This window comes from Microbulbifer litoralis, from assembly GCF_023634065.1.
GTDB classification, from domain to species: Bacteria; Pseudomonadota; Gammaproteobacteria; order Pseudomonadales; family Cellvibrionaceae; genus Microbulbifer; species Microbulbifer litoralis.
This window is the reverse complement of record NZ_JALKCV010000016.1, coordinates 57,672-108,945: the sequence shown is the minus strand read 5'-3', so window position 1 is coordinate 108,945 and position 51,274 is coordinate 57,672. Positions and strand designations below refer to the sequence as shown.

Below are 51,274 nucleotides of genomic sequence, written 5' to 3'. Positions count from 1 at the left end.
CGTGTCACAGAATATGCCTTCGGCAGTCTTATTTCCGCGGACGGTTGTACAGTTGTTTCAAACCCGTTGCGGATGTCAGAATCCGGCCTCCACAACAGGCGGTTCACTATGCAGCGTATTCAATCCCATCTCGATCCCGAATTTTCCCTGTCCCGCATTGCCATGGGCCTCTGGCGCCTGGCGGACTGGCAATACAGCCCCCGGGAGACCCTGCGGCTGCTCGAAGAGCTTGTCGAGCTGGGTGTCAGCACCATCGACCTGGCTGATATCTACGGTGACTACCGCTGCGAACAGCTGTTTGGGGAGGCTCTCAAGCTGAAGCCGGCGCTGCGCTCACAACTTGAGGTTGTGTCCAAGTGTGGAATCAAGCTGATGGGAGCGGATAACCACTTTGCCATCAATCACTACGACAGCAGTGCCGCCCATGTGACCGCGGCGGCGGAGTCCAGCCTGCGCAAAACGGGCCTGGAGCAACTGGACCTGTTGTTGATTCACCGCCCGGATCCGCTAATGGATGCCGATGAATTGTCTGCGGCGCTGGATGGGTTGATCGCAGACGGAAAAGTCCGCGCGGTGGGCGTGTCCAACTTCCTGCCGCACCAGGTAGAGTTGCTGCAGTCGCGCCTGCGGGCGCCGCTGGTGGTGAATCAGATCGAAGTCTCTGTATTGCACTCACTGCCGCTGTTCGATGGCCAACTGGATTTCTGCCAGCGGCAGAAGATGATTCCCATGGCCTGGTCGCCGTTTGCGGGAGGGGCGCTTTTTACCGGCAGCGATGAGGCAGCCCTGCGCGTGCAGGCTTGCCTGGAGGAGTTGTCAGCGGAAATGCAACTGGAAGCCCAGCAACTGGCATTGGCGTGGTTGTTGAAGCATCCCTCGGCGATGGTGCCGATACTGGGCAGTGGCAGGATCGGGCGGCTGCGCAATGCCCTGCAGGCGCTGTCGGTGGATATGCCCCGCGAGGCCTGGTTCCGGTTGCTGCGTGCGGCCCGTGGCCGGGATGTGGATTGAGAGCTGGCCCGTTCAGCTAGCGTAGGCGTTGTCCGGAACCAGGTCATAGTTTTGCTCGATCAGGTCAAACTGCTCCAGCGGGGCCAGGTGGGTGGGTACTGCGTAGTGGCGTAGGGCCGTGTCGTTGCGCCAGTCCATCACTTCCAGTTCATCCCCTTCGACCCCGTGTAGCAGGGTATCGAACTCGGTGACTGCCGCGGCGATCAGCGACTGGTACTCGAGCTTGTCGCCGAGTTTGATAAAACGGAACTCCTCCCCGGCCTGCTCGATGCGCAGCCAGCCTGCGCCGCGCTTCCTGTCGGCCTCACCGATCACCAGCGGCCCCTGTTGGTCCCGGGCCAGTGTCGCCAGTTGCAGGCGGCTGTCACTTTCCACCGGCATGCCGACCCAGACCCAGCCGGACAGGCCGATACGGCTCAGCTGCCACTCGCTCAACCACACCGTCTGTTCGTCGTCGATGCGGAATTCGCTGTATTCCCGTTGGCCGCTGCGGTTGTCGAACTGTAGTTCGGCGTTGGGATTGTCCTTGCGGAAGTTGCTCAGCTGCTGGGTCATCTCGTAATTGACCTCCCAGTGCTTCTTGAGCCGCCACTGGATCGGATACTGACCCCACTCGACAATGTATTCCTCCCGCTCGCGCACGGTCTCGGCCACCCGCCAGAAGGCGCCGTCGATCAGGATGCAGGTATCGCCGGGCTTGCTGCCCGGGGCAATGATGCTGCACTCGGGCGAGGCCTCGGAGGCATTGACCACGTGTTCACCACGGCCCTCGATGACTTCGTACCAAGGGAAACCGTGGCGCAGCGGTGGCGGGAAGGCCAGTGGCGGGCGCCCGGCGAGCAGGCGCCGGAAGAGCACGGACTTTTCAATTTCCAGGTCAGACAGTGTGTAGCCTTCTTTGTGGGTGATCTGTCCCCAGGCGAAGGCTGCGCGGATTAGTTGTTTTTCTCGGTCTGAAAAGCTCATGGGCGCAAGCGAAGAGGGAATGCAAAGCGGAACCTTACCACTGTGCGCGCGGCTGTGCGAATGCTATTCCCGTCGGGAGGGCCGGGGGAAAACGCATTGGCGCCAAAAGTTCGATAGACTGGCGGTCGTTTGAGAGTGCGGGGAGTGGGAGCCATGCTCGGGACAGGGCGACTGTGGTGTGTATTGTTACTGGTATTCGGTGGCGTGCTGACGGGGCCGGCGAAGGCGCAGACGGTGCCGGCCGGGGAGCGTTGCTATCTGGACGGCTGGAGCAGTGCGCTGCACTGCTATCGCGTACCGGTAGACGCCGCGGGCCGGGGCGATGCGTCCGGTAGTGTCCCCGGCGGCCTGGCGGTGATGGTGGCCCCGGCGGTCAGCGACAGCGGTCGCGATCCCCTCTACCTGCTGGCCGGTGGGCCGGGGCAGGCGGCCAGTGAGTTGGCGCCGCTGTTGAATGCGTTCCGCAAGGTCAATCGCGAGCGGGCGATCGTCATGGTGGACCGCCGCGGGGCGGGCCGCTCGGGGGCCTTCCGCTGTGGATTCGAGCGGCAGATGCCCTCGGACCTGCAACAGTTCTCCCGCCGCCTGGCCGACTGCTACCTGCAGCGGGCCGATTTCGCCGAATCGCTGAGCAGCCGCCAGACTGTCGAAGACCTGGAGCGGGTGCGCCGCTATCTCGGCCACGACCGCATCGCCCTCTGGGGCGGATCCTGGGGTACCCGCACCGCATTGCTGTACCAGCAGTGGCATCCGCAGTCCCTCAGTGCGCTGGTGCTCGACGCCGTGGCGCCCATCGACAGCAAGGTGTTCCTCGCCGCGGGCGCCGCAGAACAGGCCTTGCAGGAGCTGGCACGGGACTGCGCCGATGATCCGGAGTGCGCCCGTTTTGGCGACTGGAAAGGCGATCTCAACCGCCTGCTGGATGGCTGGAGTGATGCGCAGGCGCGGGCTTTCCCGGATCCGCTGACCGGCGTTCCGGCCGCCGAGCCGGTGCCCCGCTGGATGCTGGCCAATGCGGTGCGCGCGGCCCTGTACGAACCGGCTGCCGCGGCCCAGTTGCCCTACGCGATTCACCAGGCGAGCCGCGGCAACTACCTGCCGCTGTCCGGTCTCACCGGCCTGTTCATCAACACCGCCGACAGCATGGCCATGGGACTGACGTTTTCCGTAGCCTGTGCCGAGGCATTGAACCGCATCAGCGCCGATGAGGTGGCGCGGGACAGCGCCGATACCTTCCTCGGTACGGCCTTTTACGACCTGTTCCACAGCGGTTGCCGGGCCTGGCCCGTGACCGCCAAGCCTTACAGCGAGCCGGAACCACGGGACCACCCGGTACTGCTGATCTCCGGTGCCGCGGACCCGATTACACCGCCGGTCTACGCCGAGCGCCAACTGGGCTACCTGTCCAACCGGCAGCACCTGATTGTCGCCGGTGGCGGCCATATCAATTCCCGCCGCGGCTGTATCCCGGACCTGATCGCGCGCTTCCTGAACCGGCCGGCGGAGCCGCTGGACAAAACCTGTGTCGCGGATATCGCGCGGCCGCCGTTTATGGTCGATGCCTTCGGTCCGGCGCTGGGCGTCAAAACCGGAACAAAAGCCGGGAAACAGGAGATGGCCCGTGATTGAGGTAGAGTCCATCGACAAGAGTTTCGCCGGCCAGCGGGTGTTGCGCGAATTGAGTTTCGAGATCCCCGATGGCCGCATCACCGCCCTGCTGGGGGCCAACGGTGCCGGCAAGACCACCTGCCTGCGCATCGTGACCGGGCTGCTGCGCGCCGACGCCGGGCGGGTGCTGCTGGGCGGCCGGGATGTGGCCGCGGATCCGCTCTTGGCCCGGCGCCAACTGGGCGTGGTGGGGGATCGCGAGGGGCTCTACGAACGCCTCACGGTGAAAGAGTACCTGACGCTGTTCGCGCGCATGCAGGGGCTGGCCGGTGCCGCGTTGCGGGATTCGCTGCAGGCGGTGCGCGACGAACTGGAACTGGGTGAGCTCTGGGAGCGGCGCACGCGCGGTTTTTCCCAGGGGGAGCGTATGAAAGTTTCCCTGGCGCGGGCGCTGGTGCACCGGCCCCAGCACCTGATCCTGGACGAACCCACCCGCGGGCTGGACGTGCTGGCCGCGCGCCTGCTGCGGCGCACGCTGCTGCGCCTGCGCGCGGAGGGCACCACCATCCTGTTTTCCAGCCATGTGATGTCGGAGGTGGCGGAGTTGTCGGACCGCGTGCTGGTCATGGCCGGTGGCCGTATTGTCGGCAGCGGCTCGCCGACAGAACTGGTCGAGCAGACCGGCAGCGACAACCTCGAGGACAGTTTCGTCGCTCTCGCCTACGGCGGTGGAGCGACTCGGGACGCCAACAGGGAGGAGGCCCCGGCATGATGGCAATCGGAAAATTCTCTGCGCGGCGCATGGCCGCGCTGCTGCACAAGGAGATGCTCGAGACCTGGCGCGATCGCCGTGCGCTGTGGATGGCGGTCTGCTTCTCGCTGCTGTTCCCGGTGATGATCGCCGGCTCGACGACCTTCTTTGTCAAGAAGCACGCCGAGGAGACCACGCGGCTGGCGCTGTTGGGGGCCGAGCGTGCGCCGCTGCTGGAGCGGCGCCTGCAAAGCGATACGCTGCAGGTGGACGCGCTCGAGCAGGGGGAGCCCCGCGCACTGCTGGCGGGGGACTACGACCTGGTGCTGCAGGTGGGCGACGACTTCGCCAGCGACTATCGCAATTTCCGCACACCGCAGCTCTACCTCTATGTGGACAGCTCCGCCACCGCGGCCGGCCGCGCCGAGCGCCACCTGCAGGAACGACTGGGGAGCCTGCAGCAACTGGTGGCCGGGCAGCGCCTGGTGGCCCGCGGTGTGGCGCCGCAGTTACTGGCGCCCTGGAAACTGCAGGTGCGGGATGTCAGCACGCCGTCCGGTCGCGGCGCCATGTTGCTGGCGATGGTGCCGGGCCTGCTGATTCTGACACTGTTCGTCGCCAGTCTCGCCACATCGGTGGACACCTCCGCGGGCGAGCGCGAGCGGTTGAGCCTGGAAACGCTGCTGCTGCAGCCTCTGCCCGGCTGGCAGGTAATCGCCGCCAAGACGCTGTCGGTGGCCAGTATGGGCTGGCTGGGTGCACTGCTGGCCATCACCGCCATGGTGGCGTTGATGCCGGCGATGCCGCTGGCCGAACTGGGGATCCAGCAGGCCACCACCACTGCCGGCGTCATTACCATGGGGCTGGTATTGTTGCCGTTGGCGCTGTTGGTGGCGGTGGTGCAGATCCTGCTGGCACTGCGCTCGCAGTCGTTCAAGGACGCTCAGACCCAGTTGAGCATTCTGCAACTGGCGCCGGTCACGCTGCTGATGGCGCTGGACATGTCGCGGGTCCAACTGGCGGATCCGCTGTGGCAGCTGGTTCCCCTGGTGGGCCAGCAGCAGTGGCTGAAGGCGCTGCTGGTGGGCGATGAAGTTTCCCTGCCACTGGTACTGGCCGGCTCCGCCGCCAGCCTGTCGCTGGTGGTGCTGGCGGTCCTATTCGGCGCCCGGGCGCTGCGCCGCGAAAGCCTGCTGGGCGCTTTGTAGTAAGAGAGGCACCATTGAAAAACGATTTCCGCGAAGGGCTTCTGGAGATAGATCTGGGAGCGGTCGGCGACAACTACCGGCAGTTGCGCGAGCGCCTCGCGACCACCAGCCGCTGTGGTGCCGTGGTCAAGGCGGACGCCTACGGCCTGGGTATGGCCCGGGTGGCGCCGTCGCTATACCGCCGCGGCTGCCGGGACTTTTTCGTCGCCACCCAGGGCGAGGGCGAGGAGCTGCGCCAACTGCTGGGCGATGAGGCGCGTATTGTCGTGCTCACCGGCGTGCGCCCCGGCTGCGAGTCAGACTGTGCCCGCGCCGGCCTGATTCCCACGCTCTTTACCCTCGAACAGCTGCGTCATTGGGTGGCGCTTTTCCGGCGGAAGGGTGGCCGCGCCGCCCCCTGTGCCCTGAAAGTGGACTCGGGCATGACCCGGCTGGGTATGACGTCGCGGGATTTCGACGCGCTGCTGGCGGATCGCGCGCTGCTGGAGGCCGCCGATATCCGCCTGCTGTTGAGTCACCTGGCCTGTGCCGACGAGCCGGCACATCCTCAGAACGCGCAGCAGTTGCAGAATTTCCGGCGCGCGGGCCAGCAGTTGCGGGCCCTGTGCCCCGAGGTCGAGTTGAGCCTGTCCAATTCCTCCGGGATTTTCCTGGGGGAGGAATACCATTTCGATGTCGCGCGACCGGGGTCGGCCCTCTACGGCGTCAACCCCGTGCCGGGGCAGGGGAATCCGATGCGCGCCGCCGTCACGCTGCGGCTGCCGGTGCTGCAGAAGCGCCGGGTCGACGACGGCTGCAGTGTCGGTTATGGCGCCAGCCAGCGGGTCGCCGCGGGCAGTTGGCTGGCCGCCGCCCGCGGCGGCTATGCCGACGGTATACTGCGCGCCCAGGGTGGGCGCGGCTGTGGCTGGGCCTGCGGCCGGCGCCTGCCGATGGTGGGGCGCGTCTCGATGGATTCCGCCGTGTACGACATCAGCACCCTGAGCGACGCCGAGCGCGCGTCACTGGAGTCGATCGAATTGCTCAACGGCGAAATCACCGTCGATGATATGGCCGGCTACGCCGGCACCATCGGTTACGAAATCCTCACCAGCCTCGGCCACCGCTATGGCCGGCGTTACCTGGAAAGTTGAAATTGCACGCCGAAACACCAAAAAACCCGCTGCCACAGCTGCGACCGGTACTGGAACTGCTGGCCGATGGCGATGTGCACTCCGGCGAATCCCTCGGTGCCGCCCTGGGGGTGAGCCGCGCCGCGGTCTGGAAACAGCTGCAGAAACTCGAGCGGCTGGGCCTGCCGCTGGAGTCGGTCAGGGGGCGCGGCTACCGCTTGCCCGGCGGCCTGAACCTGCTGGACGCAACTGAACTCCGCGCCGGTCTGCGCCCGCCGGCGCGGGATCTGCTTGACGAGTTGCTGCTGCACGACCGGGTGGATTCCACCAACGCCCGCCTGCTGGGGCTGTTGGAGAAAAACAGTGGCCACGGCGTCGCCATGCTCGCCGAGCAGCAGACCGCCGGCCGCGGCCGGCGCGGCCGCCAGTGGATCAGTCCCTTTTCCGGCGGGATCAACCTGTCGCTCGGTTGGCAGTTCGGCGGCGGCGTGCAACTGCTGGAAGGCCTGAGCCTGGCGGTGGGCGTCGCTATTGCGCAAGCGCTGCAGGAATTCGGGGTGCCGGATGTACGCCTCAAATGGCCCAACGATGTCTGGTGCCGCGGGCGCAAGCTGGCGGGAGTGCTGCTGGAGCTGTCCGGAGACCTGACCGACCGCTGCGCGGTGGTGGTGGGCATCGGCCTGAATGTGGGGCTGCGCGGCGATGCCGCCTCGGCCATCGACCAGCCGTGGATCGACCTCAACAGCGTTTGCCCCGGGATCGATCGCAACCGTCTCGCCGCGGCACTGTTGAACCACCTTTTGCCGCTGCTGCAAAGCTATCCCGAGCGCGGCTTTGCCGCCTACCGACAGCAGTGGCAGCAACTGGACCAGTTCGCCGGTCGGCCGGTGCGGATTGTCAGTGTGCAGCGGCAGTGGTCCGGTATCGCGGAGGGGGTGGATGACACCGGGGCCCTGGTCGTGGCTGTGGATGGCGAGCGGCGCCTCTTCCACGGCGGCGAAGTCTCGCTGCGGGAGGGCTGATGTCGACCCTGGAACTGGATATCGGCAACACCCGCACCAAGTGGCGCCTGCGGGAATCGTCCGGCGCAGTGCTGCGGGGTGTTGCCAGTACCGCCGAGTTGAAAAGCGGCGGCCTGCCCTCCGGGTTGCTGCAATTGTGCCCGCAGCGGGTGCGCGCGGCCAATGTTGCCGGCCCCGCCGCCGCCGCCGCCCTGGCGGGCTGGGTGCAGAGCCAGTTGGGACTGGTGCTGGAGCTGGCGCGGGTGGACTCCCCCTGTGCCGGTGTCACCTGCGCCTACCGCGATCCGCGGCGCCTGGGGGTGGATCGCTGGCTGGCGCTGCTCGCCGCCCACCGGCGGGATCCGGGGCCGGCACTGGTGGTCGATTGTGGCAGTGCGGTTACCATCGACCTGCTGGGTGCTGGCGGTCGGCACCTGGGTGGTTATATATTGCCGGGCCTGGCCGCCATGCGCGGCGCGCTGTACCGGGATACCGATGCGGTCAAGGTTGCGGAGCGGCTGGAGCCGGGAATGTCGCTGGCGCCCGGCCGCGATACCGACTCCGCGGTCAATCGCGGCCTGCCGATGATGGTGCTGGGGGCGATCGACCGCGCCTTGCGCGAACTGGTCGCCAGCGGAGGGCCCGAGCCGGGCCTGTGGCTGACCGGCGGCGACGGCCGCTTTTTTTCATCCCTGTGCGATCGCCCGCACCAACTGGTGCCGGAGCTGGTGCTCGACGGCCTCGTACTGAGTAACCCCTGAACAACAGAATTTTTATGATGCTATGCGCTGGATAGTACTCGCCCTGCTGCTGGCCAATATCGGCCTCTTCGCCTGGTTCCAGGCCGCCGGTCGCGCTCCGACCGAGGTCGTGGCGGCCGATGGCGCGCCCGTCCCGGCGGCGGGCGAAACGGTCGAACTGGTCAACGAAGTGCCGGCGGAACAGTTGGCTGCGGCCCCGGAAAAACCGGAGCCGGAGCCTGAGCCGCAGTCTCGCGGTGAAGCCCTCTGCACCATGATCGGGCCCTTCGGGGAGGCTTACCAGGGAGAGGATGTCGCCGAGCGCCTGCGGGCGCTGCAACTGGAGGCGGAGTTGCGCGACCTGGAGATGCAGGGGCAGATGCGTTACTGGGTCTTCCTCGAACCCCGGGGCTCCCGGCGCGAGGCCTTCCGCAAACTGCGCGAATTGCAGTCGGAGGGGATCGACAGTTATGTGATCCCGAAAGGCTCGCTGACCAATGGCATCTCTTTCGGCATCTTCTCGGAGTCCGCGCGCGCCGAGGCGCTGGCCGGGGAGTTGCGCGAGCGGGGTTATCCGGTCCGCACCCGCGAGGAGCCCCAGACTTATTTGGAGCAGTGGGTGGTGCTGCCCCCGGGGGAGGCCGGAGGCGTGGCGGATTCCTTCTGGAACCAGTTGCAGCTGGACTATCCCGAACTGGATCGCCGCCAGAATCTTTGTCGTGAGCTTCAACACAAAGCCCCGGAGTGACGGCGATGGGCGCCCGCCGCCGCGGCGGCAATTAATCGCCGCCCAACGGTTGCTTGTCGACATAACTTCCCCTAGAATCCCGCCTCCACTTACGGGGTCGACCGCGAAACCGTAGGTGTAGAGGCAGGGCTGGCGTAGCTCAGTTGGTAGAGCAGCTGACTTGTAATCAGCCGGTCGGGGGTTCGACTCCTCTCGCCAGCTCCATTTTGTCTCTCGCGCTGTCCGCTTCGGGTTCTGCAGGTAAGTCTGTGAATTTGAAGGAAAAAGTCGTTGACAGTGCGGTGGCCGGTGTAGAGAATACACGCCGCTTTCGAGCAGGGGTTCCCGAGTGGCCAAAGGGATCAGACTGTAAATCTGACGCGCAAGCTTCGGTGGTTCGAATCCACCCCCCTGCACCATTTTTTGAGATGCTGGAAGGTTGAGATACCGGAAGGTGTCGCCAGCGGAAGGTTGAGACCTTTTGCCTGGAGGTTCCCGCGTGCGGGCATAGTTCAATGGTAGAACCTCAGCCTTCCAAGCTGATGATGCGGGTTCGATTCCCGCTGCCCGCTCCATATTTTGTATGGGCATAGGTGGGGAGGTCGCCGGAATGGCGGCGATACAGGTGGTCGGGATTGATCGCCTGGGTGTCGGGGTTTTTGCTCCGGTGCCGGCAGTAAGTGCTCATGTAGCTCAGGGGTAGAGCACACCCTTGGTAAGGGTGAGGTCGGCGGTTCAAATCCGCCCATGAGCTCCATTTTCAAGGTGGCCGCAGGGGCAGGTGTCTCTGCGGCTATTTGTATCCGGGGTCAGCGTGTGTTGCCCGGGTGTGCAGGTTCTGGACATAGGCGCCGCTCCCGGCGGGTCTATATTAGGAGGCTAGCAATGGCAAAAGAAAAGTTTGAACGTTCCAAGCCCCACGTAAACGTGGGCACCATCGGTCACGTTGACCACGGTAAAACCACCCTGACCGCAGCCCTGACCCGCGTCTGCGCGGAAGTCTGGGGTGGCGCTGCAGTGGAATTTGCCGGTATCGACAACGCTCCGGAAGAGCGCGAGCGCGGTATCACCATTGCGACCTCCCACGTTGAATACGAGTCCCCGACCCGTCACTACGCCCACGTAGACTGCCCGGGACACGCCGACTACGTGAAAAACATGATCACCGGTGCCGCCCAGATGGACGGCGCGATCCTGGTCTGCTCCGCCGCTGACGGCCCCATGCCGCAGACCCGCGAGCACATCCTGCTGTCCCGCCAGGTTGGCGTTCCGTACATCGTCGTGTTCCTGAACAAGGCCGACATGGTCGATGACGAAGAGCTGCTCGAGCTGGTTGAAATGGAGGTGCGCGAACTGCTGAGCGACTACGACTTCCCGGGTGACGACACCCCGATCATCACCGGCTCCGCCCTGATGGCACTGGAAGGCAAAGACGACAACGAGATGGGCACTACCGCGGTCAAGAAGCTGGTAGAGACCCTGGACGAATACATCCCGGAGCCGGAGCGCGCGGTAGACCAGCCGTTCCTGATGCCGATCGAAGACGTATTCTCCATCTCCGGTCGCGGCACCGTAGTCACCGGCCGTGTCGAGCGCGGTATCCTGAAAACCGGCGACGAAATCGAAATCGTCGGCATCAAGGAAACCACCAAGACCACCTGTACCGGTGTTGAAATGTTCCGCAAGCTGCTGGACGAAGGCCGTGCCGGCGAGAACATCGGCGCGCTGCTGCGCGGCACCAAGCGCGACGAAGTGGAGCGTGGCCAGGTACTGGCCCAGCCGGGCAGCATCACCCCGCACACCAAGTTCGAAGCGGAAGTGTACGTACTGTCCAAGGACGAAGGTGGTCGTCACACCCCGTTCTTCAAGGGCTACCGTCCGCAGTTCTACTTCCGTACCACCGACGTTACCGGTGACGTACAGCTGCCGGAAGGTACCGAGATGGTCATGCCGGGCGACAACGTTCAGATGAGCGTAACCCTGATCGCCCCGATCGCCATGGAAGAAGGCCTGCGCTTCGCGATCCGCGAAGGTGGCCGTACCGTCGGTGCCGGCGTGGTTGCCAAAATCATCGAGTGATCGTTGATCTTCGCGCTGCCGCTTCTCTGTGGTAGCGCACTTTGCAAAAGCGAGGGAGGGTGCTAGACTCCGCTCCCTCGTTTTTCGGCGATCGCTGGTGCGATCGCCGGGATTTTCAGGCCAGTGGCTCAATTGGTAGAGCATCGGTCTCCAAAACCGAGGGTTGGGGGTTCGAGTCCCTCCTGGCCTGCCAGCTTTCAATCGCCCCCCGCCTTGACTGTGCCTGAGGGCGTCACGGGGTCGGATGTTTCGACGCCGTGCATGTAAGCGCTAAGGGCTTTTCATTTTGTGCGCTAAGGGCTTCTTTGTATGAATGCGAAAGTAGAGGCGAAGACCTTTCGTCTTGACGGCCTGAAGTGGCTGCTGGTGGTGCTGCTGGTCGGTGCTGCCGTGGCGGGCAATTCCTACTACGCCGAATACCCCCTTCTTTACCGTGTGCTGGCGATGGTCGCGCTCTGCGTGGTTGCGTTGGCGGTGGCGGTCAATACCGCCAAGGGCAGTGCCTTCTGGACATTGCTGCGGGAGGCGCAGACCGAGGTGCGCCGCGTCGTCTGGCCGAGCCGCCAGGAAGCGACCCAGACCACGTTGATTGTGGTGGTGTTTGTGCTGTTTATGGCGCTGGTGCTGTGGGGGCTGGATTCCGCCCTGGGCTGGGCAGCCTCCAAGATTATCGGCTAAAGGTTGACGCATGGCTAAGCATTGGTACGTGGTTCAGGCCTACTCCGGCTACGAGAAGCGGGTCGCTTCCTCGCTGAAGGAGCGCATTGAGCTGCACGAGATGGATCACCTGTTTGGTGAGGTGCTGGTTCCCACTGAGGAAGTGGTTGAAATGCGCGCCGGCCAGAAGCGTAAGAGTGAGCGCAAGTTCTTCCCCGGCTATGTGCTGGTGGAAATGGAGCTGAATGACGATACCTGGCACCTGGTGAAAGAGACGCCGCGGGTGCTGGGCTTTATCGGCGGCAAGGCAGACAGGCCGGCGCCGATCACCGACCGCGAGGCGCAGGCTATCCTGAATCGCATCGACGATTCCGTGGACAAGCCCAAGCCCAAGACCCTGTTCGAGCCCGGCGAGATGGTGCGGGTCATCGACGGTCCGTTCAACGATTTCAACGGTGTGGTGGAAGAGGTCAACTACGAAAAGAGCCGCTTGAGGGTGGCGGTGTTGATCTTCGGTCGATCCACGCCGGTGGAGCTGGAATTCGGTCAGGTCGAAAAGACCTGATAGCGAGAGGCGGTTTTTCGCCCTCTTTCGCCATGTGGCGGAAGGGGGCTTTCGCGTCCCTGTAAGTCTGGTATGGCGGGCAGGGGCCCCCGGGGAGCCCGGCGCTGCAGTTTCGGCTGTGTAGCGCAGGCGCTAATACCCAACTGAGAGAGGAAGCTGTAATGGCTAAGAAAATCGAAGCTTATATCAAGCTGCAGGTGGCCGCCGGCCAGGCCAACCCGAGTCCGCCCGTGGGCCCGGCGCTGGGTCAGCACGGCGTAAACATCATGGAGTTCTGTAAGGCGTTCAACGCCGAGACCCAGGGCATGGAGCCGGGTCTGCCGGTGCCGGTAGTGATCACTGTCTACAGCGATCGCTCCTTCACCTTCATCAAGAAGACTCCGCCGGCGTCCGTGCTGCTGCGCAAGGCCGCCAACATCAAAAGTGGCTCCGGCCGTCCGAATACTGAGAAAGTGGGCAAAGTGACCCGCGCTCAGCTGGAAGAGATCGCCACTGCCAAAATGCCCGACCTGACCGCTGCAGATATGGATGCGGCCGTGCGTACCATCGCCGGCTCCGCGCGCAGTGCCGGTATCGACGTGGAGGGTGTGTAAGTGGCCAAACTGAGTAAGCGTCAGCGCGCTATCGCTGAAAAAGTGGAAGCGGGTAAAGCCTACGGTTTCGACGAAGCCGTTGCCCTGCTGAAAGAACTGTCCAATGTGAAGTTCGCCGAAACCATCGATGCATCCGTTAACCTGGGCATCGATCCGCGCAAATCCGACCAGGCTGTCCGCGGGGCCACCACCCTGCCACACGGTACCGGCAAGGACGTGCGCGTAGCCGTATTCACCCAGGGCGCCAATGCCGATGCGGCCAAAGAAGCCGGTGCCGACCTGGTGGGCATGGACGAGCTGGCGGCCGACGTGAAGGCCGGCAAAATGGACTTCGACGTGGTCATTGCCTCCCCGGACGCGATGCGCGTGGTCGGCCAGCTGGGCCAGATCCTGGGTCCGCGCGGCCTGATGCCGAACCCGAAAACCGGCACCGTTACCCCGGACGTGGCCACTGCGGTGAAGAATGCCAAGGCCGGTCAGGTGCGTTTCCGCGCTGACAAAGGTGGCATCATCCACGGTGGTATCGGCAAGGTGGCGTTCGAGCCCAACGCGCTGAAGGAAAACCTTGAGGCGCTGGTTGCCGACCTGAAGAAGGCCAAGCCGGCCTCCGCCAAGGGCGTCTACCTGAAGAAGATCACCCTGAGCACCACCATGGGCCCGGGGCTGACCATCGACCAGGCGTCCCTGAGCATTTAATTGCCGGGAGCTCCAGCTCGGCTTGCGGGCCAAAGGCCCGCTGGCTATTGGTGCTCCCAGCGAACCGAACTTTGGGGTCCGTTGCCTCTTCCCAGTCCTCTCCGGAGGGGGGGCAGGAGGCAGCGGGCCGTCAAAGACCGTAGGCGCGAAAGGCGTTTGAGGTTTAAACGCCTTCCGCTTAATCCGGGCTCCGGCCGTGGCGGCCATTCGGGAGTCCGAGCCTACGCAGACGGTGTCGCCCAAACCAGTATTTTTTACTGGATTTGAGCTAGAAGCACCGGAGCGACCGGGGATCTGTTTTCCCGGTCTTTTTTCAAATCCAGGAGTGACACTATGGCTATTGGACTCGAAGACAAGAAAGCGATTGTCGCAGAAGTCCAGCAGGCTGCTGAGGGTGCTCTGTCGGCGGTCGTTGCGGATTCCCGCGGCGTAACCGTGAACGACATGACCGCCCTGCGCAAAGAGGCTCGCGAGCACGGCGTTTGGATGAAAGTCGTCCGCAATACTCTGGCGCGTCGCGCTCTGGCAGGTACCGAATACGAATGTCTCACCGAGAAGTTCGTCGGTCCCAGTCTTATCGCCTTCTCCAACGAACACCCGGGTGCCGGTGCGCGCATCCTGACGGCGTTCGCGAAGGACAACGAGAAGCTGGAACTGAAAGGTGCCGCCTTCGAAGGTGAAGTCGCCGATGTTGCGATGTTGGCCAAGCTGCCGACTTACGACGAAGCGATCGCCAAGCTGATGAGCGTGTTGAAAGAAGCATCCGCTGGCAAGCTGGTCCGCACTATTGCGGCCGTACGCGACCAGAAAGAGCAGGAAGCTGCCTAATTACTTCGCACGACGGAGTTGCAGTTTTCACAGGCTTTCCCAATGAATACACGAGCAGTCTGACTGCTCACCAATATCAGGAACTGAATCATGTCTCTGACTAAAGAAGATATCATCAACGCGATCGCCGAAATGTCCGTGAAGGACGTTGCCGAGCTGATCGAAGCCATGGAAGAGAAATTCGGCGTAACTGCTGCCGCTGCTGTTGTAGCCGGTGGCGCTGCCGGTGGCGAAGCTGCTGCAGAAGAGAAGGACGAGTTCGACGTAATCCTGACTTCCGCCGGCGAAAAGAAAGTGAACGTGATCAAGGCTGTTCGCGGCATTACCGGTCTGGGCCTGAAAGAAGCCAAGGCACTGGTAGACGGCGCTCCGGCCCCGCTGAAAGAAGGCGTGAGCAAGGACGAAGCCGAAGAGGCCAAGAAGCAGCTGGAAGAAGCTGGCGCAACTGTAGAACTGAAGTAATTCGGTTGTTGCGAGTCTCCGCTGGCGGCCGGTTTCCGGCTGTCAGCGGCAAGGCTGGTGGACTTTTGTCCGCCGGCCTTTTTGCCGTTTGCGGCAATGTGGTTTTGCCCTCTCCCGCAGCTTTGGGGAAGGGGCTGAAACCACGGTTAACACCTTACCGCAGTCCGCGCGTTACTGAAAAGCGCCGCTGCCGGAGAGGTTTCCGGACAGTGTAGCGAATACTGCACTGCCCAGAGACTTCTCGCCCGGGCGAGTTTACGTCGCCGGCACGCTGTGCGGGTGCCGGGGCAGAGCTCCACGAAGTCTTGTCACCGATCAAGCTGGGGAATATGAATGGCTTACTCATACACTGAGAAAAAACGTATCCGCAAGGATTTTGGCAAACTGCCCAAGGTCATGGACGAGCCTTTCCTGCTTGCGATACAGCTGGATTCTTATCGCAAATTCACACAGGCCGACAACCGTCCCGATGACCGCATGGACGTGGGCCTGCAGGCCGCGTTCAAGTCTGTATTTCCGATTGTCAGTTATTCCGGCAATGCGGCGCTGGAGTATGTGAGTTACCAGCTGGGTAAGCCGGCATTCGACGTCAAAGAGTGTACCCTGCGCGGCGTGACCTACGCCTGCCCGCTGCGCGTGCGCGTGCGCCTGATCATTTACGACAAGGAATCTGCCAACAAGTCCATCAAGGACATCAAGGAGCAGGAAGTGTACATGGGCGAAATTCCGCTCATGACCGAAAACGGTACCTTTGTGATCAATGGTACCGAGCGCGTGATCGTCTCCCAGCTGCACCGCTCCCCGGGTGTGTTTTTCGATCACGACAAGGGCAAGACCCACTCCTCCGGCAAGCTGCTGTACGCCGCGCGCGTAATTCCCTACCGCGGCTCCTGGCTGGACTTCGAATTCGATCCGAAAGACCTGGTCTACGTGCGTATCGACCGCCGCCGCAAGCTGCCGGCGACCATCCTGCTGCGCGCCCTGGGTTACAGTTCCCAGGAAATGCTGGAGATGTTCTTCGACACCAGCAAGTTTGAACTGCACGAAGAGAACTGCAGCCTCGAACTGATCCCGTCGCGCCTGCGCGGTGACGTCGCCTCGTTCGATATCAAGGACGGAAAGGGCAAGGTCATCGTCGAGGAAGGCCGCCGTATCACCCCGCGCCATATCCGCCAGTTGGAGAAAGCCGGCGTCGAGCGCCTCGAAGCACCGCTGGAATACCTGCACGGCCGCGTGCTGGCACACGACATCGTCGACGAGTCCACCGGCGAGGTAGCGATCGAATGTAATACCGAGATCACCGACGAGGTGGTGGGCAAGCTGCGTGTACTGGGAGTGAACAAGTTCGAGACCCTGTACACGAACGATCTTGACCGCGGTCCGTTTGTCTCCGATACCCTGCGCGCCGACCCGTCCCGCACCCAGCTGGAAGCGCTGGTGGAAATCTACCGCATGATGCGCCCGGGGGAGCCGCCGACCAAGGAGTCCGCCGAGTCCCTGTTCGAGAACCTGTTCTTCACCGACGAGCGCTACGACCTGTCCGCGGTCGGTCGCATGAAGTTCAACCGCCGCCTGGGGCGCGACGCCGAGACCGGCGAAGGCACCCTGAGCCGGGAAGATATCGTCGATGTACTGAGAACGCTGATCGATATCCGCAACGGCCAGGGCATGGTGGACGACATCGACCACCTGGGTAACCGCCGCGTGCGTTCCGTGGGAGAGATGGCTGAAAACCAGTTCCGCGTGGGCCTGGTGCGCGTCGAGCGCGCGGTCAAAGAGCGCCTGTCCATGGCCGAGTCCGAAGGCCTGATGCCGCAGGACCTGATCAACGCCAAGCCGGTGGCCGCCGCGGTGAAGGAATTCTTCGGTTCCTCGCAGCTGTCCCAGTTTATGGACCAGAACAACCCGCTGTCGGAAGTGACGCACAAGCGCCGCGTCTCCGCGCTCGGCCCGGGCGGCCTGACCCGCGAACGCGCCGGCTTCGAGGTGCGCGACGTGCACCCGACCCACTACGGCCGCGTGTGCCCGATCGAGACGCCGGAAGGCCCGAACATCGGCCTGATCAACTCGCTGGCCACCTACGCCCGCGCCAACCACTACGGCTTCCTCGAGAGCCCGTACCGCAAGGTGGTGGACGGCCAGGTAACTGATGACATTGAGTACCTGTCCGCGATCAACGAGGCCAACTACGTGATCGCCCAGGCGTCCGCCGCGGTGGACGACGGTGGTCGCTTCACCGACGAGCTGGTCAGTGTGCGCCACCACAACGAGTTCAGCCTCAAGCCGCCGGCGGAAATCCAGTATATGGACGTGTCCGCCAAGCAGGTGGTTTCCGTGGCCGCTGCGATGATTCCGTTCCTCGAGCACGACGACGCCAACCGCGCCCTGATGGGCTCGAACATGCAGCGCCAGGCAGTACCAACCCTGCGCCCGGACAAGCCGCTGGTGGGGACCGGCCTGGAGCGCACCGTGGCGCGCGACTCCGGTGTCTGCGTCGTGGCCAGGCGCGGCGGCGTGATCGAGCGCGTCGACGCCAGCCGCGTCGTGGTGCGTGTGCGCGACGAAGAGGTGGAGGCCGGTGATGCGGGTGTGGATATCTACAACCTGACCAAGTACACCCGCTCCAACCAGAACACCTGCATCAACCAGCGCCCGATCGTGAACACCGGCGACGTGGTGATGCGCGGCGATATTCTCGCCGACGGCCCGTCCGTCGACCTGGGTGAGCTGGCCCTGGGCCAGAACATGCGCATCGCGTTCATGCCCTGGAACGGTTACAACTTCGAGGACTCCATCCTCATCTCCGAGCGCGTGGCACAGGAAGACCGCTTCACCACCATCCACATCCAGGAACTGACCTGTATTGCCCGCGACACCAAGCTGGGCAGCGAAGAGGTCACCGCGGATATCCCCAATGTGGGTGAGTCCGCGCTGAACAAGCTGGACGAGTCCGGCATCGTCTATATCGGTGCCGAGGTGGGCGCCGGCGATATCCTGGTGGGCAAGGTGACGCCGAAGGGCGAGGCCCAGCTGACGCCGGAAGAAAAGCTGCTGCGCGCCATCTTCGGTGAGAAGGCATCCGACGTGAAAGACACCTCCCTGCGCGCGCCGTCCGGCACCCGCGGTACCGTGATCGACGTGCAGGTGTTCACCCGCGATGGCCTGCAGAAGGACCAGCGTTCCCTGGATATCGAGAAGGCGCAGCTGGACGAAGTGCGCAAGGACCTGAACGAAGAGTACCGCATCGTCGAGGGGGCGACCTTCGAGCGTCTGCAGGCGGCCCTGGAAGGCCAGAAAGTCGCCGGTGGCAAGGGCGTCAAGAAAGGCGACGTGCTGACCGCCGAAGTACTGGCCGAGCTGCCGCGCGAGGACTGGTTCAAGCTGCGCATGAATGAGGAGAGTCTCAACGAGCAGCTGGAGAAAGCCGAGGCGCAGTTGAAAGACCGCCGCAAGTTGCTCGACGAAGCCTTCGAGGACAAGAAGAAGAAACTGGAGTCCGGCGACGACCTGGCGCCGGGCGTGCTGAAGATCGTCAAGGTCTACCTGGCGATCAAGCGCCGCATCCAGCCGGGTGACAAGATGGCCGGTCGCCACGGTAACAAAGGTGTGATCTCCGTGATCAAGCCGGTCGAGGATATGCCCTACGACGAAAACGGCGAGCCGGTCGACATCGTCCTGAACCCGCTGGGTGTGCCGTCGCGGATGAACGTGGGCCAGGTACTGGAAATGCACCTGGGTATGGCCGCCAAGGGCCTGGGCGTGAAGATCGACCGCATGCTCAAGGAGCAGCAGGAAGTCTCCAAGGTCCGCGGTTTCCTGGATGAGGTCTACAACACCACCGGTGGCCGCGTCGAGAAGCTCGATGAGTTGTCCGATGAGGAAGTGCTGGCGATGGCCCACAACCTGCGCAAGGGTGTGCCCATGGCGACACCGGTCTTCGACGGTGCCGACGAGAGCGAGACCAAGAAGCTGTTGCGCCTGGCGGACGTGCCGGATTCCGGCCAGATCACCCTGTACGACGGCCGTACCGGCGACGCCTTCGAGCGCCCGGTTACTGTGGGCTATATGTACATGCTGAAGCTGAACCACCTGGTGGACGACAAGATGCACGCGCGTTCCACTGGTTCCTACAGCCTGGTCACCCAGCAGCCGCTGGGCGGTAAGGCACAGTTCGGTGGCCAGCGCTTCGGTGAGATGGAGGTCTGGGCCCTGGAAGCCTACGGCGCCGCCTACACCCTGCAGGAAATGCTGACGGTCAAGTCCGACGACGTGGAGGGCCGCACCAAGATGTACAAGAACATCGTGGACGGCGACCACCGCATGGAGCCGGGCATGCCCGAATCCTTCAACGTACTGGTCAAGGAGATCCGCTCGCTCGGCATGAACTTCGAGCTCGAGCACGAATAAGACCGGTATCAATCGGATTCAGTAGATACAGCCGGCGGCGCGCAGTACCGCCGCCGGCAACCCGGCCAGCCCGGGTTGACTACCCCCTAGTGGAGGAAAGGCCTTGAAAGATTTGTTAAACCTGGTGAAAGACCGGGAACACCTGGAAGAGTTTGACGCTATCCGTATCGGTCTGGCTTCGCCGGACATGATTCGCTCCTGGTCCTACGGCGAAGTCAAGAAGCCGGAGACCATCAACTACCGTACCTTCAAGCCCGAGCGCGAAGGTCTGTTCTGCGCCAAGATCTTTGGTCCGGTCAAGGACTACGAGTGCCTGTGCGGCAAGTACAAGCGCATGAAGCACCGCGGCATCATCTGCGAGAAGTGCGGCGTGGAAGTGACCAAGGCCAAGGTGCGCCGCGAGCGCATGGGCCACATCGAGCTGGCGAGCCCGGTGGCGCACATCTGGTTCCTGAAGTCGCTGCCGTCCCGTATCGGCCTGCTGCTGGACATGACCCTGCGCGATATCGAGCGCGTGCTCTACTTTGAATCCTACGTGGTCACCGATCCGGGCATGACCACCCTGGAGCGCGGCCAGCTGCTGAATGACGAGCAGTACTTCGAGGCGATGGAAGAGTTCGCCGACGAGTTCGAGGCCAAGATGGGCGCCGAGGCCATCCAGGAGCTGATGCACGATATCGACCTGCCGCAAGAAATCCAGCGCCTGCGGGAAGAGATCCCGGCCACCAACTCCGAGACCAAGATCAAGAAACTGTCCAAGCGCCTGAAGCTGCTGGAAGCCTTCTACAAGTCCGGCAACGACCCGGAGTGGATGATCATGCAGGCGCTGCCGGTACTGCCGCCGGACCTGCGCCCGCTGGTACCGCTGGACGGCGGCCGCTTTGCGACCTCCGACCTGAACGACCTGTACCGCCGCGTGATCAACCGCAACAACCGCCTGAAAAGGTTGTTGGAGTTGAACGCGCCGGACATCATCGTGCGCAACGAAAAGCGCATGCTGCAGGAATCCGTGGACGCGCTGCTGGACAACGGTCGCCGCGGCCGCGCCATCACCGGCTCCAACAAGCGCCCGCTGAAATCCCTGGCCGACATGATCAAGGGCAAGCAGGGCCGTTTCCGCCAGAACCTGCTGGGTAAGCGTGTCGACTACTCCGGCCGTTCCGTGATCGTGGTCGGCCCGACCCTGCGCCTGCACCAGTGTGGCCTGCCGAAAAAAATGGCCCTGGAGCTGTTCAAGCCGTTCATTTTCGGCAAGCTGGAAACCCGCGGCCTGGCCACCACCATCAAGGCGGCCAAGAAAATGGTCGAGCGCGAGGAAGCGGTGGTGTGGGACATCCTCGACGAGGTGATCCGCGAGCACCCGGTACTGCTGAACCGCGCCCCGACCCTGCACCGCCTGGGTATCCAGGCGTTCGAGCCGGTGCTGATTGAAGGCAAGGCCATCCAGCTGCACCCGCTGGTCTGTGCCGCCTACAACGCCGACTTCGACGGCGACCAGATGGCCGTACACGTGCCGCTGACCATCGAGGCGCAGATGGAAGCCCGCGCGCTGATGATGTCCACCAACAACATCCTGTCGCCGGCCAACGGCGAGCCGATCATCGTGCCGTCCCAGGACGTGGTGCTGGGCCTGTACTGGATGACCCGCGAGCGCGTGAACGACAAGGGCGAAGGTATGTCCTTCTCCGACATCAAGGAAGTGAGCCGTGCCTTCTACGCCGGGCAGGTGGGCCTGCAGGCGAAAATCAAGGTGCGCATCCGCGAAGTGGAAATCGGCGAGGACGGCGAGAAGCACGGAAAGATCACGCTGCAGGACACCACGGTCGGCCGCGCGCTGCTGTGGAATATCGTTCCGGACGGCCTGCCGTTCGAGCTGGTCAACCAGCCGATGAAGAAAAAGGCCATCTCCAGGGCGTTGAACCAGTGTTACCGCCTGGTGGGCCTGAAGGCGACCGTGATCTTTGCCGACCAACTGATGTATACCGGTTTTGACTTCTCTACCAAGTCCGGCTCCTCCATCGGTGTGAATGACTTCGAGATCCCGGCCGCCAAGGCCGAGCTGATCGAGAGCGCCGAAGAGGAAGTGAAGGAGATCGAAAGACAGTTTGCCTCCGGTCTGGTAACCGCTGGTGAGAAGTACAACAAGGTCATCGACGTCTGGTCCCGCACCAACGACAAGGTGACCCAGGCGATGATGGCCGGCATCAAGAAAGAGCCGGTCGTGGATCGCGAGGGCAAGGATACCGAGCAGGATTCCTTCAACTCCGTGTACATGTACGCGGACTCCGGTGCCCGTGGTTCCGAGGCGCAGATTCGCCAGCTGGCCGGTATGCGTGGCCTGATGGCGCGTCCGGACGGCTCTATTATCGAGAACGCCATTACCGCGAACTTCCGCGAGGGGCTGAGCGTACTGCAATACTTCATCTCCACCCACGGTGCCCGTAAAGGTCTGGCGGATACCGCACTGAAGACCGCCAACTCCGGTTACCTGACCCGCCGCCTGGTGGACGTTGCCCAGGACGTGGTGATTACCGAGCCGGATTGCGGCACCGACGACGGCCTGACCATGGCGCCGGTGATCGAGGGCGGCGATGTCATCGAGTCCCTGGGTGACCGTATCCTGGGGCGTGTCGTCGCGCGCGACGTGGTGAAGCCGGGCAGCGAGGAGATCGCGATTCCGGCCGGTACCATGATCGACGAGGCCTGGGTCGAGCGTATCGAAACCATGGGTATCGACGAGGTGATCGTGCGTTCGCCGATTACCTGTGAAACTGCCCACGGTATCTGTTCCCAGTGCTACGGCCGCGACCTGGCGCGGGGCCACAAGGCCAACTCGGGCGAGTCGGTCGGTGTTGTCGCCGCCCAGTCCATCGGTGAGCCGGGCACCCAGCTGACCATGCGGACCTTCCACATCGGCGGTGCGGCGAGCCGCGCCTCCATGGCGGACAGCATCCAGGTCAAGCAGGAAGGTACCGTTCGCCTGCACAATGTGAAGACGGTCAAAGCCGAAAGCGGCGTACTGGTGGCGGTATCCCGCTCCGGTGAGCTGGCCATCGCCGATAGCGCCGGTCGCGAGCGCGAGCGCTACAAGCTGCCCTACGGCGCCGCCATCTCCGTCGATGAAAACGCCAAGGTGGACGGCGGCCAGATCGTCGCCAAGTGGGATCCGCACACCCACCCGATCGTGACGGAAGTGGCCGGTTGGGTGAAGCTGTCCGGTATGGAAGACGGCCTGTCGATCCGCAAGCAGACCGACGAAATCACCGGCCTGTCCTCGATCGAGATCATCGACCCGGCAGAGCGCCCGTCCGCGGGTAAAGACCTGCGTCCGGCGGTGACCCTGGTGGACGAAAACGGCGAGGAACTGACCCTGGCCAACAGCAACGCGCCGGCGCACTACGCGCTGCCGGCCCGCGCGATCGTCAGCCTGAAAGACGGTGACAAGCTGAACATCGGTGACGTCGTGGCCCGTATTCCGCAGGAATCCGGCGGTACCAAGGACATCACCGGTGGTCTGCCGCGGGTTGCCGACCTGTTCGAGGCGCGCAAGCCGAAGGAGCCGTCCATCCTGGCGGAGATCTCCGGTACCGTGTCCTTCGGTAAAGAGACCAAGGGCAAGGTGCGCCTGCAGATCACCCCGACCGATGGCAAGCCGCTGGCGAACGGCAAGGATCACTACGAGGTGCTGATCCCGAAACACCGCCAGCTGACCGTGTTCGAGGGCGAGACGGTGGAGAAGGGCGAGGTCATCTCCGACGGCCCGTCGAACCCGCACGATATCCTGCGCCTGAAGGGCGTCGAGGAGCTGGCGCGCTATATCACCAACGAGATCCAGGAGGTCTACCGCCTCCAGGGTGTGGGCATCAACGACAAGCACATTGAAACCATTGTGCGCCAGATGCTGCGCAAGGTGGAAATCACCGAGATGGGCGATTCGGAGTTCATCAAGGGCGACCAGGTCGAGTACCAGCGCGTGGTGGAAGAGAACGAGCGCCTGCGTGCCGAGGACAAGCAACCGGCCCAGTTCGAGCGCCTGTTGCTGGGTATCACCAAAGCGTCTCTGGCCACCGAGTCCTTCCTGTCCGCGGCCTCCTTCCAGGAGACTACCCGGGTACTGACGGAAGCGGCGGTGACCGGCAAGGAAGACAGCCTGCGTGGCCTGAAGGAGAACGTCGTTGTGGGTCGCCTGATCCCGGCCGGTACCGGCCTGGCGCACCACACCGAGCGCAAGCGCAAGCGTACCCTGCAGTTGGAAGAGAGCTTCGGCGAAGGCCCGTCCGCCGCCGAGGTGGAAGCCGCCCTGACCGAGGCCCTGAAGTCCTCCGGCGAGTAATCGCTGGGACCGCGGAGCTCGGGGGCGCTCGCCGCCAGCTCCGCTTGCGGGCCGCAGGGCCTTCGCATCTGACTGCTCGGGCTTTGCTCGAGAACCCGAAGGTCGAGGTTAGCACTCACTTCCCTCAACCGATTGACTGCGCGGGCCGCCGCCTATAGAATGCGGCCCCCGCTTATGTGGGGTGTACTGCCTGGCCGCTACAGCCGGCAGCACACACAGACGACTGGGCCCCCGCTTTTCAGGTGGGGGCGTTTTATTTTTGGAGTGATTTTTAATGGCAACGATCAACCAGTTGGTTCGTAAGCCGAGAAAACGCAAAGTCGAAAAAAGCGACGTTCCCGCCCTGCAGGCCAGCCCGCAGCGCCGTGGAGTCTGCACTCGCGTGTACACCACTACACCGAAGAAGCCGAACTCCGCACTGCGCAAGGTTTGCCGTGTGCGCCTGACCAACGGTTACGAAGTGACTTCGTACATCGGTGGTGAAGGCCACAACCTGCAGGAGCACAGCGTGGTACTGATTCGCGGCGGTCGTGTAAAAGACCTGCCGGGTGTGCGCTACCACACTGTTCGCGGTGCACTGGACTGTGCCGGCGTAAACGATCGCAAGCAGGGCCGTTCCAAATACGGTGCCAAGCGTCCCAAAGGTTAATAAGCCTTAAGACTTATTGCGTTTCGGTTTTCCAACCGGAGTAAGGCCGAGCTCGCCGATTTGTATTGATGTACGGCGGCGTCTCGGAGTAACCCTGAAGAGAGGCAATTCTCATGCCGAGAAGACGAGTAGTCGCCAAGCGCGAAATACTGCCCGATCCCAAATTCGGGAATGTCACCCTGGCCAAGTTCATGAACCACGTCATGATCAGCGGCAAGAAATCTGTTGCAGAGAGCATCGTATACGGCGCCCTGGACACGGTTTCAGAAAAACTCAACAAAGACCCGATCGAAGTTTTCGAGGAGTCCCTGGAAAACATCGCGCCGATGGTGGAAGTGAAGTCCCGCCGCGTTGGTGGTGCGACTTACCAGGTGCCGGTAGAAGTGCGTCCTTCGCGTCGCATGGCACTGGCAATGCGCTGGCTGGTTGAGTTCTCCCGCAAACGCGGTGAGAAATCCATGTCCCTGCGCCTGGCCAACGAAATGATCGACGCTTCCCAGAACAAGGGCGGCGCTGTCAAGAAGCGTGAAGACGTTCACCGCATGGCGGAAGCCAACAAGGCGTTCTCTCACTACCGCTTCTAAGCCTCATGACCTTTTTGCACCGCATAAAAAGCGCCATGAGACATTAATACCGAAAGGCAGCACGGAAAATTCCAGGCTGCCTTTTGCCGTTATATCGAGGATACAACTGTGGCACGTAAAACGCCTATCGAACGCTATCGCAATATCGGTATCTGCGCCCACGTAGATGCCGGTAAAACCACCACGACTGAGCGGGTCCTCTTCTACACAGGTCTGTCCCACAAAATCGGTGAGGTGCACGAAGGCGCCGCCACCATGGACTGGATGGAGCAGGAGCAGGAGCGCGGTATCACCATTACGTCCGCGGCGACCACCTGTTTCTGGGCCGGCATGCAGCAGCAGTTCCCGCAGCATCGCGTCAACATCATCGATACTCCCGGACACGTGGATTTCACCATTGAAGTCGAGCGCTCCCTGCGGGTACTCGACGGCGCGGTAGTGGTCCTGTGCGGCTCCTCCGGTGTGCAGCCGCAGACCGAGACCGTGTGGCGCCAGGCCGACAAGTACGAAGTGCCGCGCATGGTGTTCGTCAACAAGATGGACCGCGCCGGTGCCGATTTCAAAATGGTTGTCGACCAGCTGCGCAGCCGCCTGAATGCCAACGCTGTTCCGCTGCAGATGACCATCGGCTCTGAAGACGAATTCAAAGGCGTGGTCGACCTGGTCAAGATGAAGGCCATCCTGTGGAACGAAGACGACATGGGTATGACCTTCGAGTACGGCGACATCCCGGCCGAACTGCAGGATACCTGTGACGAAATGCGCGAGTACCTGGTGGAAGCGGCGGCGGAAGCCAGCGAAGAGCTGATGGAGAAATACCTGGAAGAGGGCGAGCTTTCCGAAGAGGAAATCAAGGCCGCCCTGCGCCAGCGTACCCTGGCCAACGAAATCGTGCCGGTTCTGGGCGGTTCCGCGTTCAAGAACAAGGGTGTACAGGCCGTGCTGGACGCGGTGATCGAGTACCTGCCGGCGCCGACCGAGGTACGTGCGATCGAGGGCACCCTGCTGGACAAGGATGAAACCGTCGAGACCCGCGAAGCGGACGACAACGCGCCTTTCGCCGCGCTGGCGTTCAAGATCGCCACCGATCCCTTCGTCGGCACCCTGACCTTCTTCCGTGTCTACTCCGGCAAGCTGGAGAGCGGCACCGCGGTGTACAACTCCGTGAAGCAGAAGAAAGAGCGTGTCGGTCGTATGGTGCAGATGCACTCCAAGGATCGCCAGGAGATCAAGGAAGTGCTGGCGGGCGATATCGCCGCGGCGATCGGCCTGAAGGACGTGACCACCGGTGACACCCTGTGTGCCGAGGACGCCAAGATCGTGCTCGAGCGCATGGAGTTCCCGGAGCCGGTAATCTCCGTTGCGGTAGAGCCGAAGTCCAAGGCCGACCAGGAGAAGATGGGTATCGCGCTGGGCAAACTGGCCCAGGAAGACCCGTCCTTCCGCGTGAAGACCGACGAGGAAACCGGCCAGACCATTATCTCCGGTATGGGCGAGCTGCACCTGGATATCATCGTCGACCGCATGAGGCGCGAGTTCAACGTTGAAGCGAATATCGGTAAGCCGCAGGTGGCCTACCGCGAAACCATCCGCAACAACATCGAAATCGAAGGCAAGTTCGTTCGCCAGTCCGGTGGCCGCGGCCAGTACGGTCACGTATGGATCCGTTTCGAGCCGTCCGGTGACGAGTCCGAGGAAGGTCTGGAGTTCGTCAACGAGATCGTGGGTGGTGTGGTACCGAAGGAATACATTCCGGCGGTACAGAAAGGTATCGAAGAACAGATGCAGAACGGTGTCCTGGCGGGCTATCCGCTGCTGGGCCTGAAAGCGACCCTGTACGACGGTTCCTACCACGATGTGGACTCCAACGAAATGGCGTTTAAAATTGCCGCTTCCATGGCGACCAAGCAACTGGCCTCGAAAGGTGGTGCAGTGCTGCTGGAGCCGATGATGAAAGTGGAAGTGGTGACTCCGGAAGAGAACATGGGTGACGTGGTCGGCGACCTGAACCGCCGTCGCGGCCTGATCCAGGGTATGGAAGAGAGCTCTGCCGGCAAGGTCGTGAACGCGGAAGTGCCGCTGGCGGAAATGTTCGGTTACGCAACCGACCTGCGTTCTGCCACCCAGGGTCGCGCCACTTACTCCATGGAGTTCCTGAAGTACGCGGAAGCGCCCAAAAACGTAGCCGATGAGATCATCGCTAAAACCAAGGCCTGATTTTCAAGGTATTAGTCTTTAACCTTCTTTTAGCTAGAGGACAGAAAAGTGGCAAAAGAAAAGTTTGAACGTTCCAAGCCCCACGTAAACGTGGGCACCATCGGTCACGTTGACCACGGTAAAACCACCCTGACCGCAGCCCTGACCCGCGTCTGCGCGGAAGTCTGGGGTGGCGCTGCAGTGGAGTTTGCCGGTATCGACAACGCTCCGGAAGAGCGCGAGCGCGGTATCACCATTGCGACCTCCCACGTTGAATACGAGTCCCCGACCCGTCACTACGCCCACGTAGACTGCCCGGGACACGCCGACTACGTGAAAAACATGATCACCGGTGCCGCCCAGATGGACGGCGCGATCCTGGTCTGCTCCGCCGCTGACGGCCCCATGCCGCAGACCCGCGAGCACATCCTGCTGTCCCGCCAGGTTGGCGTTCCGTACATCGTCGTGTTCCTGAACAAGGCCGACATGGTCGATGACGAAGAGCTGCTCGAGCTGGTTGAAATGGAGGTGCGCGAACTGCTGAGCGACTACGACTTCCCGGGTGACGACACCCCGATCATCACCGGCTCCGCCCTGATGGCACTGGAAGGCAAAGACGACAACGAGATGGGCACTACCGCGGTCAAGAAGCTGGTAGAGACCCTGGACGAATACATCCCGGAGCCGGAGCGCGCGGTAGACCAGCCGTTCCTGATGCCGATCGAAGACGTATTCTCCATCTCCGGTCGCGGCACCGTAGTCACCGGCCGTGTCGAGCGCGGTATCCTGAAAACCGGCGACGAAATCGAAATCGTCGGCATCAAGGAAACCACCAAGACCACCTGTACCGGTGTTGAAATGTTCCGCAAGCTGCTGGACGAAGGCCGTGCCGGCGAGAACATCGGCGCGCTGCTGCGCGGCACCAAGCGCGACGAAGTGGAGCGTGGCCAGGTACTGGCCCAGCCGGGCAGCATCACCCCGCACACCAAGTTCGAAGCGGAAGTGTACGTACTGTCCAAGGACGAAGGTGGTCGTCACACCCCGTTCTTCAAGGGCTACCGTCCGCAGTTCTACTTCCGTACCACCGACGTTACCGGTGACGTACAGCTGCCGGAAGGTACCGAGATGGTCATGCCGGGCGACAACGTTCAGATGAGCGTAACCCTGATCGCCCCGATCGCCATGGAAGAAGGCCTGCGCTTCGCGATCCGCGAAGGTGGCCGTACCGTCGGTGCCGGCGTGGTTGCCAAGATCATCGAGTAATCGTTACTCCTGATCGACCGGGAAAAGGCCGCAGCGGAAACGCTGCGGCCTTTTTTATTGCCTTGCGGGCCAGTGGCAGGAGGGCAGGGCGCTGGAACCGGTTCGCGAGCTGCAATGCGGGTTGCGGTCGGGAGGCGTATGTCTGTGGAAGCCGCGGCGCGGTTGCCGCGGCTTTGCCGCGAGGGGGATCAGAGTGTGCCTTTTTGCCAGGGGCCGCGGATTGCGAAGGTTACGCCCGGAGACTGGATGTTGGCAAACAGCCAGTCGCCGTAGAAAGTCGCACCGGCCCACTCGCTGCCGCGGTAGTTGCCCACCGGGCCGTCCCAGAAGTTTGCGCGCGTGCCGGGATAGATCGCATCGATGGTGTCGATATCGCCGTTGCGCAGCTCGATGCGGTTCTCGGCAAACGGGAATGTCAGGCCTTCCCTTGTGAGTCCGATCAGCCGTTTCGGGTTGGAGCCGCCGTCCTCGCAGAGAACAATGCCGCCGCGCGGGCTGATGGCGATATTGTCCGGCCCGTCCACATCCGATGCATCGGTGGATTCGTAGAGCAGGGTCAGGCGCTCCCCGCGCGGGTCATAGACCCAAACCTGGCCGAGCCGGGCGGCGCCGCCGTCGGTACAGACGAAGTAGATGCGGCCGCCATCCTCCCAGCAGCCCTCGCCGCGGGTGAAGACGGCGGCGCCATCGGCGGAATCGAAGGGGCGCCCGTAAACGCCCTCTGGGTCATCGACCGGCACCCAGGTCACTGCGAAGGTATCCCCCGGCGTGAAGCCGCCGCGCAGGTCGCGGCCGGGCTCTCCGGCGATCGCCAGGGCGTATAGCTCACCTCCGTCCCGGAGCCCTTCGCGACGGTGGCGGTTACCGCGCCAGCCGCGGTCACCGGCGCCCGGTTGAACGTACTTGTAGAAGGCGCAGGGGTTGGCATCCTCTGTCTCGTAGACAATACCGGTGCGCGGATCCACTGCGACAGCTTCGTGGCTGAAGCGGCCGGCGGCGCATACCGGTTGACCGTTGGCGGTGCCGAAGGCCGGCACGTCGAAGACGTAACCGTGGTTGTAGCCATCGTCGCGGCTGCCCCAGGTGTGGAAGGTCTCCTCGCAGGAAATCCACGAGCCCCAGGGCGTCGGGCCGCCGGCGCAGTTGCGGATGGTGCCGCCGAGACTGGTGTAGGAGCGCACAAAGCGCCCGCTGACAAAATCGAAGACCAGGTTGGTGGTGCCGCCATACTCGGCCGGGTTGTACATGCCGCCGGGGACGCTGCACTGGCTGCTTTCACCGGCGGAGAGCTCGTGATTGCGCACCAGGGACAGGGTGCGGCCGTGCCGGGCGCAGACCGCCATGCCGTCGTGGTCCGTTGGGGTCGGGCGCCCGTCGTCCATCAATTGGCCTGTCCAGCCGAAGGACAGGTACTCGAAGCCCTCGGGCAGGGCCAGCAAGTCCAGGCCAGTGGCCAGGTCTGTTGTCGGGACCAGGGGGCCGTAGTCGGGTGAGTGGGAATGGTGTCCCCGCCCGCGACCGTGCCCTCTTCCGTGGCCCTGGCCGGCGCGCGCGGCCAGGGCACTGAAGGCGAGGGCGGCAACCCCCGCCGCCACGCCGGTTTTGACAAACTGGCGACGGTCTGCCTGCGCCGCATATTTGGTGTTATCCATACAGCCTCCGATTTTTATGGGTGTCGAGGCACCCGCTACGCACGGGTACCCGGGGACGGTAGGAGCGATCCGATGACGGTTTGGTCACGGCAGCGTGAAGCTTGGATGAAGGTGGGTGGCGCTATGATGCGGGTCCCGGCACGGTGGTGAAATGGTGGTGCTCCGCTTTCGGTCCGGCCCTCAGCGGGCCCCGGCCGCGTTGCGGCCGGGTGTGTCAGGGGGCGACATCCTGCCGATACCCGCCTGTCGATTGTGTGTGTTACGGCCAGTCCTTGCTCAGGTCGCAGCTGTGGCTGCCGGCGAACAGTCTGGCAAAGCGGCTGCCCTCCATTTCCACCAGCTCCTCGTGGTCGCCGGCCTCAAAGTAGATGGTGTCGCGATGGGTCAGGCTGCTGTCCAGCAGAGTGGTGATGCCGTAGGCCTGGCCCAGCGGCGGGAGGGCGCCCAGTTCGCAGTCCGGGCAGACGCGGCCGAGCTCTTCCTCCGACACCATCTCCAGTTGGTTGCGGCCTGTCTCGTCGTGCACGGCGCGCATATCGAGGCTGCTGCTGGCCGGAATCACGGCCATGACGTAACCCTGCTCGTCCTTCATCAGGATGGCCTTGGCGACCTGGTCCTCGCGAACATGGGCCGCGTGGGCGCTCTCGCGGCTGGTATGGCTGTGGGGATGCTGCACCAGCTGGTAGTCGACCGACTGGTCACGTAGATATTGACTGACTGTGGCGGCGATGGTCATTTTATGCCCCTCCTCTTCGGTATACCGCTTCAATTGTAGTTTCGCGGGCGGGGAATCCGCGCCGCACCGGGGCGCCGTCTGGAAAGTGGGCAATGTGGTTGACAGAACAACACAGCGCCCGTAGAATTCGCGCTCCTTTTCGCCCGCCCTCGGGGCTGCGTAAAAGGACGTTCTTTAGTTTTCAAGTTGGAGTTTGATTCCATGCAGGGTCAACGCATCCGAATTCGCCTGAAGGCGTTTGATCACAAGCTGATCGATACGTCTACCCAGGAGATCGTCGAGACGGCCAAGCGCACTGGTGCGCAAGTTCGCGGACCGATTCCGCTGCCGACTCGCAAAGAGAAGTACACCGTGCTGATCTCCCCGCACGTCAACAAAGACGCGCGCGACCAGTACGAGATTCGTACCCACAAGCGTTTGCTGGACATTGTCGAGCCCACCGAAAAAACCGTCGACGCGCTGATGAAGCTCGATCTGGCGGCCGGTGTAGAGGTTCAGATCAGTCTCGGCTAACACTTTAAATTAACTACCGAATCCCGGGCGAAAAAGGTCCGGGTAGTGTAACGCTCTGAAACTGGGCGGCCGCAGTGGGTTAAAGCCCCGTGCACTGAGAGGTTGAAACGATGACTATAGGTATTGTCGGCCGCAAAAGCGGCATGACCCGCATCTTCACTGAAGATGGCGCATCCATTCCGGTTACCGTTATCGAGGTAGCTCCGAATCGCGTCACCCAGGTGAAAACCGTGGAAACTGACGGCTATGCAGCAGTCCAGGTGACTGTTGGCAACCGCAAGGCTTCCCGTGTCTCCAAGCCCCAAGCGGGCCACTTCGCCAAAGCCAATACTGAGGCTGGCACCCGTCTGTTCGAACTGCGTACTGACGCTTCCGAAGAGACTTTCGAAATCGGTTCCGAGATTACTGTCTCCGGCTTTGAAGCTGGTCAGAAGATCGACGTAACCGGCACTTCCAAAGGTAAAGGTTTCCAGGGTGGTGTTAAGCGCTGGAACTTCAAAACCCAGGACGCTACTCACGGTAACTCCCTGTCTCACCGCGCACCCGGTTCTATCGGTCAGTGCCAGACTCCTGGTCGTGTGTGGAAAGGCAAGAAGATGGCCGGCCACATGGGCGCTGAGCGTGTTACCACGCAAAACCTGGAAGTGGTTCGAGTGGATGCCGAGCGCAACCTGCTGCTGGTTAAAGGTGCCGTTCCCGGTGCTCCCGGTGGCGACGTAATCGTTCGTCCGGCAGTAAAAGCCTAAGTCTGAGGGGAAATAGATATGGAACTGAATATCGCTACTCCCGAAGGCGCTAAAGGCACTGTAGCTGTCTCTGAAGTGACTTTCGGACGTGAATTCAATCAAGACCTGGTGCACCAGGCGGTAGTGGCCTACATGGCCGGCGCCCGCCAGGGTACCAAGGCGCAGAAAAACCGCGCTGACGTTTCCGGCGGTGGTAAGAAACCGTGGCGTCAAAAGGGTACTGGCCGCGCTCGTGCCGGCACCATTCGCAGCCCGCTGTGGCGCAGCGGCGGCGTAACCTTCGCCGCTGAACCGCGCGATCACGGCGTCAAGCTGAACAAGAAGATGTACCGCGCTGCCCTGCGCTGCATCCTGTCTGAGCTGAACCGCCAGGAGCGCCTGGTCGTGGTTGAGTCTTTTGACGTGGAGGCACCGAAGACCAAGCAGCTGGTCGGCAAGCTGGCCCAGTTCGATCTGGCCGATGCGCTGATCATCACTGAAGAAGTGAGCGAGAACCTCTATCTGGCCGCGCGCAACCTGCACAAGATCGACGTGCGGGATGTGCAGGGTATCGACCCGGTTAGCCTGATCCGCTTCGACAAGGTCGTGGTTACCGTGGCGGCACTCAAGAAAATTGAAGAGGTGCTGGGATGAACCAAGAGCGACTCTACAAAGTACTGCTGGGCCCGGTAATTTCCGAAAAGGCTGCCGGGCTGGCGGACTCCGCCAACCAAGTGGTTTTCAAGGTCACCACCGATTCCACTAAAGCCGAAATCAAGGCCGCGGTAGAAAAGCTGTTCAACGTTTCTGTCGAGCAGGTTCGCACCGTGAACATCAAGGGTAAAACCAAGCGTACGCGTTTCGGCATGGGCCAGCGCAACGATTGGAAGAAAGCCTATGTTCGCCTGGCCGAAGGCAGCGACATCAACTTTGAAGCTGCTGAGTAAGGGGGAGAATTACAATGGCTATTGTAAAAGCAAAACCGACCTCTGCCGGCCGTCGCCACCTGGTCAAGATTGTTAATCCTGACCTGCACAAAGGTGCGCCCTACGCGCCTCTGGTAGAGAGCAAGAGCAAAAGTGGCGGCCGCAACAACGGTGGTCGTATCACCACCCGCCATGTGGGCGGTGGTCACAAGCAGCATTACCGCAAGATTGACTTCAAGCGCAACAAAGACGGCATCACTGCCAAGGTCGAGCGCCTGGAATACGATCCGAACCGCAGCGCACATATCGCCCTGGTCTGTTACGCAGACGGCGAGCGTCGCTACATTCTGGCTCCCAAGGGGCTGAAGGCGGGTGCTGTTGTCCAGTCCGGCGATGCTGCGCCGATCAGCGTGGGTAACACCCTGCCGCTGCGCAACATCCCGGTGGGCTCCGTAATCCACGCTATCGAACTGAAGCCGGGCAAGGGTGCCCAGCTGGCTCGCTCTGCCGGTGCTTCTGTTCAGCTGGTGGCGCGCGAAGGTCAGTACGCAACCATTCGCCTGCGTTCCGGTGAAATGCGCAAGGTCCTGTCCGAGTGCCGCGCCACCCTGGGTGAAGTGAGCAACTCCGAGCACAGCCTGCGCAAGCTGGGCAAAGCTGGTGCCAAGCGCTGGCGCGGTGTTCGCCCGACCGTCCGCGGTGTGGCGATGAACCCGGTAGACCACCCGCACGGTGGTGGTGAGGGTCGTACCTCCGGTGGCCGTCACCCGGTTACCCCGTGGGGCGTGCCTACCAAGGGTAAGAAGACGCGCAAGAACAAACGCACCAACAACATGATTGTACGTCGTCGCGGCAAATAAGCCGCGCGGTGTCTGAGCAGCTAGAGAGGAATCGACAGTGCCACGCTCATTAAAGAAAGGTCCCTTTATTGATCTGCATTTGATCAAGAAGGTGGAGGCGGCGATTGAGAAGAATGATCGTCGACCGATTAAAACCTGGTCTCGCCGTTCCATGGTTATGCCGGAAATGGTGGGCCTGACGATCGCCGTTCACAACGGCCGTCAACACGTGCCCGTGCTGATCAACGAAGAAATGGTTGGTCACAAGCTGGGCGAGTTCGCTGCTACCCGCACTTACCGCGGTCACGCTGCGGACAAGAAAGCGAAGAAGCGCTAAGCCGAGGTTAAAACGATGGAAGTAGCAGCAAAATTACGCGGCGCTCGTCTGTCGGCGCAAAAGGCGCGACTGGTAGCTGATCAGATTCGCGGCAAAGGCGTCGAAGAAGCCCTGGATATCCTGGCATTCAGCCACAAAAAGGGCGCGGCGGTCGTCAAGAAAGTTCTGGAGTCGGCCATTGCCAACGCCGAGCACAACGACGGTGCGGACGTTGACGAGCTGAAGGTTTCCACGGTCTTCGTGGATGAAGGTATGACCATGAAGCGCATCAAGCCGCGCGCCAAGGGTCGTGCTGACCGTATTCTTAAGCGTACTTGTCACATCACTGTGAAAGTGGCCGAGAAATAAGAGAGCAGGCGAGAAAACCATGGGACAAAAAGTAAATCCTACCGGCATTCGTCTGGGTATCGTTAAAAAGCATACCTCCGTATGGTATGCCGGCAGCGACGAGTACGCAGACAAGCTGTACACGGATCTGAAAGTTCGCGATTTCATTCGCAAAAAACTGGCCCACGCTTCCGTGAGCCGTATCGAGATCGAACGTCCGGCCAACACCGCGCGTGTGACCATTCACACCGCACGCCCGGGTGTCGTGATCGGTAAGAAAGGTGAAGACGTAGAGCGTCTGCGCAAAGAAGTCAGTGCGCAGATGGGTGTTCCGGTGCACATCGACATCGAAGAAGTGCGCAAGCCGGACCTGGACGCCGCCCTGGTGGGGCAGAATGTTGCCCAGCAGCTCGAGCGTCGTGTTATGTTCCGTCGCGCCATGAAGCGCGCGGTACAGAACGCCATGCGTCAGGGTGCCCAGGGCATCAAAATTCAGGTTGGCGGTCGTCTCGGTGGTGCTGAGATTGCCCGTTCTGAATGGTATCGCGAAGGTCGTGTGCCGCTGCACACCCTGCGCGCGAATATCGATTATGCCACCGCTGAAGCCAGCACTACCTACGGCATCATCGGTGTGAAGGTCTGGATCTTCAAAGGCGAAGTCATCGGTGACGAAATGCCCGATGAGAAGCCGGTGAAGACCCGCAAGAAAGCTGCTAAATAAGGGGTACGCAGATGCTGCAACCAAAGCGTACAAAATTCCGCAAGGTACAGAAGGGTCGCAACCGCGGTCTTTCCCAGCGCGGCTCTAAAGTGAGCTTTGGCGAGTTTGGCCTGAAGGCCATCGGTCGTGGTCGCATTACTGCGCGCCAGATCGAAGCGGCTCGTCGCGCAATGACTCGCCACGTAAAGCGTGGCGGTAAAATCTGGATTCGTGTGTTTCCGGACAAGCCCATTTCCAGCAAGCCCCTCGAAGTTCGTATGGGTAAAGGTAAGGGTAACGTAGAATATTGGGTGGCCCAGATCCAGCCGGGTAAAGTCCTCTATGAAATGGAGGGTGTTTCCGAGGATCTCGCTCGTGAGGCTTTCGAACTCGCCGCGGCCAAGCTGCCTGTGAAAACAACTTTCGTTAAGCGTTCGGTGATGTAATGAAGACTGCAGATCTACGCGAAAAGTCAGTTGAAGAGCTGAACCAGGAACTGCTGAGTCAGCTCGAGGCTCAGTTCAAGCTTCGCATGCAACAGTCCACCGGTCAGCTGACTCAGACTCATCTGCTGAAGCAGACTCGTCGCGACATTGCTCGCATTAAGACTGTGTTGACCGAGAAGGCAGGTAACTAATCATGGCTGAAGCAAAACTGAAACGTACTGCGACTGGCAAAGTCGTCAGTGACAAGATGGACAAAACCATCACCGTTTTGATCGAGCGCCGTGTTAAGCACCCGATCTACGGCAAAATTGTGAGCAAGTCCACCAAGCTCAAGGCGCACGACGAGAACAATGAGTGCGGCATCGGTGATGTCGTAACCATTGAAGAGTCCCGTCCGCTGTCCAAGAGCAAGGCCTGGGCTTTGCAGAAAATTGTAGAGCGTGCGGCGAAGGTTTAACCCCTAGCGCATTGAAGAGTTTCGGAGAGAGACGATGATTCAAGCGGAATCCTACTTAGAAGTAGCTGACAACAGTGGGGCTCGCCGCGTCATGTGCATCAAGGTGCTGGGCGGCTCCCATCGTCGTTATGCTGGCGTGGGTGACATTATCAAGGTGACCGTTAAGGAAGCCATTCCCCGCGGTAAGGTAAAGAAAGGTCAGGTGATGAACGCAGTTGTGGTTCGCACCAAAAAAGGTGTGCGTCGCAATGACGGCTCCCTGATCAAATTTGACGATAACGCAGCGGTACTGCTGAACCAGCAACATGCGCCGGTTGGCACCCGTATTTTTGGCCCGGTAACTCGCGAGCTGCGCGGTGAGAAGTTCATGAAGATCATCTCGCTGGCACCGGAAGTTATCTAAGCCCAAAGCGGAGAGATAGAGTTATGCGCAAGATCAAGCGTGACGACGAAGTGATCGTTATCGCCGGTCGCGACAAAGGCAAGCGCGGAACAGTACGCAAGGTACTGAACGACGGCCGCCTGATCGTTGCCGGTGTACAGATGATCAAGAAACACCAGAAACCGAACCCGCAGCTGGGTGTTGCCGGTGGTATCGTTGAGAAAGAAGCCGCCATCCAGGCTTCCAATGTTGCCATCTTCAACCCGAATACCCAGAAAGCTGACCGGGTAGGCTTCAAAGTACTGGAAGACGGCAACAAGATTCGCGTCTTCAAATCCAGCGGCGAAGCCGTCGACGCATAAGCAGGTTGGGTAACTATCATGGCAAAGCTGAAAGAGCTCTACGTTAAAGAACTCGCGCCCAAGCTGAAAGAAGAGCTGGGTGTCGACAATGTAATGGCAGTGCCGCGTATCACCAAAATCACCATCAACATGGGTGTCGGCGAAGCCGTTGGTGATAAAAAGGTGCTGGAAAATGCTGTCAGTGATATGACGGCAATTACTGGTCAAAAGCCCATCGTGACCAAGGCGCGCAAATCTATTGCGGGCTTCAAGATCCGCGACGGCTGGCCGATCGGCTGCAAGGTGACTCTGCGCGGCGAGCGCATGTACGAGTTCCTGGAGCGCCTGGTCGACATCGCCATCCCGCGTATCCGTGATTTCCGTGGCATCAGCCCGAAGCAGTTCGACGGTCGCGGAAACTTCTCTATGGGCGTAACCGAACAAATCATCTTCCCGGAAATTGACTACGACAAAGTCGACAAGCTCCGCGGTCTGGATATTTGTGTTACCACTACAGCAGCCAACGACGACCACGGTCGCGCACTGCTGAAAGCATTTAACTTCCCGTTCAAGGGTTAAGAGGATTCCATGGCGAAGCAATCCATGATTGCGCGCGAAGACAAGCGCGCTCGAACCGCAGCTAAGTACGCCGAAAAGCGTCGGGAGCTGAAGGCGATCATCGCCAGTACCACCGCTTCTGAAGAGGAGAAGTGGGAGGCTCAAGTCAAGCTGCAGAAACTGCCGCGCGACGCAAGCCCGGTGCGCCAGCAACGCCGCTGTCGTATTACTGGTCGCCCCCATGCTGTTTACCGTAAGTTCGGCCTGTGCCGTAACAAACTGCGTGAAGCGGCCATGCGCGGTGATGTGCCCGGTCTGGTCAAGTCCAGCTGGTAAGTAGTCCAGCCGGTTATAAGGCTTGAGGAGTCTAAGTAAATGAGTATGCAAGATCCGTTGGCAGATATGCTGACCCGTATCCGCAACGCCCTGGGGCGCGGAAAGGCGGACGTCACCCTGCCTTCATCCAAACTGAAAGTGGCTGTAGCCAAAGTCCTGAAAGACGAAGGCTACGTCAATGATTACAGCGTAAGCGAAAACGCCAAGCCGGAGCTGACCATCGCCCTGAAGTATTTCCAGGGCAAGCCGGTCATCGCCGAACTGGGTCGCGTTTCCCGCCCCGGGCTGCGTTCCTACGCTGGTAAGAAGTCTCTGCCGTCCGTTCGCGGCGGTCTGGGCATCGCCATAGTCTCCACCTCTAGGGGTGTGATGACCGATCGCGCTGCGCGCCAGGCCGGTATCGGCGGCGAAGTGCTCTGCACCGTATTCTAAGCGGGGGGTTAATATGTCTCGAGTAGCAAATGATCCGGTAAAGATCCCCGCAGGCGTTACCGTCGATCTGAAGGGCCAGGATATCGCTGTAAAAGGCGGTAACGGCAATCTGAACATGGTAATCCACGGCGATGTGGAAGTGGCCGAGGCGGACAGCCAGCTGACTTTCACCGCGCGCGATGGATCCAAAAAGGCCAAGGCGCTGGCGGGTACTACGCGCGCACTGGTCAACAATATGGTGGTTGGTGTCAGCCAGGGCTTTGAGAAAAAGCTGCAGTTGAACGGCGTTGGTTACCGCGCGAAAGCGTCCGGTAAGGCCGTGAACCTGACCCTGGGCTTCTCCCACCCGATCGATTATCAGCTGCCGGAAGGTGTATCTGCGGAAACGCCGAGCCAGACTGAAATCGTACTCAAGAGCAGCGACAAGCAGTTGCTGGGCCAAGTGGCCGCCGAGATCCGCGCATTCCGTCCGCCGGAGCCCTACAAAGGTAAGGGTGTCCGCTACGCCGACGAGCGCGTGTTCCGCAAAGAGGCCAAGAAGAAGTAGGTAGGGCATAGAAATGAACGTTAAGAAGCAATCTCGCTTGCGTCGTGCACGCCGTGCCCGCGCCAAGATCCGCGAGCTCGGCACTGTTCGCCTGACCGTGAACCGCACGCCGCGTCACATTTACGCACAGATCCTGTCTGCCGAAGGCAACACGGTATTGGCTTCCGCCTCTACCCTGGACAAGGACCTGCGCGCAGGTAAAACCGGTAACGTCGATGCCGCCAAGGCGGTAGGCAGCCTGATCGCCGAACGCGCCAAAGCCGCCGGCGTCGAGCAAGTTGCCTTCGATCGCAGCGGCTTCAAGTACCACGGCCGCGTCAAGGCCCTGGCTGACGCTGCCCGCGAAGCCGGTCTGAAATTCTAAGGGTTGAGTTATGGCTAGAGAGAAAGACAAAAGCAACGACGAAGGCCTGCAGGAAAAGCTGGTCCAGGTCAATCGCGTTGCCAAGACTGTTAAAGGTGGTCGTATCTTCGCCTTTACCGCACTGACCGTAGTTGGCGATGGCAATGGCCGCGTCGGTTTCGGCCGCGGCAAGGCACGCGAAGTGCCGGTCGCCATCCAGAAGGCGATGGAAGCTGCGCGCCGGAACATGATCCAGGTAGACCTGAATGGTGACACCATCCAGTACGCTACCAACGGTCGCCACGGCGGCTCCAAGGTATACATGCAGCCCGCTTCAGACGGTACCGGTGTTATTGCCGGCGGCGCAATGCGCTCCGTTCTGGAAATGGCCGGCGTGCACAACGTATTGGCCAAGTGCTACGGCTCCACCAACCCGGTTAATGTGGTTCGCGCCACTTTCACCGCTCTGGAGCAGATGCAGAGTCCGGAAGACGTTGCGGCCAAGCGCGGCAAATCAGTTGAAGAGATCCTGGGCTGATCGCCCTGGGACAAGGTTATTAGTGGGTTATCACCATGGCTAAGAAGACCATCAAAGTGACCCAGATCAAAAGCATCGCCGGGCGCCTGAAGAACCATCAGGCGTGCGTTGCGGGTCTGGGCCTGCGTCGGATCGGTCACACCGTGGAAGTGGAAGACACTCCCTCCGTGCGTGGCATGATCAACAAAGTTAACTATCTGGTTAAGGTAGAGGGGGAATAACATGCGTTTGAACGAGTTGTCTCCCGTTGAGGGCCACAAACACAGCGCCAAGCGCGTCGGTCGTGGTATCGGCAGCGGTCTGGGCAAAACCGGTGGCCGCGGCCACAAGGGCCAGAAGTCCCGCTCCGGCGGCTCCGTGCGTCCGGGTTTCGAGGGCGGCCAGATGCCGCTGCAGAAACGCTTGCCGAAGTACGGCTTCACCGCATACAGCGCCCGCTTCGCTGCGGAAGTGCGCCTGGGTGAGCTGAACAAGGTCGACGCCGACGTAATAGATTTGGCAGCGCTGAAGAATGCCGATATTATCGGCAGCCATGTAAAACGCGCCAAAGTGTTCCTTTCTGGCGAGCTGACCAAGGCGGTTACCGTTAAGGGTCTGCGTGTCAGCAAAGGTGCAAAAGCGGCTATCGAAGCCGCCGGCGGTAAAGTAGAAGACTAAATCGAGGCCCCAATGGCACGACCAGGAACCGGCGTAAACTCCCCGGGCAACAGCAAGGGAATGGGCGAGCTCTGGGCTCGCCTTCGTTTTCTGTTCCTCGCGATACTCGTCTATCGCCTGGGCACCCATATCCCGGTGCCCGGCATAGACCCGGAAAAGCTGTCGAACCTGTTTAACCAGAACCAGGGCACCATCCTGGGTCTGTTTAACATGTTCTCCGGCGGCGCCCTGGAGCGGATGAGCATCCTGGCGCTGGGCATCATGCCCTACATCTCCGCGTCCATCATCATGCAGCTGATGAGCGCGGTGACACCCTCTCTGGAGGCTTTGAAGAAAGAGGGGGACGCCGGGCGTCGCAAGATCAACCAGTACACCCGATACCTGACGGTGCTGTTGGCCCTGATCCAGGGGATCGGCATGACCTTTGGTCTCGCCGGCCAGAACCTGGCCTACTCGGCGGAGCCGGGCTTCGGTTTCTACTTCGTCGCGGTAACGTCACTGGTTACCGGTGCGGTCTTCATGATGTGGCTGGGTGAGCAGATCACCGAGCGCGGTGTCGGTAACGGCATCTCCATGCTGATCTTCGCCGGTATCGTGGCGGGTCTGCCCAGTGCCATCGGCCAGGCGTTTGAACAGGCGCGCCAGGGTGAGCTGCATGTCCTGATGCTGTTGGCTATCGGCTTTGTCGCTATCGCCGTGGTCTATTTCGTGGTGGTCATGGAGCGCGGCCAGCGCCGTATAACCATCAACCATGCGCGGCGTCAGGCGGGCCGTTACTCCGCGGCCCCGGCCGCGCAGTCGAGCCACCTGCCACTGAAGGTGAATATGGCCGGTGTGATTCCGGTGATCTTCGCCAGCAGTATCCTGCTGTTCCCGGCCACGCTGGCACAGTGGTTCGGCGAAGGTGGTGAGGGCATCGGTGCACAGATTCTGCAGTGGATGGCGCTGCAACTGGGGCCGGGTCAGCCGCTGAACATTATCCTGTTCGCGTTGTTGATCGGTTTCTTCTGCTTCTTCTACACGGCGTTGATGTTCAACCCGAACGAAGTGGCAGACAACCTGAAGAAGTCCGGCGCCTATGTGCCCGGCATCCGTCCCGGTGAGCAGACGGCACGCTATATCGACAGCGTACTGACCCGTCTGACCCTGGTGGGCGCCGTATACATCGCGCTGGTTTCCCTGCTGCCGCAGTTCCTGGTGGTGGGATTGAACATACCCTTCTACCTGGGTGGTACTTCACTGCTGATCGTTGTGGTGGTGGTGATGGACTTCATGTCGCAGGTGCAGTCGCACATGCTGTCGCACCAGTACGAAGGAATGATGAAAAAGGCCAACCTGCAAAGCTACGGCCGTCGCTGAGTGCGGCACCTGCTCGCAGTTTGATTGAATTGAGGTAAGGTCATGAAAGTACGCGCTTCTGTTAAAAAGATCTGCCGTAACTGCAAAATCGTGCGTCGCAAGGGTGTGCTGCGGGTAATCTGCAGCACCGATCCGCGCCACAAGCAGCGGCAGGGCTAATTCGCGCGATTGCGAAGCAGCTCTTCGCGCGCGATTTGGCGACGGCCATGGATGGTCGGGTCGGGGCCGGCGAGGCCCGGGGGCCAGCGCCAGGGAAGGTGCGTATGAGCGCTCTCGGACAGCATTACTGAAGTTGCCCCGATACGCTTTTACAAAATGGGAAGAACAAGCCGACTGCCGCGGCCCCCGCGGTGGCTGGCGACACCGCTAAGCCTCCCGGCAGAGTGGTGGAGACCGGAAAGTCAGGACTGGCCGGTCTCAATCAGGGGGCGTTGACTGTCGTCCATATCCTCTTCGGCGGGCCGAGGAGGGCGTGGGCTATTGCAATTTGGTGTCTGAAAAGCTATTCTTGCGCGCCTTTTTGGTGGCGCCGCCGGTTTTTTAGTCGCTGTCAGCGCCGTATTCGAAGCAGAGTCACACTCTTACTGTATAAAGTAGTGGCTCCCAATACGTGGAGTACGCCTCTATGGCACGTATTGCTGGTGTCAATGTACCAGACCACAAGCACGCCGTGATCTCCCTGACCCATATCTTCGGGGTCGGTCGCACCACGGCCAAGTCTATTTTGGCAGCGACTGGTATCGCTGAATCCACCAAAATCCGCGACCTGTCTGAAGAGCAGATCGAATCCATCCGTACTGAAGTTGGCAAACTGTCAGTGGAAGGTGATCTGCGTCGTGAAGTGTCCATGAACATCAAACGCCTGATGGACCTGGGTTGCTTCCGCGGTCTGCGTCACCGTCGCAGCCTGCCGCTGCGCGGCCAGCGCACCAAGACAAACGCCCGCACCCGCAAGGGTCCGCGCAAGCCGATTCGCAAGTAAGCGCCTTTACAGGACGCGAATCCGCGGTTTAACAGCTCCCCGCCGAGGGGATTTGATACAGGATTTAGGATACAGGTATGGCTAAGCCAAAAACTACTGTTCGCAAAAAGGTCAAAAAGACCGTTGTCGACGGTGTTGCCCACGTCCACGCATCGTTCAACAACACGATCGTAACGATCACCGATCGCCAGGGTAACACTCTCAGCTGGGCCACCTCCGGTGGTTCCGGTTTCCGCGGCTCTCGCAAGAGCACGCCGTTTGCAGCCCAGGTGGCCGCCGAGCGCGCAGGTACTGCCGCGCAGGAATACGGCCTGAAAAACCTTGATGTCGAAGTTAAGGGCCCCGGCCCGGGTCGCGAATCTGCTGTTCGCGCTCTGAACAACTGCGGCTACAAGATCACCAATATCACCGACGTGACGCCGATCCCGCATAATGGTTGTCGTCCGCCCAAGAAACGTCGCGTGTAAGAGGGGGCTGACAAAAAATGGCACGTTATATTGGACCAAAATGTAAACTTTCCCGCCGGGAAGGTACCGATCTGCAGCTGAAAAGCGGCGTTCGCCCACACGACTCCAAATGTCGCGCGGAATCAAAACCGGGTCAGCACGGCGCCGGCCGCGGCCGTCTGTCTGACTACGGTGTACAGCTGCGCGAGAAGCAGAAGGTTCGCCGCATCTACGGCGTACTGGAGAAGCAGTTCCGCAACTACTATAAGGAAGCGGCGCGCCTGAAAGGTGCGACAGGTGAAAACCTGCTTCAGCTGCTGGAAAAGCGCCTGGACAACGTGGTTTACCGGATGGGCTTCGGTTCCACCCGTTCCGAAGCGCGTCAGCTGGTTTCCCACAAGGCGATTCTGGTCAACGGCAGCACCGTGAACGTCCCCTCTTACCAGGTTAAGGCGGGCGATGTTATTTCTATACGCGAGAAAGCCAAAAAGCAGATGCGTATCCAGAATTCCGTTTCCCTCGCCGCCCAGCGTGGCGATGTCGAGTGGGTAGACGTCAACGCGAGCAAGCTGGAAGGCACTTTCAAGCGCATTCCGGATCGTGTGGATCTGCCGGCAGAGATCAATGAAAACCTTATCGTGGAACTTTACTCCAAGTAAGTAAGGCACAAACCACTTTAAGGAATGCAACTGTAAACAGGTATGGCTATGCAGACTGCTGTCAACGAGTTTTTGACACCGCGTCGTATTGACGTCACCGAGTACAACCCGAATCACGCCAAAGTGGTTCTGGAGCCGCTGGAGCGTGGCTTTGGCCACACTCTGGGCAACGCACTGCGTCGCATCCTGCTGTCCTCCATGCCGGGCTGCGCCGTCACCGAAGTGGAAATCGACGGTGTCGAGCACGAGTACAGCGCGATTGAAGGTGTGCAGGAAGATGTAATCGAAATCCTGCTGAACCTGAAGGAAATCGCCGTTGTCATGCACGGCAAGGATCAGGCCGTACTGAGCCTGAGCAAGAAGGGCCCGGGTGCGGTGACCGCCGGAGATATCCAGGTGGATCACGATATCGAGATCGTCAATCCCGAGCACGTGATCGCCAACATCACCGGCGACGTGGAACTGAGCCTGCGCCTGACCGTCGCGCGCGGCCGTGGCTACCAGCCCGCCGACGCCCGTCGCGAGGAAGAGGAAGAGACCCGTTCCATCGGCCGTCTGCAGCTGGACGCCTCTTACAGCCCGGTGCGCCGCGTTTCCTACAGCGTGGAGTCCGCGCGTGTGGAACAGCGCACCGACCTGGACAAGCTGGTTCTGGACCTGGAGACCAATGGTACCCTGGACCCGGAAGAGGCCATTCGCCGCGCCGCCACCATCCTGCAGCAACAGCTGGCAGTGTTTGTGGACCTGGAAGGCGAGAAAGAGGCCCAGCCCAAGTCCGAGGAGCCGGAAGTCGATCCGGTACTGCTGCGCCCGGTAGACGACCTGGAGCTGACCGTACGTTCGGCCAACTGTCTGAAAGCAGAAAACATCTACTACATCGGTGACCTGATTCAGCGCACCGAAGTGGAACTGCTGAAGACCCCGAACCTGGGCAAGAAGTCCCTGACCGAAATCAAGGATGTTCTGGCCTCCCGCGGTCTGTCCCTGGGCATGCGCCTCGAGAACTGGCCGCCGGCCAGCCTCAAGGGCGACAGCAAGCTGAGCCCCCTGTAAGCATTTGGCAGGTGCGGCTCCGGCCGCGCCTAATGTAGAAAGAACCCGAGCGGTGCCACGGCCTCTGGCGAGACACCGCTCCAGCACGACTTGCTGAAACAGCAACTGTTGTTGGCAAAAACGTCGTAAGGAATTGAGTCATGCGTCATCGCTATAGTGGCCGTAAATTCAGCCGTACCAGCGCTCACCGCAAGGCCATGTTCAAAAACATGACCGCCTCTCTGGTAGAGCACGAACTGATCAAAACCACACTGCCGAAAGCCAAGGAGCTGCGTCGCGTCGCCGAGCCGCTGATCACCCTGGCCAAGAAAGACAGTGTCGCCAACCGCCGTCTGGCTTTCGCCCGTATCCGCGACAAGGATGCCGTGCGCAAGCTGTTCGACGAACTGGGCCCCCGCTACGAAGCCCGTCCGGGCGGATACATCCGCATCCTGAAGTGCGGTTTCCGCGCCGGCGACAAGGCGCCCATGGCCTATGTCGAGCTGGTGGATCGCCCGCTGGCGGACGAAGATGCCGAAGCCGCCGAGGCGTAAGCACCGGCGTTTAGCATTGAAGGAGGCCGGTTAGTGACCGGCCTTTTTTTTGCCCCACAGTCAGAGGTACTCACGGCATGTCATTCGCAGAACTGCTCCGCAACCTCAACCCGCAGGTCATCGGCAGCCTCAAGCGCGCTATCGAACTGGGCAAGTGGCCGAACGGCGTGGCGATTACCGCAGACCAGCGCCGCCTGTGTGCCGAGGCCGTCGCCAACTGGGAGCGCGTGAACCTGCCGGAGGAGGCGCAGGTGGGGCACGTGCCGCCGAAGAGCACGCCTTGTGGCGATAAGCCGGAGGACGAGCAGGAGCTCAGCTGGGTCTGAGCCGTATTCGCCGGCAGTTTCCGGCTGCGGGCCGCACCGGTTTGTCTCCGCTTCCATGCCGGTTACACTGTTTCCGTTACCCCGGATAACGGAAGCGGCAACAATGAATAATAAAGCCCGGCTGTCTGTTGTAATCACCCTGGCCCTGGGAGCTGGTATCGCCTCTTGGCGCTACTTTCATTTACTCTCTCCCGACAGTATGGATCCCACCGTTCGCAATCATCACCCTTCCGGGACTTCCGCCCCCGTTCCCGCGGTGCCGGAAGGGACGGAACTGTCCGCGCTGCTATCCGACCCGCGCGTGCAGGAATACCTGCAGCGGGAGGACGACAAGGCGGCCCTGGATACGTATTTCAACGGCGATGGTGGGGGCTACACCGATGAGGAGATATGGCAGCTGATCGATACCATCGAGCGCGAGGGTCGGGTTATGGCCTACGAGGGCCTGGCCCTGAAACTCGCCTGGTTGGAGCGCAATAGCGAGAGTGAGGCTGAGTTCGATACCGCCGCGCAGGCGTTGATGGAGGAGTACCGCCGGAATGCGGAGTCCAGCGCGCGGGAGTACGATCCCTACGAGGATGTACCGGGCTTTGCCGACTACAAGCGGGCGGAACAACGCATCATCGAGCGGGTGAAAGGTATGGACAGCTTCCCTGATGGCGTGACTCGCCAGGAATTCCTGCGGCAGCAGTTGCAGGCGGCGCGGGAGGAAGCCTACTCAAAAAACGGTGATCGACGCTGAAGCTCTAGTGGGCCGCTCGCAAAGTTCGGTAACAAAGGAGCACAGCCAATTCGTTCAGATCAAGGCGAGAAAACGCAGGAATAGCAGCGTTATTTCAAGCTTTCTCAACGCAGAGCTGGGCGATTTGGCGAAGTGAACTGTTACCTGACTTTGCGAGCGGCACACTACGGGCCTGCAATCGCAGGGGCAGCACACCTGTCCCCTGCGATTGTCCTTAGTGATTCCTATGTCTTTATTGTCTCAGAGCAGTCCGCCGACCAGATCGTAGAACCAGTTGTGGTTGTTCTCGAAATCCGACACCTGGTCGGTTTCCCGGGCGCGCATCATGCTGCCCCCCTGGTGGTTGACGATGTTGTTGAGGAAGTCCCGCAGTACCAGGCCCTGCTCGGCAATCTCACCGTATTCCAGGTCGAGAATGGTGGTGCAGTGGCTCTCGTTGAAATCCCGGTACATGGGGAAGTAGTAGCCCCAGTTTGCGGTCTGTTCCAGCAGTGGGACCAGGTTCTCGTTTGTGTCCTGCTGCCACTTTTGGCGCAGCTTATCCAGGCGCGATTCGGCATCCGGATCACTGTAGATATCCTCGTGAAAACGCTCGTAGGAATAGGAAGAGAAGTTGCCGTCGGCGAGGAAGTGGGTCATGCCCAGTCGGTCCCCGGGAAACTTGCTGGACAGCGCCGAATAGAGGGAGGCCAGCTCGTTATCGTCAAATCCCGGCGTGATACTCGCCAGCATATTGATCGGGTTCTCCTCTGTGGGATCGCCTCCGGGAGAGAAGGTGGTCCAGGAGTCCAGCACCTCGTGATGCAGTGGCAGTGACGGATAGGCATCCGGGTCATTGCTGTCGAGCGGCGCCTGGTAGAGGGGGCCGGAATCGTCGATCAGGTAGCCGTAGTTCACCGCCATATCCTGGCGCAGCTTGGAGTAGTTCAGCAGCGCACCGATACTGCCCGCGCTGCATCCGGCGGTGACCATCTGCTCCGGCTTCTGCAGGTTGTTCTTCAGCCAGGATACGACCGACTGCACATTGCGCAGGCCGTTGTGGTGCCACACCAGGTCCGGGTTTTCGCCGGTCGGGTCCGCATAGATTTCGGTTTTGTCGCCCACATAGATATCGCCGGTACAGTAGGGCACGTAAACCAGGTTCCACTCGCCGGTCTTGAACTGGTTGTAGGGGTGGTGGGTATAGATCAGCGGTGAGACGGCCGCAGTCGCCAGGTTGGCGGAATTCTGGAAGTCCAGCAGGTTGATATTCTGCACGTAATTGTCCGGAATCCCGTTGGGGTTGCGGGCGCCGCGGATGCCCGTCTGGCCGGAGCAGCTCTCGTAATCCCAGCAGGCGCCACCGCCCTCGAAATACACGATGGTATTGCTGGAGTCCGGTACCCGGCTGACAAAAAACTTGTAGGGCGAGCCGTTACCGCACATGGCACCGCTGCTGATCGGTACATCCACTTTCTGCCAGTTGTCGTAGTCGGCCGGGTCGAAGCCGTCATCGAAGGCCGGGTCGTCGAGCGTCAGCGGATACATGCCGCTGGCCTGCGCCGGGGTCACTTTGTTGTCCGGTTGCTCCGGTGACATCAGGTTGCCCAGGGTGTCCCAGAAGCCGTAGTCGCCCGGTTCTGCGTAGAGGTGAGTGCTGAATAGTGCCGAGCTGGCGACAAGGGCCAGCGATGTATGGCGGAGGGTTTTTATCATTATTGATCCCCTTGAATGGAACGGAGTTTTTCTCTGGACTGTGTCGCCAAGCCAACGACAGGTCGTACCGCAGGGGACAACGATACCGACTCACTCCCTTTCCCGACCGACAAAGCCTGGACGAACGTCCAAATCGCTTTTTCGGTAAAACGCCCTGAGACTAGTGAAGAAATTCATAGTGGTCCAGAAGTTTGGACGCAAGAACCAATTGGTCACCATAGACGTACCAGTCAAGCTGCTTCCCGGTAAAACTGTGTCGCAAATTCAGGGGAAGAAAGCCGTGAATGGCGCTCGACCGGAGATCTATTGAAGACGGGAGAGGCGGGGAAAACCTGTTCGCGCCGGACATCCCTGTGGCGCAACGAAGGCGGCTGCTGGTGTATGGCCTTCCATCAGGGGGCCAGGGGGGAACCCTTTCCGCCAACCTGAGCCACCTCGGCTACTAAAGTGCGAGCCCTCCTCCGGGGCTGAGGCCTCTATAAATTCCGCGCACTGGCCCCGCTACTCCAGCATCGGCTTCAGGAAACGTCCGGTATGGGATACCTCGATGTCCGCCACGTCCTCTGGCGCGCCGGTGGCAATAATCTCGCCGCCGCCTGAGCCACCTTCCGGTCCCAGGTCGACAATCCAGTCCGCGGTCTTGATGACGTCCAGGTTGTGCTCGATCACGACGATGGTGTTGCCGTGGTCGCGCAATCGGTGCAGCACGTCCAGCAGCAACTGGATATCGGCGAAGTGCAGGCCGGTGGTGGGCTCGTCGAGGATATACAGGGTCTGGCCGGTGTCGCGCTTGGACAATTCGCGGGACAGCTTGACCCGCTGTGCCTCGCCGCCGGACAGGGTGGTGGCCGCCTGGCCCAGCTTGATGTAGGAGAGCCCGACATCCATCAGTGTCTGCAGTTTCTTGGCGATGGACGGCACCGGGTCGAAAAACTCGCGTGCCTCCTCGACGGTCATCTCCAGTACTTCGTGGATATTCTTGCCCTTGTAGTGCACCTCGAGCGTTTCGCGGTTGTAGCGGTGGCCCTTGCAGGTGTCGCAGGGCACATAGATATCCGGCAGGAAGTGCATTTCCACCTTGATCACGCCGTCGCCCTGGCAGGCCTCGCAGCGGCCGCCCTTGACGTTGAAGCTGAAGCGCCCGGGCTTGTAGCCGCGTGAGCGCGCCTCCTGGGTGCCGGCGAACAGTTCGCGGATGGGAGTGAAGATGCCGGTGTAGGTGGCCGGGTTGGAGCGCGGTGTGCGGCCGATGGGGCTCTGGTCGATATCCACACACTTGTCGAAATGTTCCAACCCGTGCACCGCGTCGTAGGGGGCGGCTTTCAGGGTGCTGGCCTTGTTCAGCGCCGTGGCCGCCAGCGGGTAGAGCGTGGCATTGATCAGTGTCGATTTGCCGGAGCCGGACACGCCGGTGACGCAGGTAAACAGCCCCACCGGAATGTCGAGGTCGACGTGCTTCAGGTTGTTGCCGCTGGCCCCTTCGATCTGCAGCCAGTAGTCCGCGCCCGGCAGGTAGCGCTCCTCCGGCACGGCGATCTCCTTGGTGCCCGACAGGTACTGGCCGGTGAGTGAGCGCTCGCAGGCGGCGATCTTTTCCGCTGGCCCGGCTACCACCACCTCGCCGCCGTGCACGCCGGCGCCGGGGCCGATATCGACGATAAAGTCGGCGCTGCGGATGGCGTCTTCATCGTGCTCCACCACGATCACCGTGTTGCCCAGGTCGCGCAGGTGCGTCAGCGTGCCCAGCAGGCGCTCGTTGTCCCGCTGGTGCAGTCCGATGGAAGGCTCGTCGAGAATGTACATGACACCGACCAGCCCGGCGCCTATCTGGCTGGCCAGGCGGATGCGCTGTGCCTCGCCGCCGGACAGGGTCTCGGCGCTGCGGTTCAGGGTCAGGTAGTTCAGGCCCACGTCCACCAGGAAGCGGAAGCGGTCGCGCAGCTCCTTGAGGATCTTGTCGGCGATCTCCTTCTGCGCGCCCTGGAAAGTCAGCTGGTGGTCGAAGTAGTCGAACGCGTCGCCCACCGGCAGCTCGGTGATCTGCGCCAGGGTGCGGTCGTCGATAAAGACATTGCGCGCCTCGCGGCGCAGGCGGGTGCCGGAGCAGTCCGGACAGCTCTGGGTGCTCAGGTACTTGGCCAGTTCGTCGCGCACCGACTGGGATTCGGTGTCGCGGTAGCGGCGCTGGAAGTTGGGGATGATGCCCTCGAAGGTGTGGCGGCGCATGGTCACGTCGCCGCGGTCGTTGACATAGCTGAAGTCGATCACCTCGTCGCCGCTGCCGTGCAGTATCACCTGCCGGTGTGCCTTGCGCAGTTTTTTCCAGGGCTTGTCCAGGTCGAAACCGTAGTGCTCGGCCAGCGAATCGAGCATATGGTAGTAGTAGATATTGCGGCGGTCCCAGCCGCGGATGGCACCCTCGGAGATACTGCTCTCCGGATCCAGGATCACCTTGTCCTCGTCGAAGAACTGCTTCACGCCCAGGCCGTCGCAACTGGGGCAGGCGCCGGCCGGGTTGTTGAACGAGAACAGGCGCGGTTCCAGCTCGTCCAGGGAGTAATCGCACACCGGGCAGGCGTGGCGGGCGGAGAACAGGTGGTCCGGTTTGCCGCCGTCCATATAGCTGATCGAGGCAATGCCGTCGGTCAGTGCCAGCGCCGTCTCGAAGGATTCCGACAGCCGCAGCGCCAGGTCGTCGCGCACCTTGAAGCGATCCACCACCACCTCGACGGTGTGTTTCCTGCGCTTGTCCAGCTTGGGGGTGTCGTCCAGGTCGCAGACCACACCGTCGATGCGCGCGCGCACAAAGCCGTCGCGGCGCAGCTGCTCGAACACGTGCAGGTGCTCGCCCTTGCGGTCGCGCACGATTGGTGCCAGCAGCATGATCTTGCTGCCCTCGGGCAGTGCCAGTACCTGGTCCACCATCTGGCTGACCGTCTGCGCCTGCAGCGGTTCGTGGTGGTCTGGGCAGCGCGGCTCGCCGACGCGCGCAAACAGCAGGCGCAGGTAGTCGTAGATCTCGGTGATGGTACCTACGGTGGAGCGCGGGTTGTGGGACGTGGATTTCTGTTCGATGGAGATCGCCGGCGACAGGCCCTCCACCGTGTCCACATCCGGCTTTTCCATCATCGACAGGAACTGGCGCGCGTAGGTGGACAGGGATTCCACATAGCGGCGCTGGCCCTCGGCGTACAGGGTGTCGAACGCGAGCGAGGACTTGCCGGAACCGGATAGTCCGGTGATCACGATCA

56 protein-coding genes and 5 tRNA genes (1 of these 61 running past the window's edge) are annotated in these 51,274 nt (G+C 61.5%); 56 read left to right on the top strand and 5 right to left on the bottom strand.

Going from position 1 to position 51,274, the window contains the following annotated elements; translation table 11 throughout:
* Positions 1-108 precede the first annotated feature (108 nt).
* Positions 109-1,011 (top strand): aldo/keto reductase, encoded by a 903-nt coding sequence (locus tag MWN76_RS18910; protein ID WP_250464360.1) that lies wholly within the window; start codon positions 109-111, stop codon positions 1,009-1,011.
* A 12-nt stretch (positions 1,012-1,023) separates the two neighbouring features.
* On the opposite strand, the gene MWN76_RS18905 is transcribed toward MWN76_RS18910, so the two are convergent.
* A complete protein-coding gene (locus MWN76_RS18905; RefSeq protein WP_250464358.1) occupies positions 1,024-1,977 on the bottom strand; it encodes a hypothetical protein in 954 nt (317 codons plus the stop codon).
* 153 nt (positions 1,978-2,130) lie between these two features.
* On the opposite strand from MWN76_RS18905, the gene MWN76_RS18900 reads away from it, so the two are divergent.
* From MWN76_RS18900 to tuf (MWN76_RS18780), 25 genes are all read left to right on the top strand, one after another.
* Positions 2,131-3,606, top strand: coding sequence for an alpha/beta fold hydrolase (locus MWN76_RS18900; protein WP_250464356.1), 1,476 nt, complete (start codon positions 2,131-2,133; stop codon positions 3,604-3,606).
* On the top strand, positions 3,599-4,357 hold the full coding sequence (locus tag MWN76_RS18895; RefSeq protein WP_250464355.1) for an ABC transporter ATP-binding protein: 759 nt from the start codon (positions 3,599-3,601) through the stop codon (positions 4,355-4,357). Before MWN76_RS18900 ends, MWN76_RS18895 begins: the two co-directional genes overlap by 8 nt.
* Positions 4,354-5,544, top strand: a complete 1,191-nt coding sequence (locus MWN76_RS18890; protein ID WP_250464353.1) for an ABC transporter permease — start codon at positions 4,354-4,356, stop codon at positions 5,542-5,544. The genes MWN76_RS18895 and MWN76_RS18890 overlap by 4 nt, the downstream gene beginning before the upstream one ends.
* Before the next feature lie 14 nt (positions 5,545-5,558).
* Entirely contained in the window at positions 5,559-6,677 is a 1,119-nt protein-coding gene (gene alr, locus MWN76_RS18885) for an alanine racemase (protein ID WP_250464351.1), read from the top strand.
* A 2-nt stretch (positions 6,678-6,679) separates the two neighbouring features.
* Positions 6,680-7,678, top strand: coding sequence for a bifunctional biotin--[acetyl-CoA-carboxylase] ligase/biotin operon repressor BirA (birA, locus tag MWN76_RS18880; RefSeq protein WP_250464349.1), 999 nt, complete (start codon positions 6,680-6,682; stop codon positions 7,676-7,678).
* Positions 7,678-8,418, top strand: a complete 741-nt coding sequence (locus MWN76_RS18875; protein WP_250464347.1) for a type III pantothenate kinase — start codon at positions 7,678-7,680, stop codon at positions 8,416-8,418. Before birA ends, MWN76_RS18875 begins: the two co-directional genes overlap by 1 nt.
* 22 nt (positions 8,419-8,440) lie before the next feature.
* Positions 8,441-9,145, top strand: coding sequence for an SPOR domain-containing protein (locus MWN76_RS18870; RefSeq protein ID WP_250464345.1), 705 nt, complete (start codon positions 8,441-8,443; stop codon positions 9,143-9,145).
* A gap of 128 nt (positions 9,146-9,273) precedes the next feature.
* A tRNA-Thr gene (locus tag MWN76_RS18865) sits at positions 9,274-9,349 on the top strand.
* A 110-nt stretch (positions 9,350-9,459) separates the two neighbouring features.
* Positions 9,460-9,543, top strand: a tRNA-Tyr gene (locus tag MWN76_RS18860).
* A gap of 82 nt (positions 9,544-9,625) precedes the next feature.
* Positions 9,626-9,699: transfer RNA gene (locus MWN76_RS18855), tRNA-Gly, on the top strand.
* A 107-nt stretch (positions 9,700-9,806) separates the two neighbouring features.
* Positions 9,807-9,881: transfer RNA gene (locus MWN76_RS18850), tRNA-Thr, on the top strand.
* Positions 9,882-10,009: 128 nt separating this feature from the next.
* On the top strand, positions 10,010-11,203 hold the full coding sequence (gene tuf / locus MWN76_RS18845; RefSeq protein WP_250464322.1) for an elongation factor Tu: 1,194 nt from the start codon (positions 10,010-10,012) through the stop codon (positions 11,201-11,203).
* 117 nt (positions 11,204-11,320) lie between these two features.
* Positions 11,321-11,396: transfer RNA gene (locus MWN76_RS18840), tRNA-Trp, on the top strand.
* Between the two features lie 116 nt (positions 11,397-11,512).
* Positions 11,513-11,881: a preprotein translocase subunit SecE gene (gene secE, locus MWN76_RS18835; RefSeq protein ID WP_250464343.1), complete on the top strand. Its 369-nt coding sequence runs from the start codon at positions 11,513-11,515 to the stop codon at positions 11,879-11,881.
* A gap of 10 nt (positions 11,882-11,891) precedes the next feature.
* A complete protein-coding gene (gene nusG, locus MWN76_RS18830; protein ID WP_250464341.1) occupies positions 11,892-12,425 on the top strand; it encodes a transcription termination/antitermination protein NusG in 534 nt (177 codons plus the stop codon).
* A 161-nt stretch (positions 12,426-12,586) separates the two neighbouring features.
* Positions 12,587-13,018: a 50S ribosomal protein L11 gene (rplK, locus tag MWN76_RS18825; protein ID WP_250464339.1), complete on the top strand. Its 432-nt coding sequence runs from the start codon at positions 12,587-12,589 to the stop codon at positions 13,016-13,018.
* Entirely contained in the window at positions 13,019-13,714 is a 696-nt protein-coding gene (gene rplA, locus MWN76_RS18820) for a 50S ribosomal protein L1 (RefSeq protein WP_250464336.1), read from the top strand.
* A 333-nt stretch (positions 13,715-14,047) separates the two neighbouring features.
* Positions 14,048-14,542, top strand: coding sequence for a 50S ribosomal protein L10 (gene rplJ / locus MWN76_RS18815; RefSeq protein WP_250464334.1), 495 nt, complete (start codon positions 14,048-14,050; stop codon positions 14,540-14,542).
* A 90-nt stretch (positions 14,543-14,632) separates the two neighbouring features.
* Positions 14,633-15,004: a 50S ribosomal protein L7/L12 gene (gene rplL / locus MWN76_RS18810; protein ID WP_250464332.1), complete on the top strand. Its 372-nt coding sequence runs from the start codon at positions 14,633-14,635 to the stop codon at positions 15,002-15,004.
* A 333-nt stretch (positions 15,005-15,337) separates the two neighbouring features.
* Complete coding sequence (gene rpoB, locus MWN76_RS18805) at positions 15,338-19,411, top strand: DNA-directed RNA polymerase subunit beta (protein WP_250464330.1); 4,074 nt, start codon at positions 15,338-15,340, stop codon at positions 19,409-19,411.
* Between the two features lie 103 nt (positions 19,412-19,514).
* Positions 19,515-23,744 carry a DNA-directed RNA polymerase subunit beta' gene (rpoC, locus tag MWN76_RS18800; RefSeq protein WP_250464328.1) on the top strand — a complete coding sequence of 1,410 codons (4,230 nt, stop codon included), beginning with the start codon at positions 19,515-19,517 and terminating at the stop codon, positions 23,742-23,744.
* 274 nt (positions 23,745-24,018) lie between these two features.
* Positions 24,019-24,393: a 30S ribosomal protein S12 gene (rpsL, locus tag MWN76_RS18795; RefSeq protein WP_067150990.1), complete on the top strand. Its 375-nt coding sequence runs from the start codon at positions 24,019-24,021 to the stop codon at positions 24,391-24,393.
* Positions 24,394-24,506: 113 nt separating this feature from the next.
* Positions 24,507-24,977, top strand: a complete 471-nt coding sequence (gene rpsG, locus MWN76_RS18790) for a 30S ribosomal protein S7 (protein ID WP_250464326.1) — start codon at positions 24,507-24,509, stop codon at positions 24,975-24,977.
* Positions 24,978-25,085: 108 nt separating this feature from the next.
* Positions 25,086-27,194 carry an elongation factor G gene (gene fusA, locus MWN76_RS18785; protein ID WP_250464324.1) on the top strand — a complete coding sequence of 703 codons (2,109 nt, stop codon included), beginning with the start codon at positions 25,086-25,088 and terminating at the stop codon, positions 27,192-27,194.
* A gap of 48 nt (positions 27,195-27,242) precedes the next feature.
* The gene (tuf, locus tag MWN76_RS18780) at positions 27,243-28,436 is read left to right on the top strand and encodes an elongation factor Tu (protein ID WP_250464322.1); all 1,194 of its coding nucleotides are present in this window, start codon (positions 27,243-27,245) and stop codon (positions 28,434-28,436) included.
* 188 nt (positions 28,437-28,624) lie between these two features.
* Here the strand turns inward: tuf (MWN76_RS18780) and MWN76_RS18775 are convergent, their stop codons facing one another.
* Together MWN76_RS18775 and MWN76_RS18770 are read right to left on the bottom strand one after the other, a co-directional pair.
* On the bottom strand, positions 28,625-30,088 hold the full coding sequence (locus MWN76_RS18775) for an alkaline phosphatase PhoX (RefSeq protein WP_250464320.1): 1,464 nt from the start codon (positions 30,086-30,088) through the stop codon (positions 28,625-28,627).
* Between the two features lie 259 nt (positions 30,089-30,347).
* Positions 30,348-30,857, bottom strand: coding sequence for an aminoacyl-tRNA deacylase (locus tag MWN76_RS18770; protein ID WP_250464318.1), 510 nt, complete (start codon positions 30,855-30,857; stop codon positions 30,348-30,350).
* A 168-nt stretch (positions 30,858-31,025) separates the two neighbouring features.
* On the opposite strand from MWN76_RS18770, the gene rpsJ reads away from it, so the two are divergent.
* The 30 genes from rpsJ (at position 31,026) to MWN76_RS18620 (ending at position 46,328) form a co-directional block, all read left to right on the top strand.
* Complete coding sequence (rpsJ, locus tag MWN76_RS18765) at positions 31,026-31,337, top strand: 30S ribosomal protein S10 (RefSeq protein WP_066967210.1); 312 nt, start codon at positions 31,026-31,028, stop codon at positions 31,335-31,337.
* A gap of 110 nt (positions 31,338-31,447) precedes the next feature.
* Positions 31,448-32,083, top strand: a complete 636-nt coding sequence (gene rplC / locus MWN76_RS18760) for a 50S ribosomal protein L3 (protein WP_250464316.1) — start codon at positions 31,448-31,450, stop codon at positions 32,081-32,083.
* Between the two features lie 18 nt (positions 32,084-32,101).
* Complete coding sequence (gene rplD, locus MWN76_RS18755) at positions 32,102-32,716, top strand: 50S ribosomal protein L4 (RefSeq protein ID WP_250464314.1); 615 nt, start codon at positions 32,102-32,104, stop codon at positions 32,714-32,716.
* The gene (rplW, locus tag MWN76_RS18750; RefSeq protein WP_250464312.1) at positions 32,713-33,009 is read left to right on the top strand and encodes a 50S ribosomal protein L23; all 297 of its coding nucleotides are present in this window, start codon (positions 32,713-32,715) and stop codon (positions 33,007-33,009) included. Before rplD ends, rplW begins: the two co-directional genes overlap by 4 nt.
* A 14-nt stretch (positions 33,010-33,023) precedes the next feature.
* Positions 33,024-33,848 (top strand): 50S ribosomal protein L2, encoded by an 825-nt coding sequence (gene rplB / locus MWN76_RS18745; RefSeq protein WP_250464310.1) that lies wholly within the window; start codon positions 33,024-33,026, stop codon positions 33,846-33,848.
* Between the two features lie 37 nt (positions 33,849-33,885).
* Positions 33,886-34,164 carry a 30S ribosomal protein S19 gene (gene rpsS / locus MWN76_RS18740; RefSeq protein WP_078084421.1) on the top strand — a complete coding sequence of 93 codons (279 nt, stop codon included), beginning with the start codon at positions 33,886-33,888 and terminating at the stop codon, positions 34,162-34,164.
* Positions 34,165-34,179: 15 nt separating this feature from the next.
* The gene (gene rplV, locus MWN76_RS18735; RefSeq protein ID WP_250464308.1) at positions 34,180-34,512 is read left to right on the top strand and encodes a 50S ribosomal protein L22; all 333 of its coding nucleotides are present in this window, start codon (positions 34,180-34,182) and stop codon (positions 34,510-34,512) included.
* Between the two features lie 19 nt (positions 34,513-34,531).
* Positions 34,532-35,212, top strand: coding sequence for a 30S ribosomal protein S3 (gene rpsC, locus MWN76_RS18730; protein WP_250464306.1), 681 nt, complete (start codon positions 34,532-34,534; stop codon positions 35,210-35,212).
* An 11-nt stretch (positions 35,213-35,223) separates the two neighbouring features.
* On the top strand, positions 35,224-35,637 hold the full coding sequence (gene rplP, locus MWN76_RS18725; protein WP_067087034.1) for a 50S ribosomal protein L16: 414 nt from the start codon (positions 35,224-35,226) through the stop codon (positions 35,635-35,637).
* Complete coding sequence (gene rpmC, locus MWN76_RS18720) at positions 35,637-35,828, top strand: 50S ribosomal protein L29 (protein WP_250464303.1); 192 nt, start codon at positions 35,637-35,639, stop codon at positions 35,826-35,828. The genes rplP and rpmC overlap by 1 nt, the downstream gene beginning before the upstream one ends.
* Before the next feature lie 2 nt (positions 35,829-35,830).
* Positions 35,831-36,094 carry a 30S ribosomal protein S17 gene (gene rpsQ, locus MWN76_RS18715; RefSeq protein WP_250464301.1) on the top strand — a complete coding sequence of 88 codons (264 nt, stop codon included), beginning with the start codon at positions 35,831-35,833 and terminating at the stop codon, positions 36,092-36,094.
* Between the two features lie 34 nt (positions 36,095-36,128).
* Positions 36,129-36,497, top strand: coding sequence for a 50S ribosomal protein L14 (gene rplN / locus MWN76_RS18710; protein ID WP_250464299.1), 369 nt, complete (start codon positions 36,129-36,131; stop codon positions 36,495-36,497).
* Between the two features lie 23 nt (positions 36,498-36,520).
* Positions 36,521-36,838 (top strand): 50S ribosomal protein L24, encoded by a 318-nt coding sequence (gene rplX, locus MWN76_RS18705; RefSeq protein ID WP_250464297.1) that lies wholly within the window; start codon positions 36,521-36,523, stop codon positions 36,836-36,838.
* A gap of 18 nt (positions 36,839-36,856) precedes the next feature.
* Positions 36,857-37,396, top strand: coding sequence for a 50S ribosomal protein L5 (gene rplE, locus MWN76_RS18700; protein ID WP_250464295.1), 540 nt, complete (start codon positions 36,857-36,859; stop codon positions 37,394-37,396).
* Positions 37,397-37,405: 9 nt separating this feature from the next.
* Entirely contained in the window at positions 37,406-37,711 is a 306-nt protein-coding gene (gene rpsN, locus MWN76_RS18695) for a 30S ribosomal protein S14 (protein ID WP_250464293.1), read from the top strand.
* Positions 37,712-37,750: 39 nt separating this feature from the next.
* Positions 37,751-38,143, top strand: a complete 393-nt coding sequence (rpsH, locus tag MWN76_RS18690) for a 30S ribosomal protein S8 (RefSeq protein ID WP_250464291.1) — start codon at positions 37,751-37,753, stop codon at positions 38,141-38,143.
* A 13-nt stretch (positions 38,144-38,156) separates the two neighbouring features.
* The gene (rplF, locus tag MWN76_RS18685) at positions 38,157-38,690 is read left to right on the top strand and encodes a 50S ribosomal protein L6 (protein ID WP_250464289.1); all 534 of its coding nucleotides are present in this window, start codon (positions 38,157-38,159) and stop codon (positions 38,688-38,690) included.
* A gap of 13 nt (positions 38,691-38,703) precedes the next feature.
* Complete coding sequence (rplR, locus tag MWN76_RS18680; protein WP_250464287.1) at positions 38,704-39,054, top strand: 50S ribosomal protein L18; 351 nt, start codon at positions 38,704-38,706, stop codon at positions 39,052-39,054.
* Between the two features lie 10 nt (positions 39,055-39,064).
* Positions 39,065-39,571 (top strand): 30S ribosomal protein S5, encoded by a 507-nt coding sequence (gene rpsE / locus MWN76_RS18675; protein WP_250464285.1) that lies wholly within the window; start codon positions 39,065-39,067, stop codon positions 39,569-39,571.
* 35 nt (positions 39,572-39,606) lie between these two features.
* The gene (gene rpmD / locus MWN76_RS18670; protein WP_193166384.1) at positions 39,607-39,792 is read left to right on the top strand and encodes a 50S ribosomal protein L30; all 186 of its coding nucleotides are present in this window, start codon (positions 39,607-39,609) and stop codon (positions 39,790-39,792) included.
* Between the two features lies 1 nt (position 39,793).
* Positions 39,794-40,228: a 50S ribosomal protein L15 gene (gene rplO / locus MWN76_RS18665; protein ID WP_250464283.1), complete on the top strand. Its 435-nt coding sequence runs from the start codon at positions 39,794-39,796 to the stop codon at positions 40,226-40,228.
* Positions 40,229-40,240: 12 nt separating this feature from the next.
* Complete coding sequence (gene secY / locus MWN76_RS18660; RefSeq protein ID WP_250464281.1) at positions 40,241-41,587, top strand: preprotein translocase subunit SecY; 1,347 nt, start codon at positions 40,241-40,243, stop codon at positions 41,585-41,587.
* A 42-nt stretch (positions 41,588-41,629) separates the two neighbouring features.
* A complete protein-coding gene (rpmJ, locus tag MWN76_RS18655) occupies positions 41,630-41,746 on the top strand; it encodes a 50S ribosomal protein L36 (RefSeq protein WP_091516926.1) in 117 nt (38 codons plus the stop codon).
* Between the two features lie 466 nt (positions 41,747-42,212).
* Entirely contained in the window at positions 42,213-42,569 is a 357-nt protein-coding gene (rpsM, locus tag MWN76_RS18650) for a 30S ribosomal protein S13 (RefSeq protein WP_250464279.1), read from the top strand.
* Between the two features lie 77 nt (positions 42,570-42,646).
* Complete coding sequence (gene rpsK, locus MWN76_RS18645) at positions 42,647-43,036, top strand: 30S ribosomal protein S11 (RefSeq protein WP_250464277.1); 390 nt, start codon at positions 42,647-42,649, stop codon at positions 43,034-43,036.
* Between the two features lie 17 nt (positions 43,037-43,053).
* The gene (rpsD, locus tag MWN76_RS18640; protein WP_250464275.1) at positions 43,054-43,674 is read left to right on the top strand and encodes a 30S ribosomal protein S4; all 621 of its coding nucleotides are present in this window, start codon (positions 43,054-43,056) and stop codon (positions 43,672-43,674) included.
* A 48-nt stretch (positions 43,675-43,722) separates the two neighbouring features.
* Positions 43,723-44,727, top strand: coding sequence for a DNA-directed RNA polymerase subunit alpha (locus tag MWN76_RS18635; RefSeq protein ID WP_250464272.1), 1,005 nt, complete (start codon positions 43,723-43,725; stop codon positions 44,725-44,727).
* A 140-nt stretch (positions 44,728-44,867) separates the two neighbouring features.
* Positions 44,868-45,260, top strand: a complete 393-nt coding sequence (rplQ, locus tag MWN76_RS18630) for a 50S ribosomal protein L17 (protein ID WP_250464270.1) — start codon at positions 44,868-44,870, stop codon at positions 45,258-45,260.
* Between the two features lie 77 nt (positions 45,261-45,337).
* Entirely contained in the window at positions 45,338-45,586 is a 249-nt protein-coding gene (locus MWN76_RS18625) for a DUF1315 family protein (RefSeq protein WP_250464268.1), read from the top strand.
* A 103-nt stretch (positions 45,587-45,689) separates the two neighbouring features.
* Positions 45,690-46,328 carry a hypothetical protein gene (locus MWN76_RS18620; RefSeq protein WP_250464266.1) on the top strand — a complete coding sequence of 213 codons (639 nt, stop codon included), beginning with the start codon at positions 45,690-45,692 and terminating at the stop codon, positions 46,326-46,328.
* Positions 46,329-46,568: 240 nt separating this feature from the next.
* On the opposite strand, the gene MWN76_RS18615 is transcribed toward MWN76_RS18620, so the two are convergent.
* Together MWN76_RS18615 and uvrA are read right to left on the bottom strand one after the other, a co-directional pair.
* Positions 46,569-48,023 (bottom strand): pectinacetylesterase family protein, encoded by a 1,455-nt coding sequence (locus MWN76_RS18615; RefSeq protein WP_250464264.1) that lies wholly within the window; start codon positions 48,021-48,023, stop codon positions 46,569-46,571.
* 501 nt (positions 48,024-48,524) lie between these two features.
* On the bottom strand, positions 48,525-51,274 hold the 3' portion of the coding sequence (uvrA, locus tag MWN76_RS18610; protein ID WP_250464262.1) for an excinuclease ABC subunit UvrA. It continues 76 nt past the right edge of the window; only the last 2,750 of its 2,826 coding nucleotides appear in the window; the start codon falls outside the window, past its right edge; the stop codon is at positions 48,525-48,527.

Excerpts from the sequence above, each read along its gene's own strand:
- MWN76_RS18890 (WP_250464353.1), top strand. The coding sequence starts at position 4,354 with ATGATGGCAATCGGAAAATTCTCTGCGCGGCGCATGGCCGCGCTGCTG.
- MWN76_RS18620 (WP_250464266.1), top strand. The coding sequence starts at position 45,690 with ATGAATAATAAAGCCCGGCTGTCTGTTGTAATCACCCTGGCCCTGGGA.
- rpsD (WP_250464275.1), top strand. The coding sequence starts at position 43,054 with ATGGCACGTTATATTGGACCAAAATGTAAACTTTCCCGCCGGGAAGGT.
- rplL (WP_250464332.1), top strand. The coding sequence starts at position 14,633 with ATGTCTCTGACTAAAGAAGATATCATCAACGCGATCGCCGAAATGTCC.
- MWN76_RS18775 (WP_250464320.1), bottom strand. The coding sequence starts at position 30,088 with ATGGATAACACCAAATATGCGGCGCAGGCAGACCGTCGCCAGTTTGTC.
- rpmD (WP_193166384.1), top strand. The coding sequence starts at position 39,607 with ATGGCTAAGAAGACCATCAAAGTGACCCAGATCAAAAGCATCGCCGGG.
- rpsM (WP_250464279.1), top strand. The coding sequence starts at position 42,213 with ATGGCACGTATTGCTGGTGTCAATGTACCAGACCACAAGCACGCCGTG.
- rpsK (WP_250464277.1), top strand. The coding sequence starts at position 42,647 with ATGGCTAAGCCAAAAACTACTGTTCGCAAAAAGGTCAAAAAGACCGTT.
- nusG (WP_250464341.1), top strand. The coding sequence starts at position 11,892 with ATGGCTAAGCATTGGTACGTGGTTCAGGCCTACTCCGGCTACGAGAAG.
- rplN (WP_250464299.1), top strand. The coding sequence starts at position 36,129 with ATGATTCAAGCGGAATCCTACTTAGAAGTAGCTGACAACAGTGGGGCT.
- rpmC (WP_250464303.1), top strand. The coding sequence starts at position 35,637 with ATGAAGACTGCAGATCTACGCGAAAAGTCAGTTGAAGAGCTGAACCAG.
- rpsH (WP_250464291.1), top strand. The coding sequence starts at position 37,751 with ATGAGTATGCAAGATCCGTTGGCAGATATGCTGACCCGTATCCGCAAC.
- rplD (WP_250464314.1), top strand. The coding sequence starts at position 32,102 with ATGGAACTGAATATCGCTACTCCCGAAGGCGCTAAAGGCACTGTAGCT.
- MWN76_RS18635 (WP_250464272.1), top strand. The coding sequence starts at position 43,723 with ATGCAGACTGCTGTCAACGAGTTTTTGACACCGCGTCGTATTGACGTC.
- rpoB (WP_250464330.1), top strand. The coding sequence starts at position 15,338 with ATGGCTTACTCATACACTGAGAAAAAACGTATCCGCAAGGATTTTGGC.
- rplV (WP_250464308.1), top strand. The coding sequence starts at position 34,180 with ATGGAAGTAGCAGCAAAATTACGCGGCGCTCGTCTGTCGGCGCAAAAG.
- rplQ (WP_250464270.1), top strand. The coding sequence starts at position 44,868 with ATGCGTCATCGCTATAGTGGCCGTAAATTCAGCCGTACCAGCGCTCAC.
- rplC (WP_250464316.1), top strand. The coding sequence starts at position 31,448 with ATGACTATAGGTATTGTCGGCCGCAAAAGCGGCATGACCCGCATCTTC.
- MWN76_RS18905 (WP_250464358.1), bottom strand. The coding sequence starts at position 1,977 with ATGAGCTTTTCAGACCGAGAAAAACAACTAATCCGCGCAGCCTTCGCC.
- MWN76_RS18625 (WP_250464268.1), top strand. The coding sequence starts at position 45,338 with ATGTCATTCGCAGAACTGCTCCGCAACCTCAACCCGCAGGTCATCGGC.
- rplE (WP_250464295.1), top strand. The coding sequence starts at position 36,857 with ATGGCAAAGCTGAAAGAGCTCTACGTTAAAGAACTCGCGCCCAAGCTG.
- rplW (WP_250464312.1), top strand. The coding sequence starts at position 32,713 with ATGAACCAAGAGCGACTCTACAAAGTACTGCTGGGCCCGGTAATTTCC.
- rplJ (WP_250464334.1), top strand. The coding sequence starts at position 14,048 with ATGGCTATTGGACTCGAAGACAAGAAAGCGATTGTCGCAGAAGTCCAG.
- rpsJ (WP_066967210.1), top strand. The coding sequence starts at position 31,026 with ATGCAGGGTCAACGCATCCGAATTCGCCTGAAGGCGTTTGATCACAAG.
- rpsL (WP_067150990.1), top strand. The coding sequence starts at position 24,019 with ATGGCAACGATCAACCAGTTGGTTCGTAAGCCGAGAAAACGCAAAGTC.
- rpsC (WP_250464306.1), top strand. The coding sequence starts at position 34,532 with ATGGGACAAAAAGTAAATCCTACCGGCATTCGTCTGGGTATCGTTAAA.
- MWN76_RS18870 (WP_250464345.1), top strand. The coding sequence starts at position 8,441 with ATGCGCTGGATAGTACTCGCCCTGCTGCTGGCCAATATCGGCCTCTTC.
- rplB (WP_250464310.1), top strand. The coding sequence starts at position 33,024 with ATGGCTATTGTAAAAGCAAAACCGACCTCTGCCGGCCGTCGCCACCTG.
- MWN76_RS18875 (WP_250464347.1), top strand. The coding sequence starts at position 7,678 with ATGTCGACCCTGGAACTGGATATCGGCAACACCCGCACCAAGTGGCGC.
- rplK (WP_250464339.1), top strand. The coding sequence starts at position 12,587 with ATGGCTAAGAAAATCGAAGCTTATATCAAGCTGCAGGTGGCCGCCGGC.
- rplO (WP_250464283.1), top strand. The coding sequence starts at position 39,794 with ATGCGTTTGAACGAGTTGTCTCCCGTTGAGGGCCACAAACACAGCGCC.
- rplR (WP_250464287.1), top strand. The coding sequence starts at position 38,704 with ATGAACGTTAAGAAGCAATCTCGCTTGCGTCGTGCACGCCGTGCCCGC.
- rpsE (WP_250464285.1), top strand. The coding sequence starts at position 39,065 with ATGGCTAGAGAGAAAGACAAAAGCAACGACGAAGGCCTGCAGGAAAAG.
- tuf (WP_250464322.1), top strand. The coding sequence starts at position 10,010 with ATGGCAAAAGAAAAGTTTGAACGTTCCAAGCCCCACGTAAACGTGGGC.
- secE (WP_250464343.1), top strand. The coding sequence starts at position 11,513 with ATGAATGCGAAAGTAGAGGCGAAGACCTTTCGTCTTGACGGCCTGAAG.
- rpmJ (WP_091516926.1), top strand. The coding sequence starts at position 41,630 with ATGAAAGTACGCGCTTCTGTTAAAAAGATCTGCCGTAACTGCAAAATC.
- rpsG (WP_250464326.1), top strand. The coding sequence starts at position 24,507 with ATGCCGAGAAGACGAGTAGTCGCCAAGCGCGAAATACTGCCCGATCCC.
- secY (WP_250464281.1), top strand. The coding sequence starts at position 40,241 with ATGGCACGACCAGGAACCGGCGTAAACTCCCCGGGCAACAGCAAGGGA.
- MWN76_RS18910 (WP_250464360.1), top strand. The coding sequence starts at position 109 with ATGCAGCGTATTCAATCCCATCTCGATCCCGAATTTTCCCTGTCCCGC.
- rplP (WP_067087034.1), top strand. The coding sequence starts at position 35,224 with ATGCTGCAACCAAAGCGTACAAAATTCCGCAAGGTACAGAAGGGTCGC.
- rplF (WP_250464289.1), top strand. The coding sequence starts at position 38,157 with ATGTCTCGAGTAGCAAATGATCCGGTAAAGATCCCCGCAGGCGTTACC.
- MWN76_RS18615 (WP_250464264.1), bottom strand. The coding sequence starts at position 48,023 with ATGATAAAAACCCTCCGCCATACATCGCTGGCCCTTGTCGCCAGCTCG.
- rpsQ (WP_250464301.1), top strand. The coding sequence starts at position 35,831 with ATGGCTGAAGCAAAACTGAAACGTACTGCGACTGGCAAAGTCGTCAGT.
- MWN76_RS18900 (WP_250464356.1), top strand. The coding sequence starts at position 2,131 with ATGCTCGGGACAGGGCGACTGTGGTGTGTATTGTTACTGGTATTCGGT.
- rplX (WP_250464297.1), top strand. The coding sequence starts at position 36,521 with ATGCGCAAGATCAAGCGTGACGACGAAGTGATCGTTATCGCCGGTCGC.
- rpsN (WP_250464293.1), top strand. The coding sequence starts at position 37,406 with ATGGCGAAGCAATCCATGATTGCGCGCGAAGACAAGCGCGCTCGAACC.